General features: G+C 58.3%; 49 protein-coding genes and 1 tRNA gene (1 of these 50 running past the window's edge). 23 read left to right on the top strand and 27 right to left on the bottom strand.

From position 1 onward, the window contains the following. Positions 1-24 precede the first annotated feature (24 nt). The 4 genes from ACVWY8_RS07015 to ACVWY8_RS07030 all read left to right on the top strand — a co-directional run bounded on the left by ACVWY8_RS07015 (position 25) and on the right by ACVWY8_RS07030 (position 3259). On the top strand, positions 25-1353 hold the full coding sequence (locus ACVWY8_RS07015; RefSeq protein WP_457396936.1) for a class I SAM-dependent methyltransferase: 1329 nt from the start codon (positions 25-27) through the stop codon (positions 1351-1353). Between the two features lie 233 nt (positions 1354-1586). Continuing rightward, positions 1587-1724, top strand: coding sequence for a hypothetical protein (locus tag ACVWY8_RS07020; protein ID WP_011432392.1), 138 nt, complete (start codon positions 1587-1589; stop codon positions 1722-1724). Between the two features lie 85 nt (positions 1725-1809). Further along, on the top strand, positions 1810-2883 hold the full coding sequence (gene mutY / locus ACVWY8_RS07025; RefSeq protein ID WP_457393814.1) for an A/G-specific adenine glycosylase: 1074 nt from the start codon (positions 1810-1812) through the stop codon (positions 2881-2883). Between the two features lie 100 nt (positions 2884-2983). Beyond that, positions 2984-3259, top strand: coding sequence for a hypothetical protein (locus tag ACVWY8_RS07030; protein ID WP_011432394.1), 276 nt, complete (start codon positions 2984-2986; stop codon positions 3257-3259). A gap of 497 nt (positions 3260-3756) precedes the next feature. Here the strand turns inward: ACVWY8_RS07030 and ACVWY8_RS07035 are convergent, their stop codons facing one another. After that, entirely contained in the window at positions 3757-3918 is a 162-nt protein-coding gene (locus ACVWY8_RS07035) for a hypothetical protein (protein WP_457393835.1), read from the bottom strand. Between the two features lie 153 nt (positions 3919-4071). On the opposite strand from ACVWY8_RS07035, the gene rnc reads away from it, so the two are divergent. After that, positions 4072-4794 (top strand): ribonuclease III, encoded by a 723-nt coding sequence (rnc, locus tag ACVWY8_RS07040; RefSeq protein WP_011432396.1) that lies wholly within the window; start codon positions 4072-4074, stop codon positions 4792-4794. Beyond that, positions 4791-5018: a hypothetical protein gene (locus ACVWY8_RS07045; RefSeq protein WP_414349981.1), complete on the top strand. Its 228-nt coding sequence runs from the start codon at positions 4791-4793 to the stop codon at positions 5016-5018. Before rnc ends, ACVWY8_RS07045 begins: the two co-directional genes overlap by 4 nt. 73 nt (positions 5019-5091) lie before the next feature. On the opposite strand, the gene ACVWY8_RS07050 is transcribed toward ACVWY8_RS07045, so the two are convergent. The 3 genes from ACVWY8_RS07050 to ACVWY8_RS07060 all read right to left on the bottom strand — a co-directional run bounded on the left by ACVWY8_RS07050 (position 5092) and on the right by ACVWY8_RS07060 (position 8810). Continuing rightward, positions 5092-6345 (bottom strand): AI-2E family transporter, encoded by a 1254-nt coding sequence (locus ACVWY8_RS07050; RefSeq protein ID WP_457393640.1) that lies wholly within the window; start codon positions 6343-6345, stop codon positions 5092-5094. A 159-nt stretch (positions 6346-6504) separates the two neighbouring features. After that, positions 6505-7413, bottom strand: a complete 909-nt coding sequence (locus tag ACVWY8_RS07055) for a hypothetical protein (protein WP_457393638.1) — start codon at positions 7411-7413, stop codon at positions 6505-6507. 323 nt (positions 7414-7736) lie between these two features. After that, on the bottom strand, positions 7737-8810 hold the full coding sequence (locus ACVWY8_RS07060) for an OmpA family protein (RefSeq protein ID WP_457393636.1): 1074 nt from the start codon (positions 8808-8810) through the stop codon (positions 7737-7739). A 349-nt stretch (positions 8811-9159) separates the two neighbouring features. Between ACVWY8_RS07060 and ACVWY8_RS07065 the strand changes: the two genes are divergently transcribed. Beyond that, positions 9160-9690 (top strand): hypothetical protein, encoded by a 531-nt coding sequence (locus tag ACVWY8_RS07065; protein WP_011432401.1) that lies wholly within the window; start codon positions 9160-9162, stop codon positions 9688-9690. 103 nt (positions 9691-9793) lie between these two features. Here ACVWY8_RS07065 and ACVWY8_RS07070 read toward each other — a convergent pair whose 3' ends face one another. The 4 genes from ACVWY8_RS07070 to ACVWY8_RS07085 form a co-directional block, all read right to left on the bottom strand. Further along, entirely contained in the window at positions 9794-9997 is a 204-nt protein-coding gene (locus ACVWY8_RS07070) for a hypothetical protein (protein WP_041436260.1), read from the bottom strand. A 178-nt stretch (positions 9998-10175) separates the two neighbouring features. After that, positions 10176-11579, bottom strand: a complete 1404-nt coding sequence (locus ACVWY8_RS07075) for a 1-acyl-sn-glycerol-3-phosphate acyltransferase (protein WP_414522697.1) — start codon at positions 11577-11579, stop codon at positions 10176-10178. A gap of 134 nt (positions 11580-11713) precedes the next feature. Beyond that, positions 11714-12166, bottom strand: a complete 453-nt coding sequence (locus tag ACVWY8_RS07080; RefSeq protein WP_011432404.1) for an AbrB family transcriptional regulator — start codon at positions 12164-12166, stop codon at positions 11714-11716. Positions 12167-12731: 565 nt separating this feature from the next. Then, positions 12732-15497: a cation-transporting P-type ATPase gene (locus ACVWY8_RS07085; RefSeq protein WP_457393634.1), complete on the bottom strand. Its 2766-nt coding sequence runs from the start codon at positions 15495-15497 to the stop codon at positions 12732-12734. A gap of 394 nt (positions 15498-15891) precedes the next feature. Between ACVWY8_RS07085 and ACVWY8_RS07090 the strand changes: the two genes are divergently transcribed. Beyond that, complete coding sequence (locus ACVWY8_RS07090) at positions 15892-17223, top strand: NAD(P)/FAD-dependent oxidoreductase (protein WP_457393811.1); 1332 nt, start codon at positions 15892-15894, stop codon at positions 17221-17223. 54 nt (positions 17224-17277) lie between these two features. Here the strand turns inward: ACVWY8_RS07090 and ACVWY8_RS07095 are convergent, their stop codons facing one another. Continuing rightward, a complete protein-coding gene (locus ACVWY8_RS07095; protein ID WP_457393632.1) occupies positions 17278-18873 on the bottom strand; it encodes a protein kinase domain-containing protein in 1596 nt (531 codons plus the stop codon). 63 nt (positions 18874-18936) lie between these two features. Then, positions 18937-20178: an HhoA/HhoB/HtrA family serine endopeptidase gene (locus ACVWY8_RS07100; RefSeq protein ID WP_457393630.1), complete on the bottom strand. Its 1242-nt coding sequence runs from the start codon at positions 20176-20178 to the stop codon at positions 18937-18939. A gap of 210 nt (positions 20179-20388) precedes the next feature. Between ACVWY8_RS07100 and ACVWY8_RS07105 the strand changes: the two genes are divergently transcribed. From ACVWY8_RS07105 to glgP, 3 genes are all read left to right on the top strand, one after another. After that, a complete protein-coding gene (locus tag ACVWY8_RS07105) occupies positions 20389-20904 on the top strand; it encodes a nucleoside deaminase (RefSeq protein WP_457393628.1) in 516 nt (171 codons plus the stop codon). 262 nt (positions 20905-21166) lie between these two features. Further along, positions 21167-22351 (top strand): SpoIID/LytB domain-containing protein, encoded by a 1185-nt coding sequence (locus ACVWY8_RS07110; RefSeq protein WP_457393626.1) that lies wholly within the window; start codon positions 21167-21169, stop codon positions 22349-22351. A gap of 461 nt (positions 22352-22812) precedes the next feature. Beyond that, the gene (gene glgP, locus ACVWY8_RS07115) at positions 22813-25014 is read left to right on the top strand and encodes an alpha-glucan family phosphorylase (protein WP_457393624.1); all 2202 of its coding nucleotides are present in this window, start codon (positions 22813-22815) and stop codon (positions 25012-25014) included. 103 nt (positions 25015-25117) lie between these two features. On the opposite strand, the gene ftsH is transcribed toward glgP, so the two are convergent. Next, positions 25118-27034 carry an ATP-dependent zinc metalloprotease FtsH gene (gene ftsH, locus ACVWY8_RS07120; RefSeq protein WP_414332108.1) on the bottom strand — a complete coding sequence of 639 codons (1917 nt, stop codon included), beginning with the start codon at positions 27032-27034 and terminating at the stop codon, positions 25118-25120. 260 nt (positions 27035-27294) lie between these two features. Here ftsH and ACVWY8_RS07125 point away from each other — a divergent pair, with 260 nt between their 5' ends. After that, entirely contained in the window at positions 27295-27768 is a 474-nt protein-coding gene (locus ACVWY8_RS07125; protein WP_414349996.1) for a globin family protein, read from the top strand. Here ACVWY8_RS07125 and ACVWY8_RS07130 read toward each other — a convergent pair. The 4 genes from ACVWY8_RS07130 to ACVWY8_RS07145 form a co-directional block, all read right to left on the bottom strand. Further along, positions 27765-28025, bottom strand: a complete 261-nt coding sequence (locus ACVWY8_RS07130) for a ferredoxin-thioredoxin reductase variable chain (protein ID WP_414349997.1) — start codon at positions 28023-28025, stop codon at positions 27765-27767. The two genes, ACVWY8_RS07125 and ACVWY8_RS07130, sit on opposite strands and share 4 nt — an antisense overlap. Positions 28026-28372: 347 nt before the next feature. Further along, positions 28373-29782 carry a cytochrome c biogenesis protein gene (locus ACVWY8_RS07135; RefSeq protein WP_457393622.1) on the bottom strand — a complete coding sequence of 470 codons (1410 nt, stop codon included), beginning with the start codon at positions 29780-29782 and terminating at the stop codon, positions 28373-28375. Positions 29783-29893: 111 nt separating this feature from the next. Continuing rightward, the gene (locus ACVWY8_RS07140) at positions 29894-30643 is read right to left on the bottom strand and encodes a cytochrome c biogenesis protein CcdA (RefSeq protein ID WP_457393620.1); all 750 of its coding nucleotides are present in this window, start codon (positions 30641-30643) and stop codon (positions 29894-29896) included. Positions 30644-30723: 80 nt separating this feature from the next. Then, the gene (locus ACVWY8_RS07145; RefSeq protein ID WP_457393619.1) at positions 30724-31617 is read right to left on the bottom strand and encodes a prephenate/arogenate dehydrogenase; all 894 of its coding nucleotides are present in this window, start codon (positions 31615-31617) and stop codon (positions 30724-30726) included. A 509-nt stretch (positions 31618-32126) separates the two neighbouring features. On the opposite strand from ACVWY8_RS07145, the gene ACVWY8_RS07150 reads away from it, so the two are divergent. Beyond that, entirely contained in the window at positions 32127-32525 is a 399-nt protein-coding gene (locus tag ACVWY8_RS07150) for a hypothetical protein (RefSeq protein ID WP_414330450.1), read from the top strand. Here ACVWY8_RS07150 and ACVWY8_RS07155 read toward each other — a convergent pair. Then, positions 32522-34381 carry an ABC1 kinase family protein gene (locus ACVWY8_RS07155; protein ID WP_457384053.1) on the bottom strand — a complete coding sequence of 620 codons (1860 nt, stop codon included), beginning with the start codon at positions 34379-34381 and terminating at the stop codon, positions 32522-32524. The genes ACVWY8_RS07150 and ACVWY8_RS07155 overlap by 4 nt on opposite strands. A 333-nt stretch (positions 34382-34714) precedes the next feature. Here ACVWY8_RS07155 and ACVWY8_RS07160 point away from each other — a divergent pair, with 333 nt between their 5' ends. Both ACVWY8_RS07160 and ACVWY8_RS07165 read left to right on the top strand, forming a co-directional pair. Continuing rightward, entirely contained in the window at positions 34715-35554 is an 840-nt protein-coding gene (locus tag ACVWY8_RS07160) for a CPBP family intramembrane glutamic endopeptidase (RefSeq protein ID WP_457396942.1), read from the top strand. Positions 35555-35820: 266 nt separating this feature from the next. Further along, entirely contained in the window at positions 35821-37995 is a 2175-nt protein-coding gene (locus ACVWY8_RS07165) for a caspase family protein (protein ID WP_457393614.1), read from the top strand. Here ACVWY8_RS07165 and ACVWY8_RS07170 read toward each other — a convergent pair. Next, the gene (locus tag ACVWY8_RS07170; protein WP_011432264.1) at positions 37992-38663 is read right to left on the bottom strand and encodes a DUF1614 domain-containing protein; all 672 of its coding nucleotides are present in this window, start codon (positions 38661-38663) and stop codon (positions 37992-37994) included. The two genes, ACVWY8_RS07165 and ACVWY8_RS07170, sit on opposite strands and share 4 nt — an antisense overlap. A gap of 884 nt (positions 38664-39547) precedes the next feature. On the opposite strand from ACVWY8_RS07170, the gene ACVWY8_RS07175 reads away from it, so the two are divergent. Then, positions 39548-40492 carry a putative CRISPR-associated protein gene (locus tag ACVWY8_RS07175; protein ID WP_414344159.1) on the top strand — a complete coding sequence of 315 codons (945 nt, stop codon included), beginning with the start codon at positions 39548-39550 and terminating at the stop codon, positions 40490-40492. A 100-nt stretch (positions 40493-40592) separates the two neighbouring features. Here ACVWY8_RS07175 and ACVWY8_RS07180 read toward each other — a convergent pair whose 3' ends face one another. Continuing rightward, positions 40593-41987, bottom strand: a complete 1395-nt coding sequence (locus ACVWY8_RS07180) for a malic enzyme-like NAD(P)-binding protein (RefSeq protein WP_414350856.1) — start codon at positions 41985-41987, stop codon at positions 40593-40595. 8 nt (positions 41988-41995) lie between these two features. Between ACVWY8_RS07180 and ACVWY8_RS07185 the strand changes: the two genes are divergently transcribed. Next, positions 41996-42607, top strand: a complete 612-nt coding sequence (locus ACVWY8_RS07185) for a chromophore lyase CpcT/CpeT (RefSeq protein ID WP_414400142.1) — start codon at positions 41996-41998, stop codon at positions 42605-42607. Positions 42608-42621: 14 nt separating this feature from the next. Here ACVWY8_RS07185 and ACVWY8_RS07190 read toward each other — a convergent pair whose 3' ends face one another. The 8 genes from ACVWY8_RS07190 to ACVWY8_RS07225 form a co-directional block, all read right to left on the bottom strand. After that, positions 42622-42939: a hypothetical protein gene (locus ACVWY8_RS07190; RefSeq protein ID WP_457396945.1), complete on the bottom strand. Its 318-nt coding sequence runs from the start codon at positions 42937-42939 to the stop codon at positions 42622-42624. A 185-nt stretch (positions 42940-43124) separates the two neighbouring features. Continuing rightward, positions 43125-43736: an ATP-dependent Clp protease proteolytic subunit gene (locus ACVWY8_RS07195; protein ID WP_011432257.1), complete on the bottom strand. Its 612-nt coding sequence runs from the start codon at positions 43734-43736 to the stop codon at positions 43125-43127. Further along, positions 43684-44073 (bottom strand): Uma2 family endonuclease, encoded by a 390-nt coding sequence (locus ACVWY8_RS07200; protein ID WP_457396946.1) that lies wholly within the window; start codon positions 44071-44073, stop codon positions 43684-43686. Before ACVWY8_RS07200 ends, ACVWY8_RS07195 begins: the two co-directional genes overlap by 53 nt. Further along, positions 44070-44339 (bottom strand): hypothetical protein, encoded by a 270-nt coding sequence (locus ACVWY8_RS07205; RefSeq protein WP_457393608.1) that lies wholly within the window; start codon positions 44337-44339, stop codon positions 44070-44072. Before ACVWY8_RS07205 ends, ACVWY8_RS07200 begins: the two co-directional genes overlap by 4 nt. 17 nt (positions 44340-44356) lie before the next feature. Then, positions 44357-44992, bottom strand: a complete 636-nt coding sequence (locus ACVWY8_RS07210) for an ATP-dependent Clp protease proteolytic subunit (RefSeq protein WP_414381174.1) — start codon at positions 44990-44992, stop codon at positions 44357-44359. 127 nt (positions 44993-45119) lie between these two features. Continuing rightward, positions 45120-47594, bottom strand: coding sequence for an ATP-dependent Clp protease ATP-binding subunit (locus ACVWY8_RS07215; RefSeq protein WP_011432255.1), 2475 nt, complete (start codon positions 47592-47594; stop codon positions 45120-45122). Positions 47595-47712: 118 nt separating this feature from the next. Next, positions 47713-47786: transfer RNA gene (locus tag ACVWY8_RS07220), tRNA-Arg, on the bottom strand. Positions 47787-47961: 175 nt separating this feature from the next. Then, positions 47962-49059, bottom strand: coding sequence for a tocopherol cyclase family protein (locus tag ACVWY8_RS07225; protein ID WP_457396948.1), 1098 nt, complete (start codon positions 49057-49059; stop codon positions 47962-47964). A 204-nt stretch (positions 49060-49263) separates the two neighbouring features. Here ACVWY8_RS07225 and ACVWY8_RS07230 point away from each other — a divergent pair, with 204 nt between their 5' ends. The 4 genes from ACVWY8_RS07230 (at position 49264) to ACVWY8_RS07245 (ending at position 54866) form a co-directional block, all read left to right on the top strand. Beyond that, complete coding sequence (locus ACVWY8_RS07230) at positions 49264-50574, top strand: CmpA/NrtA family ABC transporter substrate-binding protein (RefSeq protein WP_457393604.1); 1311 nt, start codon at positions 49264-49266, stop codon at positions 50572-50574. 472 nt (positions 50575-51046) lie between these two features. Further along, the gene (ntrB, locus tag ACVWY8_RS07235) at positions 51047-51874 is read left to right on the top strand and encodes a nitrate ABC transporter permease (protein ID WP_457393602.1); all 828 of its coding nucleotides are present in this window, start codon (positions 51047-51049) and stop codon (positions 51872-51874) included. 59 nt (positions 51875-51933) lie between these two features. Further along, complete coding sequence (locus tag ACVWY8_RS07240; RefSeq protein ID WP_414349581.1) at positions 51934-53931, top strand: ABC transporter ATP-binding/substrate-binding protein; 1998 nt, start codon at positions 51934-51936, stop codon at positions 53929-53931. Positions 53932-54002: 71 nt separating this feature from the next. Continuing rightward, complete coding sequence (locus ACVWY8_RS07245) at positions 54003-54866, top strand: nitrate ABC transporter ATP-binding protein (protein ID WP_457393600.1); 864 nt, start codon at positions 54003-54005, stop codon at positions 54864-54866. 209 nt (positions 54867-55075) lie between these two features. Here the strand turns inward: ACVWY8_RS07245 and crn3 are convergent, their stop codons facing one another. Then, on the bottom strand, positions 55076-56020 hold the full coding sequence (gene crn3 / locus ACVWY8_RS07250) for a CRISPR-associated ring nuclease Crn3/Csx3 (protein ID WP_457393598.1): 945 nt from the start codon (positions 56018-56020) through the stop codon (positions 55076-55078). Positions 56021-56185: 165 nt separating this feature from the next. Here crn3 and ACVWY8_RS07255 point away from each other — a divergent pair, with 165 nt between their 5' ends. Both ACVWY8_RS07255 and cas1 read left to right on the top strand, forming a co-directional pair. After that, entirely contained in the window at positions 56186-57646 is a 1461-nt protein-coding gene (locus ACVWY8_RS07255) for a TIGR03985 family CRISPR-associated protein (RefSeq protein WP_457393596.1), read from the top strand. After that, on the top strand, positions 57643-57671 hold the 5' portion of the coding sequence (gene cas1 / locus ACVWY8_RS07260; RefSeq protein ID WP_457393594.1) for a CRISPR-associated endonuclease Cas1. It continues 982 nt past the right edge of the window; 29 of the gene's 1011 nt are visible here — the first part of the coding sequence; it begins with the start codon at positions 57643-57645; the stop codon falls past the right edge of the window. Before ACVWY8_RS07255 ends, cas1 begins: the two co-directional genes overlap by 4 nt.

Raw genomic sequence — 57671 nt, forward strand, 5'->3', positions numbered from 1 at the left:
TCAAAACCTCAAGAAAACCGTAGGATGGGGGGGAACGCGTGGGAGGAAGTGCTTTTGGTGAGCGAAGCCGAGATTACCCAGGCAGTGCAGGCCCAGTACGAGACTTTCCCCTATCCTCCTATTCCTTACGACCGGCCCTTTGAGGGCTTCTCCAGTCTGGGCAGCTATACCTTGGCGCAGTACGCCCGCACCCGCACCTTGCAAGAGCCCACAGGATCCAGGTTTTTGGTGGCCGGGTGTGGCACCGGCTGGGAGGTGCATGGCATTGCCGCCAGCAACCCCGGCTATGGGTCGGTGGTCGGGATCGACATCAGCCGCCCGGCCCTGGAGATGGCCCAGAAGCGAATTAAGCACCACGGCCTACGCAACTGCTCTGTGCAGTACGGGGATCTGCTGGATCCCTCTACTTGGCCCGAAGGCAGCTTTGACATGATTAGCTCCTACGGGGTAATCCACCACACTGCCGATCCCGTCAAGGCTTTGAGGAACTTGGCCTCGCGCCTAGCTGCCGACGGGGTGATGGCTCTGATGCTCTACAACCGTTCAGGCCGTTGGCATCTGTACCGCATTCGGCGAGCCTTGGAGTTGTTGGGCATCACCCCACCTGCAACCCCAGAAAAGATCGAATTTGTGCGGCAACTGCTGAAGGGAGCCAGCCCCAATTCCCTTTTGGCCAAGCACGCCAAGGCTCACCAAGAATACTATGGACAAGATGAAAACATTGTCGATAATTTCTTCCATGCCAATGATATTCCTTTCGACATCGGCGAGATTCCCGACTTGCTTGCCCAAGCCGGGCTGGAGTTTATCGATGTAGCCCCCTACTTGGACTATTGGAATGCCAGGCCGTTGATTGCCGCCACCCACCCGGAGTTCCATCGCCGCTACGAGGCCCTTGCTCGCATCGACCAACTGCGGGTCATGGAGTATCTGGAGCCTCTGTATCACACGCAAAATCTCTTCTGGTGTTGCCATCAAGGGAAAAAGGTGGACCACTGGGATCCCTTTACAGTCGAATTTTTTAAGAGCTCCCGCTGGCAACTCAACCCCTTGTTCGTCCGCTATGGCAGCGTGCGCTACTGGGATCAAAAAATCCCCTTTTCAGATCTGTTGGGCAAGCTGGATCCGGCCCAGATCCTGACCCAGAAGATGGATATTTTCTGGCCTATCGCCCGCATCCCGGGCAAGATGATAGCCTCTACCCGCTACCAAGTGGTGGAGCTGCTGCTGCCCTTGGCCAATCAAGCCCGTTCTGGCGCTGAGATCCTGGCTGCCCATGAAGAGAGAGCCGACCACCTTCTCAACCTATTTCGACAGTGGGAAGCAGACCGGTTAGTCCTGCGGGTTGCCTAGCTTCTGGTTATTCCAAACAGTCCAAATCACCAGGGTCAAAGTCTGTTCCATGCTAAGGTTGTATCATGCATGACCGAGGACGGTGCTTCTCCCCAGGCATGTTTGCGCCGGCGGTGCGGAGCACCTCTACTGGGACATCTTCGCCACAGCTTTCCCTGTGAATAGAGCTGGCAGATCTGGATCCCGATCAACATCCCTGACAACCCCAACGCCAGAGCTGGTAGGAGGCAAGGATGGCTGACTACAATCGCGGCATTATGAAGTTCAAGGGGGCAGATAGCCCAATTGTCGTTTTGATCTCGGCAGGAATTGTGGCCGGTGTGGTTTCGGCCCTGATCTGGTGGGCTTTGCACTTTGCTTACGCAGCTTGAGTCTCAGCCCATATCAGAAGCCGAGGTCAGTTTTTCCTACATTGCCAGCCTTCCGAGCAAAGGAGGGGAGTGGGACGAGGCTTTCTTGCAACGCTTGCGGCAGTCTCTTCAACGTTGGTACCGTGACCACGGGCGGGATCTGCCCTGGCGCCGCACCCGGGATCCTTACGCCATTTGGGTTTCGGAAGTGATGTTACAGCAAACCCAGGTGGCAACGGTCATTCCCTACTTTCAGCGCTGGATGCAAACCCTGCCCGGGATCCCAGCATTGGCGGCAGCCCCCCAGCAGCAGGTGCTGAAACTGTGGGAGGGCCTGGGCTACTATCGGCGGGCCCTGAACTTGCACAAAGCTGCCCAAATTTTGATGCGGGAACGGAACGGCGAGTTCCCCAGGGATTTGGAGCAGGTGTTGGCTCTGCCGGGGATCGGGCGCACCACGGCTGGCGGCATTCTCAGCGCTGCCTTTGATCAGCCTTTGCCCATTTTGGATGGCAACGTCAAGCGGGTGCTGGCTCGCTTGGTGGCTTTGCAGCAGCCTCCGTCCCAGTGTCTGCCCCTGTTGTGGCAGCTTTCCCAGCAATTGTTGGATCCTGTGCAGCCACGGGCTTTTAACCAAGCCCTGATGGATTTGGGAGCTACCGTCTGTCGTCCCAAAAAGCCTCACTGTGGCCGGTGCCCTTGGCAAGCGGATTGCAGCGCCTACAATCGAGGTCAACACCAACAATTGCCTATGTCTGCACCCCGTGCCTCTCGTCCTCATAAGCAAATCGCGGTTGCCATTGTTCTGCGGGGAAAAGAAATCCTTATCGATCGACGACTGGAAAGCTCAATGCTCAGTGGGCTGTGGGAGTTTCCCGGAGGGAAAATCGAGCCGGGAGAAACGGCTGCCGAGTGTGTAGTGCGGGAGGTGAAGGAAGAAATCGGCATCGATATCGAGGTGGTCGCGCCGCTGGCCACCATCGAACATGCCTACACCCATTTCACCGTTACTCTTATTGCTTTTATCTGCCGCTACCTGGGCGGAGAAGCCCAAGCCCTGCAATGTAGTGAGGTGCGCTGGGTTAGCCCGGCGGAGCTGTCGGAATTTCCCTTCCCAGGGGCCAATCAAAAGTTGTTTCCCCACTTGTATGCTTGGCTGGCAGAGCATGGCAACCCATGATGAACCCACCCAATCCGCCAAATGGCTTAGACCCTTCTGGAACGTTTGCCCCAAGACATTCGATAGGATAGTAGATGTCCTGCTGCCGTGAGCTACGGATATGCTTGTCACTCTGGAAAAAGCTGGGGAGATTCTGGCTAAGGGATCCCATACAGCCATCACAACCACAGATGGCAAGATCGCGCTGGTGCCCAAGGGAAAAGAAACCCTCAAACTGACGGCCAACGAAGCCATTAACCTAATGTTTTACGTCGTCCGCTCCGCTGAACCGGCAGAGACGGTGATGGCCCAACTGGAGGAGGCAGTTGCCAAAGCTCAAGCCCCCGATCCAGCCGAGGAACGGGCCAGAAAATATCGAGAACTTCGTGGCATCTAAAGGGGTGGCATTCGTGGCGGGTGGAGCCTTTCGCCAACTGGAGAGAGACTCCAAAACTTAAAAGCAGGAGGAGCTGAGGGCGACAAACTTCCCATCGGTGGTCCACCCCAGCAACATTGGCTCCTGCGGTTGAATGGCCCGTCCGGTGAGAGCACAGCATTGGGCTTGGTGGGCCGTGGCCGGGAAGCTGGCCCGAATATCCTCAGGACTGAGGGCAGCAGCCCCTTGAGAGCATGCCTCTAACCCCCAAAACCCTGAACTTTGCTGAATTTACTGAGCTTTAGGCGGTTTGGCAAAAGTCATTGAGAGGGATATAGTAGACCAAGTTTCCCCCTGATCCTTAGAGTCCACCGCAACGGTTGCCGGGAAGTGAAGGGGGAAAGCGCTCGGGGGGTATTCCTCAGGGCTTTGCGGGATACCGCCTTCCTGCTCAGAGATAGGCAGGATGCGATCGCTTCTTTCCTGAACCATGTTCAGGAGAGTTCAGCGTGAATGTATCAGTGACGCAGGACATAACTCCAAAGAATTTCCCGTATGAGGGCCTGGTAACCCTGATTTCCGGCCAACGCCTTCAGTCGCTGCTTCAGCTCACGTTCCAGCCGAATGCTGGTCACTTCCATCTGGGTCGTGGAAATGGGGGAATGGGCGCGGATGGGCATGCAGGGATCCTCCCTCGAAAAGCCTATACTACTTTTGTAGCATAGCTAACTTCTCGCCCGAGCGAGGATCCCGGCCTGGGTGAGATGGCTCAGGTCAAAATGGGCCTAAGCTGTGCAGTTCTGACCGCTAAGGCAACGTCAGCACCTGAGTGTATGGTTGAGTTGATCCCGCCCCGTCGCCGTGCCTTGGAGCATTTGCTGGCCCGCCTTGGATTCAGGGATCCGGCTTTGCTGGAACAACTGCGTTGGGATCTGCTGGATCAGGCTCTGATTCACCCTTCTCTGGATGGCCGACGGAACAACGATCGGCTGGAGTTGTTGGGGGATTCTGTCCTGCGAATTTTGGTTACGGAATTCTTGTTTCAGTCCTATCCCCATCTGTCGGTGGGAGAGCTGACCGCGATTCGCTCCGACCTGACCAGCGATGCTTACCTGGCAGAACTGGCGGATCTGCACGGCTTGGATCGCTACCTCGAGGTGGGATCCAGCTCGCAAAACGACTTGGCCGGGCGGGGTCGGCGGCTGGCGGATGCTTTCGAGGCTCTCCTGGGAGCCTTTTATCTCAGTTGGGGTATTTACACGCTGCCCAGGCTGCATCCCTGGCTGGATCCCTACTTACACCGACGAGTGGAGCAATGGTTCCAAGACCCCACTCGGCGCAACCCCAAAGCAGCCTTGCAAGAACTGACCCAACGCCTTTGGGGTAGCCTGCCCGAATACCGCCTGGTGGCCGCCCAGGAGCATCCCCCTCATTTCACCATGGAAGTTTGGGGGCAAGGGCGGTGCTGGGGCCGCGGTGAAGGTCGCTCGAAAAAGGCTGCGGAAATGGCCGCCGCTGCTCAAGCCTACGAACACTTGCAGTCGGAGAAGACATGAGAGGCAACCACCGCTACGAGTTGGCCAGTTGGTTGTTTTTGCTGGGGAGCAGCCTGTTTGCGGCGAGCGAGGTGATGACCTTGGGTAGCGACCCCCCTCCGTGGGATCCAGCAGCTCCAGCCTTTCTCAATCTCAAGGTTGTCCAAACCCTGCTGGGGATAGGAGCCAGCCTCCTGTTCGTCGTAGGTAGTGCTCTGTTCATCCTCGATGCCCGTCACCGCTGAGATGCGCCCCTTATCCAGCAACCACAATAGCCCTTCTCCGAGAGCGGAGAGAGGCGAATAGATGAGAAGCTTGCTAATAGGGACTTCTTCCGGCTACAGGATCGGCAGGCGAGAGACTTTCTTCCTGTGGCAACCCTTCCGGCTCGTTTGACGAGTCATTCGGACCAGAGGAAAAAGATGGCTCTGGGCTGCTCGCGTCGGCAGAATCCATCCCCGGCAAAGCCAAAGAACCAGCAGCCTCGGTGGCCCGAGCATACAGCCTGGCTCGAACCTCTGCCTCCTGCTTGGGCTTCAGATAGAGGTTCTCCAGCAGCACCGCCATACCCGCCACCCACGGGGGGACGATCACCGCCCCAACAATACCCAACAACTGGGTGCCCCCCAGCACCGCCAGCAACTGATACAAGGGCTTCACCCGCACCGAGGATCCCACCAACAGAGGATCCAACACATAAGTTTCCAGGTTTTGAACGGCAACATATAGGATCAGCACCCACAAAAAAGTCCAGCCCCCCTGCACAATCGCCACCACCAAGGCGGGCAGGGATCCCAGTACTGGCCCGATAAAGGGAATCAAGTTGGTAAACCCGGCGATCACCCCCAGCGCCAGAGCGAACTCCGACAGGCCCAGAAAGCGAAGCGAGACGGTGATCATCACACCCAAAATGGCAGAGACCAGCACCCGCCCCTGAATGTAGCCCCCCATGCGCTGGGCCATCGGGTGTACCTGCTCAGCAAGCCGCTCATTCCAGGGATAGGGAAACAACTCCACCAAGCCCCGCACCAAGTCAGAGCCGCTCACCAGCATGTAGCCGGAAATGAAGAGGGTCAGCACCATGGTCAGCAGACCGCCCAGCAAACCGCGGGTGAAGTCGAAAGACTGCACCAGCACCCGTTGTCCCGAGCGAACTGCCCAGCTCATCAACGACTGAGGGTCGAGCAACTGGTTTAGGTAGTCCAGCGCCGCCGGATCCACCCCCGCCAGATCGGCAATCCAGGTATCCACCAACAGTTGCAACTGCTCCAGATAGAAAGGCAGCCTCGTCAGCAACCGCTGGGTCTGAGTCGCCACCGTCGGGCCAATAAGCAGAGCCAAGCCGGCAATCCCGGCAATTAAGCTCAAATACACCAGCACAACCCCCAGCCAGCGGGGGATGCGTAATCGCTCGGCCAGATCCACCAGGGGAGCCAGCGCTGCCGCCACCACCACCGCGATCATCACCGTCAGCACCAAGCTGCGCAGTTGCCACAGCAGCAACAACAGCATCCCTGTGGCCACCACCAGGGCTACAGAGGATACGGAGATGGCCAGTTGTCTTCGGCTCATCACTTGGCTGGGTTCTCTTCAGGGGGGCGTTCAAGCCCCCCTAGGTAACAGATGGCTCTACCATCCTGGCCTGGCTTGGACGAACTTGCCAAATGCTCCTGGGCAAAGACCCCAAACCCAGCGCTTCAGATCCTCAGCAAAAACCCCGCCAGAGCTGAGCTACCGCAACAGTTCCCTCCGCACCGCTTCTACATATTCCAGCAGCCCCGGGGATCCCCCGCCCGAAACCTGCCACAACATCAAAGCGCTACCCAAATCGGAAGCGGCACCAGCCCTATCCTCTCCCTGGTAAGCGCGCGCCATACCGCGGTGGTAGTAACCTTCAGCCCGCTGGGGCTGCACCTCGATAGCCCGGCTGAAATCCTGAACGGCCAAATTGAAGTCGCAGATGCTGGCCCACATCAGGCCGCGATGGACATAGGCCTCGAAAAGATCGGCAGCACTTTGATTTTGCTTGGCCAGCTCAATCGCCAGATGCGACACATCAAACGCCGATTCCAGATGGCCTTGTTCGGCCCAGATGCGAGAGCGGATCAAGTGCAATTGCGGGTTGTGATAGGCAATCCGATCCAGAGGAGACAAGGTTGCCAGAGCCTGCTCAGGTTCTTGCAAACGCTCGTGTTGGATTTTGGCCTTGAGCAAATAGGCTTCAGCCAGATAGGGATCCAAAGCAATGGCAATATCCAGATCCCGCAGAGCGGAGCGCATCAGGTAAGCAATGGCAGAAGCATGCTCCGGCTGCGGTAAAGCAGCAGGATCCTCCTGAGACTGACGCCAGAAGTATTGCGCCCGTTGCAGATAAAGTTGCGCATTTCCCGGCTCCTGCTGGATGAATTGGGTTAGCAGCGCCAGCTCATTGGGAACATCCGCCTGAGCAGAGAATGGAGAAAGGGTAGGATCCTGACGCCGAGGCCGTGCCGACAGGGCAGGGCTTGGGTTGGAACGGCCAACACCCCCGGCGGGCTGGGGAGCTGCCTGCTGTACCAGCAACTGATGAGCCTGCTGCTGGTGAGCTAGAGAGCGCTGCTCAAGCTGCTGTACCCGTTCTTGCAGCTGGGCTTGCCGCATGAGCCAAGATCCAGAACCTGCTTCATCTTCAAACAAGGCCTGGGATGAGGGCAGGGAGTGCTCCCAAGCTTGTAGAGAAACCTCAGTGACAGGACTCTGGCTCTTACGAGATGAGGTCAACCAGCCACCTTCGCCAATCAAAAACGGCAAAGACAGCAAACCCAACAGCGCCGAGCCGGAGAACAAAAGACTGGGCCTAAGCATGGATCCCACCCCTTGAAATAGCTTAGAAGTAAAGAGTTGCCTCTAAACTAGTTCGCCGCAGCCGCAGTGTCCAGAGTTTCGGCGATGCTTGCCCTGAGCCAAAACTCAGAAACTCTCCCCTAGGGGATTCTGCCACCCGCCAGATCCACCAACTCCACGCGGCGATTCTTCGCCCGGCCTTCCTCAGTGGTGTTGCTGGCCACAGGAGCAGAGAACCCCACACCAACCGGATAGAGTCGACGTTGCTCGATACCCAGCTGAACCAACCGGTTGACAACCGCCTCGGCCCGGCGCCGCGAGAGACCTAGGTTGTAGTCGAAGCTACCGGTTGCATCGGTATGACCGACCACGAGGATGCTGAGGTTGGTGCGCTCGCGCATCAGCTTGGCGATCTCGGCAAGGGTGGGCTCGGCAGCCGCTTCGATTTGATCCGAGTCATAGGCAAAGAGAATGCCGTAGAGGGCGATCCGGCCATCGCGGCTGATGGCTTGATTGATCTCGCCGCTTGTGATGCTTTCAACCAGCTCCAGGCGTTGCTGGCGGGGCTTGACATCGACGACATCCACTCGCCCCAGAGTAATCCCGGTCGGGATCTGCCCACTGCCGCGGGTGATCTCCCAGTCATCGGTATTGACCACAAAGTAGGCGCTCACGAATCGCTCATCGCCTTCGGGCGACTTGCCACGTGCAGCCAAATAGGCAGCAGTGTTTTCTCTGGCGTTCTGAAACGGCCACTGGGCCCGTTCTTCCGGCGTGCTGTAGGTGCCCTTCATATCCAGGATCTCGTCAGCAATCTGGTTGTTGTAGCCGAGGGTCTCAATCTCCTCCCCCAACCCGGAGAAGAGGATCTCAAAGCCGGACTCTTTCAGTTCGGTTTCGTAGTTGAGCAGCGCCTCAAGAGGGGCAACCCGCTCCGGCAGTCGGTAATAGGTCGTGATGCGACGCCCTTCGACAGTTTGAGACCGGTACGGCTGCACAGCTCCCATCGCGCCACTGAAGACGATTTTTTCAAGGGCTAACTTAAAGCGGTCGTAGTCGGCCTGCGATTGAAACACAATGCTGGATCCTGCGAAGCGCTTAAGCCCTGGGGGATCCGCTGTCCCTGGCAGATCGGCCCGAGCTGGCCCCGCCTGGACAAGCAGCGCTGTTAGCACAGCGAAGGCAAAACGCTGTAAATCTGCGCGAAAAGACATAGCCACTCCCTAGTTTTTCCAAAATCTTTACGGGGCCAATGCCTAGAAGCTTAGCTCAGAAATGCAAAGGGATTAAGGGCAAACCTTTCTTTTAGTGTGTTAGTTTACGAACCATTGTTAGTACTTAGGATATGAAGCACTTAAAAATTAAGAGAAAATGCTAACCCGTAGTCGAGCTGAATATTCGAGACAATGCTCTGGCGCTCCCAGCTACCAAGGCGAACTCAAAAAGCGTTCATAAGCATTCATACCCTTTGTAACAGATTGCAAGCAAACCTTCACAAACAGATCACTGCACCCCAGAGTTAGATTTTCTACAGGAGCAGAACCGGGAAGTGCCACCCTTACCTTGGTTCAGTTCGACTCCCAGGATCCCTATGAAGTCATTCACCGCTTCAAGCCAATTGCCGAGGTCCCTGAGCTGACCCGCGAGACCTACGTGCCGCGAGCTTCTACTCCCTTGCTGGATGCCATGGGGCGCGGCATCATCGACCTAGAAAAGAGCCTCAGCGAACTCAGCGAGGCAGATCGCCCGGCCAAGGTTGTGATGGTTGTGGTAACCGATGGGCAAGAGAATGCCAGTCGCGAGTTCCGCAAAGAGCAAATTGAGAAGATGATCAAGGAAAAAACCGAGAAGGAGAGCTGGCAGTTTGTCTTCTTAAGCGCCGATCTGGCTGCCATTGGGGATGCCCAAACCGTTGGCTTCGCTCCCAGCGCGTCCTTGCTATATCAGAAGTCTAAATTGGGCAGCGCAGGAGCGTGGACTTCTCTCTCTCGGCGCACCTCCGAGTACCGATTGGCTGTTCGCCAGAGGCTTATGTTCCTTGATGAAGACCGACAGCATCCCGACGATCCGAACAAGGGCAAGGAAGAAAGCTAATCCCTCTGCGGATAGGGCTTTGTGGGCAGGTTGACACGGGAAGCCCCTCGGATCCAGGGAAAGGGGAAGTATTGCAATGACCTCTGGGCCAGGGGGGATCCCTTCAGCGCCGTCGTCTGGAGCAGCGACGCAGTAACCAACTGGCGGCGGCCCGGTCGCCTTCATCCCATGCCAACCGCTCCACGGCCACCATCACCATCGAGGTGATCACAGCTTCACTTAAATGGCGAGAACGCAAATGCTGCACGGCTGAAGTGGCGGCCTCCAGGTCGCGTCTGCGAATGGCGCGGAGCAGCTCATCAGACATAGACCAAGCCAACGAGCCTCACTTCCTTTCTGCCCCCTTTCTACCCCAAGAGCCAGAAACTTCCCCTTTCCTTCACCTGCTTGTCAGATAATGCAAAAGTTCGTCTTACTTTCACGAAATATCTCACAAGATGTCTCAGGAATTGTTACACTTTTTGCCCCTGAGCCGACTAGGCATGTCAGACAGCAGGGAGGACCGCAGGGGAGCACGGGATCCCTTTGATAAGCCGCTCCATTTCTGCTTGTAAATCTTGGGTGAGGGCTTGTACGGCTTGTCGGCGGTTGGCCTGGTAGGCGGGCCAGCGTTCGGAAACCGAGAGGGGATCCCCAATGCTGAAACGCGCCAGGCGGGGGCCCAAGCGGGGGGGAGCAGTTCCGACGGGATTTTCTCCTTTGATCCAAGCCAGCAGACTCCAGAGGCGCAGGGCGGTTTCCGCCAACTCGTCTAGACTTAGACTGGGCTGCTCGGGCATGGGGCGCACCGCAAACACCATCAAGGTTTCCGCCAAGCGCATGTGCCAGAGGTGAAAACTGGCCTCAGCAGCCACTCGATTGGCCAGCCCCCTCTCCAGAGCCGAGAGACCAGCAATATCGGCAATATCTTCGCGGTAGATCCAGGCCCAGCCCGCCTGTTCGATGCGGTGCCGCCGCTCGATTAAGTCTCCCTGGGGCTCCAGACCAAAATGCTGCTCGGCCACGCGCAGGGCCAGATCCGATAAGCTTTGAAGACGCGCCAACAGATCCCCCTCTTTAACTTGGGCTCTATCTGCAGCAGGAAGGGCAGGGGCATAAAAGCGCTCATAGAAGGTCTGCACGACTTGCAGCAGGTGTTCTCCCAAGCGAAGGATACGGGCCAGCAAAAAGGCCTGACTGGCATGGGTTGAGCGCGGGGGTGGCAGCTTGCAATCGGCCTCCATGCGGCTGAGCAATCTATTCAGAGCGGCACTGGGATCCCGCAGGTAAGAATAGCGAAGGCCCACCGGCAGGATCAGCACCTGCTCTGGCCGTCCCGCCTTGTGCAGATCCTCCACCGCCCAAAAGCTCATCTGGGCTACCCCCGGCTCCAACGGGTTGAGAAGACTGCTCATGCCGTTGATCGTCCCTTCTGGAGCTACCGCCAGCGGATATCGGCCCGATACAAACTGCTCACGAGAACTTTTTAGCCCTGCCCGATCCAGACGGCCTCGCAAAATCGGGATCCCGCCCAAGCGCGGCAAGCCCCAACGGGCAACGGATCCCAGCCACAGAGGTAGGCCGCGGTCGTAGACAAACAAAACGTGGGGCCGGCCCCGAAAGCGGATCCCCTGGCGTTGGGCCACCTGCGGCAGGAGATGGGCGAACAAGTACATCAAGCAGGGGGGATCATCGAGGGTCGGGTGTCGAAACGCCACCAACAGGCGAATCTTGCCCGCCTCAAACTGCTGATAAAGCTGAGCCAAACGCTCTCCCCCCTCTACTTCAACGCGAGGGATCCCTTTGGTCCATCGCAACCAAAGGGGCAAGCCTGCTTGAGCGAAATGAACGACCCAAGGCGTCAATCGCGGCGGCAAAAACTTGAGGGGTGGCTGAACCTTCTGTTGCATAGGGATCCTTATCTAGGGTCAGCAAGAGGGTGAACCTAGGCTTTGGATCCCATCTTAAAGAGGGCAAGGCAAGAAGAAAGCCACACAGTGACAGTTCGTCAACTGGATCCCTTCTCCTCAACCCCAGGAGAGGTTCAAGCCCCAGCAGTTTTTTTTCGGCGACCGCGAGTCGCTTTGGGGGAAGCTTCTTTACTTGGGGTTGACTCCTCCACCACCTGGCCGTTTAGCACTTGCTTGAGGTGAATGTGCTTGTAACCCAGCTGAATCTCGAACTCATCCCCAGGCTTGAGATTCATTTTTTCGGTGTAGGCCGACCCAATGATCAACTGCCCATTTTTGTGGACGCTGACTCGAAAGGTTGGTTCACGACCGCGCTTGTCTCGGCTGGAACTTGGGCTGAGACTCAGACCTTTTGCCGCCAGCACCGCGTCATAGAACTCATTCAAGTTGACGCGAGGCTTGTTGGTCTTGGTCATGGTTACATAGCCACATCGCTTTGCCGTTTCTCGGCGTGGAAGATGCCCCAACGCTTCGACCTTCTGGAGCAGAGCCTTCCCGGTTAAAGGTTGTGGTGGTATATCTGACATTTTTTAATGTCCTACATCCTTCTCTTAAGATCATACCCTTGTGATGTACTCCTGCAACCGAAAGTCTGAGACTTTTTTGAAGACAGGTTTTTCTCTTGTTCCTTGAGCCAGCAGCTCCGAAGGAAAAACCTCGTCTCCCTCAAGAGGTGTTCCTACCCTTGCCAAAAGGTGATGGGGGCAAAAAGAACTCAAGCCCTGAAGAGTGCTGGGGCTTTTGTGGATGGAGCTGACAAAAGATCGCCTTGGGGGTAGTACCGCGGTGTAGATCCGACTCACCGCTTTCTACAGCCTCATCCCCACTCGTCGGCTGCCCCAAACTCTGATCACAGCCAGAAAACAGGCTCGACTTTCCAAAAAACCGCCGCTGAGATGGTGATTGCCTTGCGCAAATCGGTCGAAAAGACAGCCAGAGCGGTGTGAAGCTGGATGCCATCAGACCTAGGCCAGCAGGCATTTTTATCTCTTGGCAGAGGCCGGCTACATCTGAGTAATGGCTGAGGGATCCCCTCTTCGGCACTTCTTCAGATGGGAGCGCAGTGAGCGCGAGTTGCCCAAAGCAAGTTATTTATTCAGGATCCACTCGATTGGCCACCGCTGAGACAACGATGAGTGGCAAGCTCACCAGCAAACAAAAGCCCCATTGCTCCCAAGACAGGGGTGCTGTGTCGAAGATAATGTTGAACAGGCTCCACTGGCTGAAGAGGATCTGCAGCAGGATGGCTGCCCCAATGCCGATGGCAATGGCCGCTGTGTCCATGAGGCGCTCATGGCGCTCCAATTGGCTGGCACGTCCACGACCCAGCAGGGTAGGAATGGCTTGGCTGAGGCTGAGCAAATAGAAAATTCGCCCGATCACCAACGCTTGGATGGCCATGGTGCGGGCCAGGTTAAGGTTGCCGGTGGTTTGTTCGATGTATTCAAAAACCCCGAAGATCAAGATCCAGTTGAACACGGACACCAGCAGGATGCGCTGCAGCAGCCTAGGAGAGAGCAAGTTGGCCTCCGGATCCCGCGGCGGGCGGGTCATCTCTCGGCCTGTGCTCGGCTCAAAGGCAAGAGGCACCGTCATGGTGATGGAGTTGATCATGTTTAGCCACAGCACTTGAATGGCCAAGATAGGGAGCTCGCGGTTGAGCAGCACGCTGAGGAGAATCGTCATCGATTCCCCCCCGTTCACCGGCAGGATGAAGGCAATGGCTTTGAGCAGGTTGTTGTAAACCGTGCGCCCCTCCTCAACGGCTGCCTCAATGGAGGCGAAGTTGTCATCGGTCAGGATCATGTCGGCAGCAGCTTTGGCCACTTCGGTGCCGCCTCGCCCCATGGCAATCCCCACATCTGCTTGCTTTAGGGCCGGAGCGTCGTTGACGCCATCGCCGGTCATGGCCACGATCTGCCCCCGCGCTTGCAGAGCTTCCACCAGGCGCAGCTTTTGCTCTGGCACCACCCGTGCGAAGACGGATCCCCGATTGGCAGCTTCCACAAATTCCTCCGGGCTGAACTGCTCCAGATCTCGACCGCTGTAGGCTTGCACAGGTTTTCCACCCCCCAGGCCCATCTGCTCGGCAATGGCCTGAGCCGTGAGCACGTGGTCGCCGGTGATCATCTTCACCTGCATCCCAGCCGTTTGACAGGAACGCACGGCGGCAATGGCCTCCGGCCGCGGCGGGTCAATCATTCCCTGCAAACCGAGGAAGATTAAACCCTCCTGCAGATCTGGGTGATCCACCCGAGTTTGGCTGCTGGGGACGGTTTTTTGGGCAAAGGCCAGAACTCGCAGCCCCTGCCGTGCCAAGGCCTCCACCTGCTGGCGAATCCGCTCCTCTTCCAGAGGCTGGATCTCCCCCTGGGATCCCATCTGGCTATGGCAGCGGGACAAGAGAGCCTCTACGGATCCCTTGACATAGAGGCAATGCTCTTCTGGCCCCAGCCGGTGCAGGGTGGCCATGTACTGAAACTCGGATTCAAAGGGGATGCTGTCCAGGCGAGGGCGGCGGCGCTGCAGTTCTTCCAGATCCAGACCCCCCTTCTGGGCTGCCACAAGCAGAGCCGCCTCGGTGGGATCCCCTACCACCTCCCACTGGCCGTTGTCTTTGGGTTGCAGACGGGTGTCATTGCAGAGGCAGCCGGCCAAGAGACAAGCCTGTAACGCCAGCAGCCGCTCCACTTCCACTGGATCACCCCCCTCCTGGGCCAGGATTTGTCCCTGAGGACTGTAGCCACTGCCCGTAACTTGGTAGAGCTGGGATCCGGCGTAGATGGCCTGCACCGTCATCTGGTTTTCCGTGAGGGTGCCGGTTTTGTCAGAGCAGATCACCGTGGCACTGCCCAGGGTTTCCACTGCCGGTAGCTTGCGAATGATGGCGTGGCGTTTTGCCATGCGGGAAACCCCAATCGCCAAGGTTACAGTGACTACCGCCGGCAAGCCTTCGGGGATAGCACTCACCGCCAGCGCCACTGCCGCCTCAAAGACACTGGCCGCCCCCTGTCCCTGAGCCAATCCCACCAAAAAGGTGAGCCCGGCCAAGCTGAGGATGATCCTGAGCAGCATGAGGCTGAATTCCTCGAACTTGCGTGTTAGGGGAGTTTGCAGGGATCCCCCCTTTTCGACCAACTCCGAGATACGGCCTGTTTGAGTCTGGTTGCCAATGGCCACCACCACCCCTGCTCCTTGGCCGAAGGTAACAAAGCTGCCGGCATAGGCCATGTTCTGGCGGTCGGCTAGGGGTGTGTCTTCCGCCAGGGATCCCAGCCGTTTTTCCACCGGCACCGACTCTCCGGTCAGGGCCGATTCATCCACCTGCAAGTTGCGCACGCTCAGCAAGCGCAGGTCGGCGGGCACCTTATCTCCCGAACTCAGCAGCACCACATCCCCCGGCACCAGCTCCCGCGAGGGCACCCGCAGTTTTTGCCCCTCCCGGATGACAGTAACCTCCGTCACCACCGACTGGGCCAGGGCGGCGATCGCTTCCTCCGCTTTGGACTCTTGGATGTAGCCGATGAGGGCGTTGATCACCACCACCGCCCAGATCACGATGGCATTGCGCCAGGATCCCAAAAACGCCTTGACCGCCCCGGCAACCATCAAGATGTAGAGCAAGGATTGGTTGAACTGCTGCAGAAACTTCACCCAGGCCGGGGTAGCCGCCTTGGCCTTTAGCTCGTTGGGGCCATATTGCTTCTGCCGCTGGATCACCTCAGCTTGAGACAGACCCCGTTCCAGAAGCGCCGCCAGAAGCAGATCCACTGCAACGATTTGGCGGGCAACTTCCTCTTCGGGCAGGGCGTGCCAGGGAGCTGCCGGCAATGAGTCAGGGGAGACGGATTTTGCCATCGCAGGTCTCTAGTTGAATCGCAACAGAACTTGAAAGCCAGCCGTGAATTCAACGGCAAATCCCTCGTACAGTCCACAGCCTAGCCGACGCCGCCTACCCCCCAAAAGTGCCGCTGTTCCCCCCAGCGTCAACAAAGCCTAAGTCCTAGGCTAAGATTTGCCTCAAATGTTCGACAGCTTGAAAAAATGGCCATATTCTTATCGGGTGTTATGGTTAGACTTGTTTCCCAGCTGCAGCTCCTGAAGGCTGGCAATTTGCAGAGTCTTCTACGGATTGCCGGTTCGGGGCTGTTGGCTGTCATTTAACAGGTTCTTCCGCATTAAACTAAACAGCTTCTTGAGCTCAAGTTCAGTTCTGTTTGAGGAAACTGCTGTGTCAACGACTACTAAGCCAATGGAACTCAAAACCCAATCCCCACCCGCCTCCACCCAAACGAACGGGCGCCCTGGCGTGGAGGGATCCACCTCCAGAACTTCGCAACCTGTCATTCACCATCAAATTGTTGTAGTGGGAGGAGGGGCTGCCGGCATCAGCGCAGCGGCCCAGTTGCTGGAGCGCAAGCGCAATCTTGATATCGCGATTGTCGAGCCCTCCGACAAGCACTACTACCAGCCCGGCTGGACATTGGTAGGGGGAGGTATTGCCCCCCTGGCCAAGTTTATCCGGGACGAAAGGACTGTGATCCCCAAGGGAGCCACCTGGATTCAAGCGCGAGTGGCAGAGCTGGATCCAGATCACAACCGCGTCATCACCGAGACCGGCCAGGTTATTCAGTACGACTACCTCATAATGGCCCCCGGGATCCAGATTGACTGGCACTTGATCGAGGGCTTGCCGGAGGCGCTGGGCAAAGGAGGAGTAACCAGCAACTACTCCAAGGACTACGTCTCCTACACTTGGGAGACCATCCGCAACTTCAAGGGGGGAACAGCCATCTTCACGTACCCGGCTACGCCAATCAAGTGCGGCGGCGCCCCCCAAAAAATCATGTACCTGGCCGACGATGTCTTCAAAAGCAAAAGTGGGGTTGGCGTCAACACCAAGGTTCTCTTTTGCACAGCCACTCCCACTCTCTTTGCCGTGCCGGAGTACAGTGCTGCCCTGGAGAAGGTGGTAGAGCGGCGAGGGATCCAGGTGAAATTCAAGCACAACCTCAAAGCCATCCGGCCTGAGACTCAGGAAGCCATCTTTGAAGTCACCACCGACAATGGCAAAGAAGAGGTGAGCCTGCACTACGACATGATCCACGTGGCTCCGCCCATGAGCGCTCCGGACTTTGTCAAGCGCAGCCCCCTGGCCGGGCCGGGAGGATGGGTGGATGTGGATAAGGCAACGCTGCAGCACACCCGCTACCCCAACGTGTTTTCCTTGGGAGATGCCTCTTCTCTGCCAACGTCCAAAACGGCGGCTGCCGCCCGCAAGCAAGCGCCGGTACTGGCGGAAAACCTCTTGGCCGCCATGCAGTCGAAGCCGCTAGTGGCCCGCTACGACGGCTACACCTGCTGCCCCTTGATTACAGGCTACAACTCCCTGATCATGGCCGAGTTTGCCTACAATGCAAAGCTAGCTCCCTCCTTCCCCCTGGACCCAACGCGGGAGCGCTACTCCATGTACCTAGCCAAGGTGCATCTATTACCCTGGCTCTATTGGAACCGCATGCTCAAGGGCAAAAAGTTTGAGGCAGACATCTTCAAGCCCATCAACAAGCTGGTGCACCGCTACTAGGGCTTTCTATCCCCTCACTCCCCAGCCCCTCTCCCTTTGGGAGGGGGGAGTTTTTTACAGGCAAGCTTTGAACTTTTTCAATACCGCCCGATCCAGCATCAGCAGCGCCGCACGTAGGCCACCTGAGTAGCCCCAAAAAAAGCCCACCGGCAGATGACCCTTAGGCGCTGCCAGACGGGTTGTGAGCTCCCCATATCCCAGCCAGCGGCCCTGCACCTGCCAGCCGACTCTTTCCCCCATGCAGTCTTCGCGGGGCAAGGCTGAGAAGGAGCCCGAACGGATCCCTCCTCTTCCCTCCGGGTCACACTCCTGCCAAAGTTGCTTCTGGACGGTAAAGCCAAAGCGCCCATGGCTGGCCCGCACCCACAGTTGGTCAATCAGCCGCAGCATGGGGCAGGGGAAGGCCTGAACATCCTTGGGATCAAAAAAGCCCACTTGCGAGCGCCCAGCAAGCTTCAGCATCAGGGCTGTCGTCCAGCGATCCGCCTCCCCCCACTGCCCCGCTCGCAGCCGATCCCACAGACCTTGCAAGGCAGGGGCTGCTTCCCCCACCCACTCTGGCCAAGAGAGAGTTCCGGGCAGGGATCCCCCCTTCCCTCTCTCCTCTGGACAGACCTCAGGAAAAATCAGGGATCCGGGCCCTGTCTCTCTTTTCACCGTCGGGGGGGTGGGCGGTGCCACCAGTTGCTCCAGCTCTTCTGCCGAGTGGCTGGCCAAAAGCTGTTCCAGCTCGTCTTGGGGTTCTGGAGGCTGGGCCAAGATCTGCTCCAGCTCCCTCAGCTCTTGGGTGCGGATGGCTGGCTCAAAAGCAACCGGCTTCCTCCCTTGTTGAGAGGCTTCTGCCGGTAACAGTGCCAGCCACTCGGCCATGGTTTGCGGGCGCTCTTCTGGGTGGAGAGCCATCCCTTTGAGAATGGCAGCCTCCACAACCTCGGGAATGTTGGGGTTAAGGCTGCGAGGGGTATCCAACTGGCGGCCTGTGGCCCGCACTGGCGCACACATAGGCACCATCCCCGTCAGCGCCGTGTAGAGGGTTGCTGCCAAGGCGTAGACATCGGTGAAGGCGCCGCGGCGGCGCAAGCTGTCGTATTGCTCTAGAGGAGCATAGCCATCGGTGCCGTAGGAGGTGTGGCGTTGGATCAGACCTTGGGTGTAGCCGCGAGCTAGGCCAAAGTCGATCAAAACTGCCTGCCCGGATCCCTCCCGCACCATGATGTTGGATGGCTTCACATCCCGATGCAGGATCCCCTGTTCGTGCAAGGCCATCAGGGCAGATCCCACCTCCCGCGTCAGGCGCAGGGCTTCCGGCAGGGGCAACGGCCCTTTTTGCCGCAGAAGCTGGTGCAGAGTCTGGCCGCGGATGTACTCCATCACAATACACCAGCGCTCCTGCTCCCAGATCACTTCTTCCACCTTCACCACATGGGGGTGGCGGCAGCGGGCCAGTTGCAGCGCCTCATTCATGAAGTTCTGCTGGAAGTGGGGATAGTCGGGATCCTCACGAAGGCTGTCGTTCAAAACTTTGATAACCACCTGGTCGGCACGGACGTTATCCCAGGCCCGGTAGGTAATGCCGAAGCCCCCCTCTCCTAAGATGGCCTCAATGCGGTAGCGCCCCCCCTGTAGTCTTTCGCCGACTGCCCAAGCCATACCTGACCCCCGCCTCTAGGGCCATTGTGTCACGGGGATCAAATTGACGGCACATAAAACTGCTTAGAAGTCTACGGGCAGCACTCCCGTCTTCACCTGGAAGGTGCGCGCCTGTCCATCGCGGATGACCCGCAGCGTCAGCGTATTGCCCACCCCGGCGGCTTCCACCAACTGCTGCACCTGCTCGGCATCGCGGATGGCCTGCCCATTGATTTCAGTGATCACATCCCCCTCCCGCAAGCCAATCTCCTCAGCCGGGGATCCCGAAATCACCTGCCCGATCAAGACCCCTTCTTCCACCGTCAGCGTGGTGGGACGAGCGGGGTCGCGGTTGAGGCGCGCCACAATGTCAGGGTTGAGGGTGATCATGCGAATGCCCAAGAAGGCGTGTTCTACCCGACCGTCACGGATCAGTTGCTCGGCAATGTCCATGGCGCGGTTGATGGGGATGGAAAAGCCGACGCTCTGAGCTCGCTGGAAGATGGCCGTATTCACCCCAATCACGCGGCCTTCCGCATCCAGCAACGGGCCGCCCGAGTTGCCGGGGTTAATGGCCGCATCCGTTTGCAGGAAAGTCACCCGCTTGTTGGCAGCTCCAATTTGCCCGGAGGAGCGCCCAACAGCACTGATGATCCCGGCAGTCACGGTATTGTCTAGGCCCAGCGGGTTGCCAATGGCAATAGCCCAATCCCCCGGTCGCACCAAGTCAGAGTTACCCAAAGTAACCGTGGGCAGATTCTCCCCCTCAATTTTGATCACTGCGATATCGGTAACCGGATCTGAGCCCTTCACCTCCCCTTCAAAGGTGCGCCCATCCAGCAGGTGAACCCTGACTCGCTCGCTGCCTTCCACCACATGGGCGTTGGTGAGGATCAGGCCACTGGCGTCGATGATAAACCCCGATCCGGTGCCTTCTTGCCGAAACTCCTGCGGCAACTGCGGTAGTTGATCCCCAAAGAAGCGGCGAAACAGGGGCTGGTTGAACAGTTCTGGGTTGACCCCCCTCGACACGGTGCGGGTGGCATCGATGCGCACCACCGCTGGGCCGACCTTTTGGGCAACTGCAGCAATAAAATTGGAAGGCCGGACGGCATCGGCGGGAGGGGCAGAATTCGCAGCCTCAGGGCGGGGCTCAGACCAGGGCAAAAGGGATCCTACTCCCTCACCGGCCCGTCGCGTCCAAGTGACCAGAGGAGTTTGCTGTAACCACTCCTGCCCCGATCGAGACGATAGCCAGACCCCACCCGCGACGCCTCCACCAAACAGAGCCATCGCCAAAAGTGTATGCCGTAGAATCCGCGCCATGATCCCTCCCAAAGCTAAGCCGTATCGCCAAGACTCAAAAGGCGTGAACCCGCTCCCCCGACTTACGCCATCAAGACCCAGTTCACTCCTGGTCTATTCTATCTATTCCTACTCTTTACTTTTGGATGTTCGGGGTATGTGTGCTTACCCTAGCAAATCTTGCGGACAGAGGCAGTGCTCGAAACGCCCAAAATGATCGGGGATCCGAGTATGCTCCATTCCTCCGAGCCGCAAGGGTGGGATCTGTGGCAGCGCCACCGCGCCTGGATGCAGTTGGCCTTGCGAGAAGCTGAGCAAGCGGGAGAAGCCGGAGAGGTTCCGGTGGCCGCTCTGGTAGTCGGGCCAGGGGAAGAGCTGTTGGCCCTGAGCAGTAACCGGCGGGAACGGGATCGGGATCCCACGGCCCATGCGGAGATTCTGGCCCTACGGCAGGCAGGGCAGCGCTTGGGCGATTGGCAGCTGCAGGGCTGTCGGCTGTATGTGACCCTGGAGCCCTGCCCTATGTGTGCGGGGGCAATCAGCCAATCGCGGCTGGCCCAGGTAATCTACGGCGCCGATGATCCCAAGGCCGGGGCTTTGCGCAGTGTACTCAATTTGCCTGCCTCCGCTGCCAGCTTCCATTGCCCGGAGGTCATCGGCGGAGTCTGCGAGGCCGAGTGTCGCCGCCTATTGCAGCAGTGGTTTTGCCACCGGCGCGGGATCCCCTCTGAGCCGGCTGAATCCTGACCGAGGGACTGGGGGCGGAAAATTCTGGGTTGAAGTCGTGCATCTGCAGGATGTTTTTGATACTGTCATAACGGGTTCGGCTGGCCCTTGCCCGGGATCCCGCACCAGCCTCAAAAAAGGCTTTCCGAGTGCGGGATCTCTTGAGCCCAACGGTGGCCGCTTGGGTTGTTGAGGGTGCGTCGGCCCTATGCCTGGATTCTCAAAACCCGACTTGTCCGGGATCCCTCGCCGGCTGTGATACTCTTTCCCAGAGGATTGGTGTGTGACTATTGCCCTCTCCTTTTCTCCTCTCCCATCAGCTTGGCTTAGGAGTATTGCCCTTCTGGTTTGGGCTTGGCTGTGCTTGACCTTTCCGGTGCAGGCACGGGTACTGCTGCGGGTAGGTATTGCCGTCAACAAGCCCCAGGTCACCGTCGGCAGCTCTACCGGAGCCCGCCTGTTGAATGCCCAGGGACAGCCGCTGGCAGAGGTTCAGGCCATGCAACCGCTGCAGGCCAGCCGTTCGGGTTCAGCAGTCAGTTTGGCCGGCCAACAGGGAGAACGTCTTTACCTGCAGCCCACTGTCCCCGATGGGTTGGTGTTTATCGACCAGAATTGGTACCGTGGCTTGGTGGAGTTGATCCCCGGCGAGCGCGGGGTGATTGCCATCAACCAAGTTGGCTTGGAGGACTACGTTTCCAGCGTAGTGGGCAGCGAGATGGGACACCGTTTTCCCATGGAGGCTCTCAAAGCCCAAGCCGTGGCCTCCCGCACCTATGCCCTCTACCACCGCAGTCGCCGTTCCCAGCAGCCTTTTGACTTAGGAAACGGGATTGATTGGCAGGTTTACAAGGGAGTGGCTGCCGAATCCAGCCGTACCCAAGCGGCTGCCCGTGAGACCGCCGGGCAGGTTCTCATCTACCAGGGGCAGTTGATCAATGCGGTTTTCCACTCCTCTGCGGGGGGACATACAGATGATGCAGGCAACGTCTGGTTAGAATCGCGGCCCTACTTGCAGGGGGTGCCCGATTTCGATCACCACTCACCCGTGTTTAGCTGGACGGCCACCGTTCCTGCCCAGCAGATTCAGCAATTGGCTGCCGGGATCGGGGCTATTCGTTCTGTTGAGGTGCTGCGCAGCTCCCCGTGGGGACGGGCGATCACGGTGCGCCTGACGGGATCCCAAGGGATCAAAGATCTCAATGCCGGCGATTTTCGTCGGGCTCTTGGGTTGCGCAGCACAAAGATTGCCATTAGCCCGCGCGGGGAGGCCACCACTACGGCCAGCCTGGCTCCTGTGGCAGGGACATTCCCGGCTTTCTTTGAGATTCAGGGGCGCGGCTACGGACATGGCGTCGGCATGAGCCAGTGGGGAGCGGCTGGGATGGCCAGCCAGAACTACTCCTACCAACAGATCCTCAGCCACTACTACCGCAACACCACCTTGGCAGTGGTGGAAGGACGTTAGGGCTCAACTTCAGGGAGAAGCCAACAAAATCATCGATTGGTAGCAAAAGTATCTGCAGTTTTTAAGAGCTTATGGAAAGCAGCATTCTGAGCATTCTATACAGATCTGGAGGGGTTTCCCAAGGGTTCGTTGGGGTTCTGTAGATTTTGTTAACTTTGAGTTAACTCTAATGTTGCACCATCTCTTACGATAGACGGGCAGCTTCTAGACGGGCAGCTTCTGCCGGAATCGAAAGCTGGGCTGCCTGCGACCCCTGTTTTTGAAGGCTCCGCGCTGCTGTGGCAAGATCGGGAGAAGCCCTGGAAAATTTGGGTTACGTCCCCTGAAGATTTTGTAGAGATCTTGAATTCCCCCCTCAGAATCCTCAGGATCGGCTCAATAATAATTGAGATACGTTTACCAGGATCGACCTCTACCTCTTCTTTTTCGAGCCCATAACTTTAACCCCAGGTATCTGTCCTATGTCCATTGCCACCTTAGCTCCTGCTTTTCCCGAACGTTGTCCGGTGCTGCCGGAAGCGCTCACGCCCCTGTGCGAGATCGCCCGCAACTATTGGTGGACCTGGAACCCGGATCACCTCACCATTTTCCGGGAAATGGATCCCGCCCTGTGGGAAAAAACCTCCCACAACCCGGTGCGCATGCTGGAGGAGGTTTCCTACTTGCGGTTGGCAGCCTTGGCCACCGATGTGAACTACCTCAACACGTTGAACCGGATGGTGCAGTCCTATCGGCAGTACATGACGGCTGAGGATACCTGGGCCAAGCGCACCATGAAAACCTACGACTGGCAGCGTCCTATTGCCTATTTCTGTGCCGAATACGGCTTGCACGAGTCTTTGCCCACCTACTCTGGCGGGCTGGGTATGTTGGCCGCCGATCACCTCAAGTCGGCTTCAGATTTGGGGGTGCCCCTGGTGGCCGTCGGATTGCTCTACCGTCAGGGCTATTTCCAGCAGCGCCTGGACAACAATGGCTGGCAGGGGGAGCTTTACGAAGACTCTGAGTTTGAGTCTCTGCCGTTGACTCTGGTGCGCCAGCCGGATGGCAGCCCTCTGTTGGTGGAAGTGGCGATGCGGCAGCGGTTGGTGAAGGCGCGGGCCTGGCGGGCGGACGTGGGCCGGGTACCTCTTTTTCTGCTGGACACCGACCTGCCGGAGAACGACCCCATCGACCGCTGGATTACCGCCCACCTCTACGGGGGCAGCACCGATACCCGCATCGCCCAAGAGTGCATTCTAGGCATCGGTGGGGTGCGTCTGCTGCGCCAGTTGGGTTTGGATCCCATGGTCTATCACATGAATGAAGGGCACGCTGCTTTCCTAACGCTGGAGTTGCTGCGGGAGGAGGTGGCGCGGGGCACCCCCTTCGAGACGGCGGAGGCCAAGGTGCGGGAAAAATGCGTGTTTACCACCCATACACCGGTGCCGGCTGGCCACGATGCCTTTAGCCCCAATGAAATGGATGCCTTTTTTGCCTCTTTCTGGCCACAACTGGGCCTGACGCGGGAACAATTTTTGGCTTTGGGAGCTCGGCGCACCGGGGATCCCTGGGAGCGCTTTAACATGACGGTGCTGGCTTTGCGGTACGCGCGGGCAGCCAATGGCGTAAGCAAGCTCCACGGACGGGTTTCTCGCGAAATGTGGCATGTGCTCTACCCTGAGCGATCGGTGGATGAGGTGCCCATCAGCTCCATTACCAATGGGGTTCACGCCCGTACCTGGGTTTCCCCCCTCTTCTGGAATCTCTACGACCAGTACTTGGGCCCCGATTGGCCGGAGCGGGTGTCAGACCCGGAACTGTGGGCCAAGGTGGAAGAGATCCCAGATGAAGAACTGTGGCGGCGCAAAGAAGCTCTGCGGGAGCGGCTGGTGTCTTTTACCCGTCACCGGGTGTTGCGGGCCCGGCGCAATCGCGGCGAAAGCAACGAACGCATCCAAGCGGTCAACCAGTTGTTGGATCCCAAGGTCTTGACGATTGGGTTTGCCCGCCGCTTCAGCACCTACAAGCGAGGAGATTTGATCCTGCGAAATCTGGAGCGAATTACCCGCATCTTCACCAACAAAGAGTACCCTGTACAGATTATCTTCGCCGGCAAGGCCCATCCCCGGGATGAAGGGGGCAAGCGCCTGATCCAGCGGGTGGTGGAATGGTCCAACCGGCCTGAGGTGGCCAACCGGGTCGCCTTCATCGAAAACTACGATGCCTATGTCGGTCGCAATTTGGTGCAGGGGGTCGATGTGTGGCTGAACAACCCGCGACGCCCTCTGGAAGCCTCTGGCACCTCAGGGCAAAAGGTGGGCTTCAGTGGGGGATTGAATTTGTCGGTGCTGGATGGCTGGTGGCCGGAGGGTTACAACGGTCGCAATGGCTGGGCTATTGGCCAAGAAATCGAAGGTCTGGATCCCGCTGCCCAAGACGACTTGGACGCCAACTCCCTCTACGACTTGTTGGAGTATGAAGTAATCCCCATGTTCTACGACCGGGATGAGAAAGGGATCCCACGTCGTTGGATTGCCCGCATGAAGGAGGCGATCCGCACGCTCAACCCCGTTTTTAACACCGACCGCATGGTAGCGGAGTACGTGCTGAAAATCTACGAGCCTCAGCCCCTGGAAGCAGAGGCGAGCCGGACTTTGTTGGGTTCGGCTGTTGCCGGCTAGGGTGGACTCCCCCTCTCCCAGCGCAAATCATACAAAACATTGGGATCCCTCTCTCCTCAAGAGGAAAAGCAGGGATCCCGGGTTTGCGCTTGGGGAAAAGAGACTAGGCGCTGGCGTTGACGGCCATAGGCAGAGTCAGCGGCTCTGGCTCCTCTTCGGGGGGCAGCATCACCACCTCAGAGTTGTCGATGATGGCCTGCAGCTCTTCCCCATCGATGGTTTCGGCCTCCACCAAACGACGGGCGATCCGATCCAAGAGGGCACGGTTTTCCCGAATCAAGTAGGTGGCCCGTTGGTAGGCCTCGTTCACCAGCCGCCGCACCTCTTCGTCAATGAGGGCCGCTGTTTCCTCCGAGAAATCCCGTTCTGCGGCGATTTCCCGGCCCAGGAAAATGTTGGTGTACTGGCGACCTAGGGCTACATTTCCCAGGCGATCGCTCATACCGAAGCGGGTCACCATGTTGCGGGCGATGCGGGCCACCTGCTGCAGGTCGCTGGCTGCCCCTGTGGTGATCTCCGACTCTCCGTAGACCACTTCTTCGGCCACGCGCCCACCCAAGGCAACGGTCATCATGTTCTTCAGATGGGCACGGGTGGTTAGTCCCATGTCGTCATCGCTGGGCATGAACCAGGTGAGGCCACCTGCTTGTCCCCGGGGGATGATCGTCACTTTTTGGATGGGATCGTAGTTGGGCAAGAGGGATCCCACCAGGGCATGGCCCGCCTCGTGGTAGGCCACCAACTCCTTGCGCCGCTCGCTCATCAGCCGATCCTTCTTCTCTGGGCCGGCCAACACCCGATCCACCGCGTCGTTGATCTCGTCCATGGAGATCTCGGTGAGGTTGCGGCGGGCAGCCAGAATAGCCGCTTCGTTCAGGAGGTTGGCCAAGTCGGCGCCGGTAAACCCAGGGGTACGGCGGGCCAATTTCTCCAGATCCACATCGGCAGACAGGGTTTTGCCGCGGGCATGCACCTTGAGGATCTCCAGGCGGCCTTGGAAGTCGGGGCGATCCACCGTAACTTGGCGGTCGAAGCGACCGGGCCGCAGCAGCGCCGCATCCAGCACATCCGGTCGGTTGGTGGCCGCAATGACGATGATGCCGGAGTTGCCCTCAAAACCGTCCATCTCGGTGAGCAACTGGTTCAGGGTCTGCTCCCGTTCGTCGTTGCCACCTCCCAAGCCAGCTCCCCGCTGGCGACCGACCGCATCAATTTCGTCGATGAAGACGATACAGGGAGCATTTTGCTTGGCCTGCTCGAACAGATCCCGCACGCGAGAAGCGCCGACCCCGACAAACATCTCCACAAACTCGGAGCCGGAAATGGAGAAAAAGGGCACACCTGCTTCTCCGGCTACGGCGCGGGCCAACAGGGTCTTACCGGTGCCGGGCGGGCCCACCAGCAGCACCCCGCGGGGAATCTTGGCTCCCAAAGCGGTGAAGCGCTCTGAGTTTTTCAGGAAATCCACCACTTCTGCCAGCTCCAGCTTGGCCTGATCGATGCCGGCCACATCGTTGAAGGTAATCTGGGTTTTCGGCTCCATCTGCACCCGTGCCCTGGATTTGCCGAAGTTGAGAGCTTGGCTGCCTGGGCCATTTTGAGCCCGCCGCAGCAGGAAAAAGAGCCCCAGCAAGAGCAAAACCGGCAGGAAGAAGGTGCTGAGAATGCGCCCAAGTAGCCCCTCCTCTTGAACAGGGCGTACCGCCAGCTCCACCCCGTTGGCAACCAGGGTGTTCTCAAACTCAGGGGTAAGGGGGGGCAGATTCACCTGCACTTGGGTGGCGCGGTTGTTGATTTCTGCCTCGGCAATGGCAACCTGGCGACCATCCGGGGCCGTCTCCACCAAAACTTTGCTGACCTCGCCCCGTTCAACACGGCTGATCAGGTCGGAGTAGCTGATCTCCAAACGCTCAGGCGGGCGGGTACCCAAGAAGGTGGTGGCTAAAGAGATCAAGACGATGGCCAGTAGCGCATATAACCCCGCGCTTCTCCATTTCTTGTTTTTACCTTTCTGACTCACGGAAGTGTTTCCTCCCAAAGGGTGTTTTTGAATCGAACTCGCAGATGGTGACCTATGGGTAACAATCTGGGGTCGGGTGGGTTCTTGCAGCAACAGACTGTTAATTAATATTAACCTGACTGAGAGGGTTGCCGGGGATCCCTGCAATTCCCCTCTTCTGGCCGGGAGTTTGGGGATAGGATTGAGAGACCAAGGCTGGACCGTCAGTCAGAACAGGTGGTGTTTTTTCCATTCTCATTCCAGCTTGCCCAGGGATCCCTATGCTGACTCAACTGCGCGAACTGAGCATCACTGCCGACGGACGGTATCTCAGGGATGAGGAGCTGCAGTTCATGGAGACCTACCTAGCCTCCTTTGACCTTCGCCTGAGCGCCTATCGCAAGATCCAGGCGGCGGAAGCCCAGATCATCCGGGATGTGGAGATGAAAATGCGCGCGCTGGATCCCTACTTGCTCATGCGAGGGGTGGAAGACTTCAGCAACAAGTGGAAGGCTGACACCGTGCGGGTTTTGCGCCTCTCGGCTTTGGCCATGCTCCTGGACGATGAGCAACGCTACAAAGATCGATTTCTCTACTGGTTCCAGACCTTAATGCGGGCCTTCCGCACCCAACGCAGTTGCGAGGCCACCTATCGCTTCCTACAAGAAGTGATAGCCAATTACCTCACCCCCGAAGAAACCAAGTTGATCAGGCCGATTCTGGAAACCAACCGCACGCTGTTGGGCCTCAACTAGGCAGCCGTCTCAGCAGACTCTCCAGAACCAGCCGACTCCACCACCTCTAGCTCATCAGCTTGGAGATGGGCACGGAACTTGTTGTCAAACTGCACCTGAAAGGGAAAGTTGGCGCTGATCGGGCGGCCATTCCAATCTCGAAGCACGGCCTTCAGCTCCCCTTCCATGCCTTTGAGGTCGAAAGGTTGATTGCGATGTTCCGGGTGGTGATAGACAATCACGCTGGTACGCACCCGCACCCGATCTCCAACTTTCATGTCTTGCCCTCCTGAAAAGGCAGCATACTGCAGGAACCGACTGGAAACACTCTAACTCAATCTCTAAGCAAGCTTTCCGGATGTGGAGAAGTGTGTGGAAACTGAAACAGTAGTTTGCATTTTTCTCAAGTTCCCTCTCACTTTGGATGACCCGAGAACATCCCCTCAAACTCAAGCCATGAGCCCGACCCAAGGGATCCCCCTGACTGGCCACTGGATCCCTGCATTGTATACATCCTTCCAGAGAACTTTAGGGTGTGGCAAGGAAAATCAAATGAGGGCTTTCAACCTCATGGGATCCCTATTGGGCAGGAGATAGAGCTCAGTTTCGGAGGAAAAGGCAGCACCTATCCAATCTCAGCTTCCACCGGGATCTGGGAAAGAGAGAAGGCGACCTTTTGTTGCTCCACCAAGCGGTCGAATTCTCGCTCGAAAGTAACCAAGGCCCGGTTGGTTTTGCCCCCCAAGTAGAGCCCCGTCTCCGTTTGCAAAGCCCAGATTTGGCTGTAGCTGAAGTAGCTCATCACCACCCCCACCATCAACAGGCCAAATCCGAGATACACCGCAGGGATCCCTGGATCCGATTTAATTTGCAGTCCGGTAGCGCCGATCACCTCATCCAGATACAGAGTGAGGGGGTTGGGGAAGCGTTGGGGAGCGACCTCGTCGAGGGCCAAGCTCATGCCTTGGCGCAGGGATCCCATCCATTGCCCTTCAGTGTCGTAGAGGAGGGCTGTCCCCTGCAGATCCGGCAGCAGCAGCGTGAGGCCCTGGCTCATGTCCGGCTGGGTGGGCACAAAAGCGCCCCAGAGTTTGTTGCCTGCCTCGGTACGCACCGGCACCACCGGGATTTGAAAAGTGGGGCTGTTGTTGATGCGGATGCGGATGCTGTCGATGCTCCAATCGGCTTGGTAGAGGGTCACACCCCGGTAGGAGAGAGGATGGTTGACAGAAATGGTCTGACGTTTGACCTCCTGACCCTGATCCAAGATCGAGAGGTCGGAATAAAACTGCTTGACACGGCCATCGGGAGCGTAGTCAATCCAGAAGCGATTGGCCCGAATTTGCCAGGTGGGCAAGTGAGCGCGAGCCAGATCCCCTGCTCCGGTCAAGTGTTGAATGGAAGCCACGCTGCCGCTGGGAATGAGTTCTTGGGCCTTGAAGCCGCTAATGCTGCCCCAAATGGCCCCCAGCAAGATCAGCAGCATGCTGACATGCACCAAGATGGGGCCGATCCTGCCGATCAACCCTTTGCGGGCGTAGAGGTGATGGCCCTCCTGAAACACCAGGTAGCCCTGTCGGCGCAACTGCTGCGGCAGCCCTTGTAAGGATTGTTGGGGCAGATACGTCCAAAAGGGCAGGCGCTGAAAAGACTGCGGACGGGTGAGATAGCTCCAACGGCGGGCCCCCTTCAACATCGGCCATTGGCGCGTCAGGGAACAGGCGGCAAGGCTGCTGCCGAACAGGATCAAAATGGCCAGAAACCAAGGGGTGCGGTAGACGTGATCCAATCCCAAGTTCAGGATCACCCGCCACGTGAGAAAGCCAAACAGGGCCGGATGCTCCGGATAGTGGGCTTGATAAAAAGCCGCTGTTTCCTCTTGCTCGATCACCGTGCCGGTGGCGCTCAAGACCGCAATTGCCAACAAAAGGCCAATGGCCAGGCGCAGATCCGCCAGCAGCGGCAGCAGCTCATGACGAAAGTACCGCCGCAGCGAGGAAACCCAGCGGGCAAGCGGGAGAGAGTATATGACCATGAGAAGTTTGTCGGCTCAAGATTCAGACCGCTGCTCTTGCCAGGCAAGGTGCAGTCCCCAACAGGGTGCTGTAGGTGTAGCCCCATCTTAGCCTGCAGCAGCAGGGATCCCTTAGGCCCAAGCCAACAAGATTGTTACGCTGCCGAACCCCACCAACACCACCCCACTGGCATAAGTGAGCCAGCCCGACCAGCGCCGCAGGGCCAACAGTTGCTTCACCAACCCGGTAAACACCCCCGCCAGGAGCAGAGGAAAGGCCAATCCCAGCCCGTAAGCCAGCAACAGCCCACCCCCTACCCATGGCTGCCCTGTGGTGGAAACCCAGGCCAGCAAAGCCACCAAAACCGGCGTACTGCAGGGAGAGGCCACCAGGCCAAAAGTTAACCCCAGCAACACTGCCCGACCCAGCCTGGGCCATTCTCCGGGAATCTCGAGGCGGTTAAACCCATCGGGAAAACGCAGGGGGAGCACCTCCAACAAGTTCAGCCCCATCAAGATGGCAATTCCCCCCGCCACAGTGGGCCCAAAGGATCCGGTTTGTCCGTAAACGCGACCCAGCAAAGCTGCCGACAAACCCAGCAGGGTCAGGGTAAAAGCCACCCCAGCCGCAAAACCCAAAGATTGAGCCCAAACTTGCCGCCGCCCTTCCCCAGCCGTTTCCTCAGAAGCGGGGGTGTAGCCGCCGATGTAGCCGATGGTCACCGGCAGCACAGACAACGTGCAGGGGGAAAGACTGGTGAGCAAGCCGGCCAAGCCCACCACCAGCAGACTGACGGGAGAAAGGTGCTGCAGTTGAAACTGCACCAGCTCAGTTGCCCATTGTTCCAGTTGGTAAAGCCAAAGCTGAGCCGTGCTCAACATAAGCTCGATCTGTCCACATAAGCCCAAGGTAGCATGAACTCCCCCGCCCCCCTGGGATCCCCAGTCTTGGGGGAGTACGTCTACTGTCCATTCCCACCGCCCAGGTTGTGGAGAATTTCGCGAGGATGGTTGACCGGGAACTGCTGCCATTCTTGTTGAGTTCGTTGCAGCACCCGGAGCAATTCGTCCCACTTTTCGCCATCGATCAACCGCTCTATCTGTCGTAACTGGGCTTGGTAGCTGTGCAGGGCAGTCAGCAGCGCCTGCCGGTTGTGGCGGGCCATTTCCAAACCCAATTGCGGGATCCCTCCGCCAACACGGCTGGTATCGCGGAATCCGCTGCTGGCCAAAGTGCGGGCCAATTCCAGAATCGCGGGATCCCCTTCTTGGCTAACCGCTGCGATCAAACTGGCGCTGACCATAACTGGCAAATGGCTGATCCAGGCCACCGCTCGGTCATGGCGTGCGGGATCCGTGAGGACAGCTTCTGCGCCAACAGCAGCAATCAGTTCTTTCACCGCATCGAGAGCCTGAGGTTGGGTCTCGGCGATGGGAGTGAGCACGTAGGGCCGCCCCCGAAACAAGTCAGCTTCTGCCGCTTGGATCCCTTGCAGGCTTTTGCCGGCCATGGGGTGCCCCCCCACAAACCAGGGCCACAATTCGGTTGCCGGAGCAACGATGGGCTGCTTAACCGAGCCGACATCGCTCACCACGGTTTCTGCCGACAAATAAGGCAACAGGGCGGCTAGCGTGGTCAACACCTGCTCCAGAGGGGTACAGATCAGCACCATTTGCGGATCAAAGCAAGCCAACTGGGCCAACTCGGTTCCACAGCCTTGGACAGCACCCCGTTCCAGAGCCTGTTTGCAGGTGGCCGGGTTGCGGCTTATCCCCCAGACGGGATATCCCTTTTCAGTCAGTTTGAGGGCCAGGGATCCGCCAATCAACCCCAACCCGACAATGGCAATGCGCATAGTATCTCAGTAAGCCAGTGAAACTCCTTTTTGGACACCACCAACAACCGCTTCCAGGTGTAGTAGGAGGCTGCTCCCGTAGCTCAGCGATACTCGCCACCGGCGGGCAAGCCTAGTTCCTTCCGAAGCTCCCGCCGCAGCAGCTAAATTCTCGGCCAGGGACTGTCCACTTGTCCATTTTTAAGTCAATATAGGGGTAACATCCGGGCTTGCTTGCCCTGCGGATTCGTGGTAGCCAAACTGGCCTCCGACAGGAAAAACAAGGGCAGGCCTTGGATGTATTGGTAGGAGCTCGGCCCGCTGTGGACTGCTGTTGCGCCGAAGGGATCCCAGCCTTTCGTGCCGGCTCAGCGCAGTTCTTCTTCGCTTACTCAAGAGCAGGTGTCCCTCTTCTCAGCGATTCTCCAGAACTGTACCCATCGAGCCACTTTCACAGCGGGCTCGGCTTTTGGCCTGCGAGTTCCCGCTTTAACCCCCGTTGGGGAGCACTCTGTCGTTTAGGAGATTCTATGCCTAGTGAACCCAAAACCCGCAAGAGCCGTGAAAGCACTAACCCGCGCCCGCGCGACCGTCGTCGTGAATCGGCCAAAGGGAGCAAAGGGGCAGTCTCAGCCACCCATCTCTCCTTGCCGAAGTTAATTCAAGAGAATGCGGTGCTCCAATCTCGCAGCCAGTTGTTGTTGATGTACAGTGACTTCCAAACCGAAATGCCCAACGATGGCAAAACCGGTGTGGGCACCTGGCTACAGTCTCGACTCAAGGAGCACGGCATGCCCAGCCTGCTGCGTTTTGGCCCCCGCTCCCGCCCCCAGGTTTTCCGCCGCGATGAATTTTCCGAGTGGATTACGCTGGCTCTGGCCTCTGTTAACCCCAACAGCGATACTGCCCCCCAAGAGCACCTGAGCTAGGCCGGAAGGGGAAGTTGAGCGGTAGAAGCAGAGGTTGCTGGCCCAGGGATCCCGCCACGCCCGTTGAGGGAAGAGGGTGAACTGGGCTTTTCTGTATCCGGCAACAGCAGGTCGCGGATGAGGCGAGCTGCCGAGCGTTGCAACCAGCGGGAGGCCAATTGACGGCCCAGTTGTTGAGCTTCCGGTTTGGCAGCCACCTTGGCAACGATCGGCAGAAGCTGCAGCGGCTGAAAGCTCGGGTTGCTGCTGAGGAGTTCCCACAGACGCTGCAAATGAGCCAAGCCATCTGAGCCACCCTGGGATCCCGAGCTGGAAAAGAGCACATCCACTAGGCGCTCCCGCAGGAAAGCGCCCCGCTCAGAAAAGATAAAATCAACGGCCTTTTCCAGGGATCCCTGTAGATCAAAATCCTCGCTGTTGACGGCGTTGCGCAGCAGGTTCTCCAGGCGGTTCCAGCGAAATTGCCCCTGGTTAAACAGCAGCTCCCGCAGAGATACGCGCAGCTCCGGGGCCGGGTCGGTGAGCAGGCGCTGAGCCACGTAGGGATAGGCCACGCTCAACACCTTAAAGTTGGGATCCAGGCCGATGGCGATCCCTTCCAGGGTGAGCAAAGAGCGGATGATCAAGGCGTAGTAGGCGGGAACTCGAAAGGGAAAGTCGTACATCACCCCCGAGAGCCGATCGGTGATGCTCTTGAAATTCAGTTCGGAGACCGATTTGCCCATCGCTTCGGCGAAGACAGCCTCCAGAGCAGGGATGATGGGAGTCAGGTCGGTATCTGGATCCAGGAACTCCAAGTCCACGTAGTCTTGGGCCAGCCCGGCAAAGTCTCGGTTTACCAAATGCACAATCGCCTTGATCAGGCCGTAGCGCTGATGGGGCGCGATGGTGCTCATCATGCCGAAATCGATATAGGCCAGCCGCCCGTCGTACATGGCCAAGAGGTTGCCCGGGTGGGGATCGGCGTGGAAAAAGCCATTTTCCAAAAGCTGCTTGAGGGAGCAATTGACACCGATCTCGATCAAGTGCCGTCCATCCAGCCCTGCAGCAGCGATTTTGTCAACCTGAGTCAGCTTGATGCCATCAATCCACTCCATCGTCAGCACCTTGGTGCGGGTGTACTCCCAGTAAATTTTGGGAGCGTAGATGGAGGGGTGACGGTACAGCGCCAGGAACCGCTCGGCATTGCGGCCCTCCTGCGTGTAGTCCATTTCTTCGTAGAGGCGCCCGGCAAACTCATCGACGATGCCCACCAGGTCGCTGCGGATGCGGCGGAAAGTGCGTTTGGCCCAGGCGGCCAGGCTGCGGACAATATACATGTCGAGAGAGATGCGCCCAATCAAGTCGGGCCGCTGCACCTTGACGGCGACTTTCTCCCCGCTGTGCAAGTAGGCCTGGTACACTTGCCCCAAGCTGGCGGCGGCAATCGGCTCGGGGCTGATTTCTCGAAAGATTTTGTCTACGGGTTTGCCGATTTCCGACTCGATGAGGGCAAAAGCGATGGCATTGTCAAAGGGGGGCAGCTCATCCTGCAGTTTGGCCAGTTCCTCCAGAAACAGGGGCGAAACCAGATCGGGACGGGTGGAGAGGGCTTGGCCGATTTTGATGGCTGTCGGCCCCAATTCCGTGAGGATCTCCCGTAGCCGGGCCGCATGTTTGGGGCGATTCTTCAGTTCTACTCCCCGCCAGCGATCCCAAAACACCCAGGCCAACAAGCCCAAAAAAGGGGTGATCAACTGAAACAGGCGCCGCACCACCAGATCCCAGCGCCCTCGATATTGCTTGGCCAACTGCTCTGGGTCGTAACGCAGGCTCAACTCCGGTGCCACTCCCAGATTTGCTGGCGGGATGGTCATAACCGGAGAGTCCGCCGCTGCGGAACCCAAGTTATGCTGCCTCGCTGCTGTTGTCACTACCGGTGTTGACGGTGTTGCGCCCATAGATGCCCCAACGGATTCCGTAACACATCTTAACTTGCTGGCTCAGCCTGGCGACTCTTGGAGGCGGCCACCGGCCTGCTCGATTGGGCTTGAAAAGGCCGGCCAAACCTTCAGAAAAGGATCTTCATCCTCTCCCGGAGAAGGTGACAGCAGCCCACCTACGGGGATCCCCACCAAAACTAGAATGGGAAAACTGCGCTCTCTGCCTCTGTGTCTGGATCTCCCCCTCTACGGCCTGCCGAGCCGAGTGTGACCGGATTTGCAGCCCTTAAGGCGCGCCACCTGCTGTTGGCCTTCTTGGTGATCAACCTGGGGGTAGGTTTGGGAGCCGTGGCTTTGGCCCAGATGTTGCATCTCCCACCGGATGATCCACTGCTGGCCTACCTGGTCTATTGCTCCACTTTTGTCCTCACCTGTATCTGGAGCTGGCGACGGGGGCAGCAAGCCCATCTGCAGATGAGACGGCTGTGGGGCAACTGGCGGGCTGCTATTCCTTGGGGATCCCTGCTGCGGGTGGTGCCGGCTTTGGTAGTGCTCTCCATCGGCACAACTTTACTGATGATCTACCTGATATCTTGGCTTGCACCAGAGCTGGCGGAGTCGATGCTGCACTCACTGGGGGAAGAGGATAGGGAAACGGCCTGGCCGCAGATGTATCAGGGGTTGCGCTGGCTCTCGATTGGGGTGGTGGCCCCCATAACGGAGGAGTGGCTGTTTCGCGGCATCTTGCTACACCGCTGGGGCCTCAAGTGGGGCCTCTCCAGAGGTCTGCTGGCTTCTTCTGGGGTATTTGGCCTGCTGCACCCCAACCCCGTCGGGTTGACGGTGTTCGGCCTGGTGATGGGCCTGTTCTACCTGCAGACCCGCTCCCTGACCTTGCCTGTCTTGGCTCATGCCTTGAACAATCTCTTGGCTTTAGCGCTGGGATCCCTAGGAGGGGGAAGGATGGAACCAGCTGATCCAGTCGGGGCTTTCCACCTCTACTTTGGCCTGTTCTGTCTGGGGATAGCTGGGTTCATTTTGGTTCCCTTCGTCCGCTTCCATTGGCCGGAGCGTGGGGCTTGCTTGCCCTATTTCCTGAACCGCTGAGTATTGACTTCCTCACACTTTCCCTCCTGTCTGACGGACTTGTCTGACAGAAGAGCGCTGCCGTGGGATCCCCATGGGAAGTAGCGGAGGTTTGATTGATAAGGAATGCAAAGAAAACGCCAAAAACTGTCACTCGATCTCGGGAAAAAGCTGTGTGGATGGGGATATCCTGAAATAGGCAGCAACAGATTCCAGTGCAAAGTTTAGCTGTGGCTCGCTGGCCGATGGGGTAGTCGTTGGGCCGGGGGTCAGCCCAGAGGGTCAACATGGAAAGGCGGTCTTTTCTGCAAAAACTGATCCTGGTTGCTGCCGGTCTTGGCCTATCCCCTGGCTGGTTGAGGGGCCGGGCTGAGCGATATGGGCAAGCTTTGGCGGCTGGCTCCCGCAAGCTGGCTGTTCTCATCGGTATTAACCGCTACCTTGGCGAGGGATCCGCGCTACAAGGGTGTTTGACAGATGTGGAGTTGCAGCGGGAGCTACTCCTCTATCGCTTTGGTTTTGACCCGGCAGACATTCTCACCCTTACCGATGGGGCAGCCACGCCGGCTGGGATCCAATCGGCCTTTGCAGAGCACTTGGGGGGTCAAGGTCACACGGCTGAAACGGTAGTGGTGCAGTTTAGCGGCTATGGCCAGTGGCGGCTGGGATCCGCGCCCAACTGTTGGCAGCCGGTGCTGCTGTTGTCTGGCTCTGAGGGAGTGGCAGCAATGGAGCTAGACAGCTTTTTCCGGCTTTTGGAAGGCTTGGGCACTGCCCAGATCACCACCCTTCTGGACTGTGGCTTTACCTATGTCTCGCCGTCGGTGCGAGGCAACTTGCAACTGCGTTCCCGTCCCCCAGCCGCGATCTCGGACTCCAAGGACTCCGTCCCGCTGGCGCGATCGGAGCCGCAGCGGGTTTGGCCGTCTCCGCCCAAGGGCTTGCTGATTTCGGCCACCACCCCGCAAGACTTGGCAGCAGAAGCCGCTTGGCCAGGATTCTATGCTGGGGTACTCACCTATCTGCTGACGCAGTACCTGTGGGAAACCACGCCTGCCACTCGTCTGCTGGTGGCCTTTAACCAAGTGGTTAGCCGGCGAGAGCTGGGCCTATTCGCCTGCCAACGCCCCACCTTGGAAGGCAAAGACACTGCTCGACACATCCACCCCTATTTTCTCATGCCCACACCGGCAGGGGTCAGCGGGGTAGTTCAAGAAGTGAAGGGAAATCGGGCTCAGGTGTGGTTAGGCGGGATCCCATCGGCGGCCCTGTGTGGTTTGCAGCCGGGTACTCTTTTGGTTCCCATTCCCGCCGATCCTTCCGCCTCTTCGCCGACGCCGCTGCTCATGCGTTCTCGCAGTGGGCTGTTGGCTCAGGTTCAGATGGCCAGTCCGGAAGGGCAGCTTCCCCCTGTGGGCACACCTTTGCGGGAGCAGCTGCGCGGCCTCTCCAGCACGCTCAAGCTTTTGGTTGGCCTAGAGGAGAACCTGGGCCGCATTGAAAAGGTGGATCTGACCAATGCCATTGCCGGCTATAGCTGGATGGAAACGGCCAACCCCCGCGAGCGACAGGTGGACTGTTTGTTGGGCCGCATCACCCCGGAAATGGCCACTGCTTTTAGGACTCCGTCCCGCTGGCGCGAACGGTCGGATACCCTGCTCAAACCCCTGGAAGTGAACAGCTACAGCCTGTTCTGGCCGGGGCGAGAATTGCTCCTGAATTCCTGTGGCCCAGCAGGAGAGGCTGCAGCAATGGCCGTCCAGCGGTTAGCTCCCCGTCTTGCCCATCTGCTGGCTGCCAAACGTTTGCGCACCACTCTCAATGCTGTTTCCTCTTCCTTGGCGGTGGTGGCGGAGTTGGCTGTCAAAGGTAGAGCTGCCAATCGCGCCAGCGGGACGGAGTCCTTAGCTCCCTCGTTGGCGGCACGCCTTGTCCAGTCTGTAGCCTCTGCTCCTGCTGAGGTGGGTATGCAGCGGTTTACGCGAGGGGATCCCTTGCATCTCACCCTTTGCAACAACAGCGAGCAGGATCTCTACGGCTACCTGTTGCTGATCGACCCGACCGGACAACTGCACCTGCTGGCCCCCCTGCCTCAGGACAACTTCACCACACCTCTTCGCTTGGAAGCCAAGAGCAGTTTAACTTTGCCACCCTTGCCGGAGGTCGATGGCGAGCTGCGCTCTGCTGTGAGCTCTGACTTGCTCACCTGTCAGGCCCAAGGGCTGACGGAGCTGTTGTTTGTGGCCAGCACCCGCCCCCTGTCCGCCAGCTTGGAAGCCCTCAAGGCTATGGCCCGCAAACTGGGGGTAGCCCGTTCGCCGATGTTGCTCAATGGGCCGCTGGAATGGACGCAAACGCTCCTCGAGGAGTTGACTCAGCGTGCCTCCGAAGGGGATCCCGACTTGCGTTGGCTGGATCCCGCCCAATCCATCACCCTTTCCCTTACCTATTTGCTGGTTTAGCTCAGCAGCAGGGCAAACAAGCCACAGAGGGCAATACCATCGAAAACCCCGGCCCCGCCAATGCTGAGAATGCCAGAGCAGTTGCGCCGCAGGACTTCTGGCAGATGCAGGAGATCTGCCCCGATCACCGTGCCCAAAACTCCACCAGCAAAGGCCACTGCCGGTGCCTGGTCCCCTGCCCAAAACAGAGCGGCTAAGGCTGCCGTAGCCGGGGCAATTAGAGGATTCATCTGAATGCCGATCCCGGGCACCACGTGGGAAGCATAGTAGCTGACCAAGGTTACCAGCGCCGTTACCGCCAGGATCAGCACGCTATCGGCCCGCCCAAATTGGTATAGGGCCAAGAGCACCGGGATCAGCCCCCCGCCCACGTTTAAGGCAATCACCGTCTCCTGGGAAAGCTTGGTCAAAGGGATCCCCCAGAACTGCCGCATCCACAAGCTAGCTAGGTCTTCTACCAGCGTCACCTCGCATTTCACCCGATAGAGGGGAATATTGACCGAGCTGCCCACCAGGATGGCCAGCAGCAGTAACAGCGCTCCCTCCCGCGAGAACCCCAGCTTTCCCACCGCCAGCGCCACCACATCCACTGCCAGCCCCAGCCAGAGGAAAGGCAGCAGCAACACCAGCATGAAAAACAACAGCAGCGAGACCGGCAGGTAGAACATGGCAGGGATCCCAACTTTTCTTCAGCCTATCAGGACTCGGTTCAACTTTTCTCAGCTGCGTGCCCCCTGAGAAAGTAAGGACTCCGTCCCGCTGGCGCGATAGGTTTGCAACTAAACTTTATTCGTTTCAGGATCTCAAAGGCCAAAAATGAGGTTGCGAATATCCCGATCGCGTTAGCGGGACGGAGTCCTTGAAATATTGCGGCCAGCCCTCCAGTCGCCAGGAGTTTTAGCCATAACGATTTGATAGCGCGGATCTCCATAAAACCGAATTTTGATGTGATTAGATTCTTCAACAGTCTCGAAGCAAAGGTCGCGCAGATACTGTTCAGTATGAATGTTCCACTTGCGGTAGTCTCTGAAGATGTAGCCCTACAGGACAGGCCGGCAGAGGTGCTGCAGATCCTGGGCTAGGCATGGCCCGCTACTACGGGAATGGGGGGATGCCTGCTGGCGAGACTCCGCCACACCAGGGATCCCAGCCCAACAGCCACTCTGGTCGCAGGGACGCCGTTCCCCAAGGCGCGGCAAACGAGCCCCAGCAGGACAGACCACAGCAAAACAACCAATACCCACAAGACTAGACCCAACAGCGGGCCCGCCAAGCCTGCTTCCAGATTGGTCAAAAACTGAAGGCCACCATCACCAACATCAAGGGCAACGAAGTTACTTTCCAGATTTCGGGCCCCGACATCAAGCTCACCCCAAGGGAACCCTCCCTCTCGGTGGAGCAAGAGGTAGAGGTGAAGGTTCTGGGCCTTAGAGAAGATAAAGGACTCCGTCCCGCTGGCGCGATCAGAGAAGATAGCAGAATCGGCAAAGTCCAGCTGCTCTGGGCGCAAAGCAAGACAGAGCTCTCGAAAAATTTGAGTTAACCGCCTATCATGCAGACCATCATCATGACTGTGGGCACCTCCTTGCTCACCAACCTTGACAAAGACCTGCAGCCGCAGCGCCCCTGGGTGGGACAAAAAACCATCGGGGATCCGGAGCAAGCGCTGGCCTGGATGAAAAGAACCGATCTGGAGCTGATCAGCGCCGATCGCGCCAGCGGGACGGAGTCCTTAACCAACACCTACTACCGCCTGGATCCCACCCCCGGCGATGCTTTGGTTCTGCTGCACTCCGCAACCCCCCATGGGCTGGAGTGTGCCCGGATTTTGAAGCTCTTCTTTGAAAGAGAACTGGGCCAACAACAGGTTTCTCTGGTGCCCCTTCCCGGCATCGACTACGAGCTAGAGGGATCCTCTCTGGAGCGGATGGCCGAGCTGTTGAAACAGTTGGCAGAGAGCGCCAAGGGGATCGTCACCTTTGCCGCCACCGGTGGGTTCAAAGCCCAAGCCATGATCATGGCTGTGGTGGGCAGCCAATTGGGGATCCCAGTTTGCTACATCCATGAGCAATACAAGTCTTTGGTCTACCTGCCCTACCTACAGCCGGAAGTTCAGCCCCGGATCCCTCGGGCAGGTCTTCCCGATCGCGCCAGCGGGACGGAGTCCTTTTCAGGCCGACCTCGCTCCGAAGTCATCCAGCTGCAGGTCGACAGCAGCCACCACCGTCCTCGCAGCTGGGTCAAGGTGGAAAAACTCCTGCGAGACATTCCCTGGGTGGATCTGGTCCGCTACGACCCGCACGCTTACTCTGCCCCCAAAAACAGCGTCAAAGCTGCAAACCGCAAAACAGAGGACGGCCGCCACATCTTGTGGATCCATCTCCACCAGAGCCAGGACACCCACCTTGCTGTCAGGGTAGAGACCACCGGTTACACCCCTGAGCACCTGGAGCAGGCCGCCGCTGAGTTGCGGGAGCGCTTGGGTCGTCTGGTGTGAGTTCCCCCCAGGGAAGGAACAGGCCAAGATCCACCCCCGGCCTTTCGCGAGGTGAGCGCGGGGCATTTTGTGGCTTGTCACCTGGTGCCCTAGGTAGCCCTCAAGGGATCCCGGCCACGCCGGTTTGGCGGGCAGCCTGGATTACCGCAGCGGCCACCTGAGGAACCACCCGCCCGTCGAAGACCGAGGGGATGATCCACTGGGGATCCAACTCTTCGGCAGGGATCAAGGCAGCAATGGCTTGAGCGGCAGCCAGGCACATCTCGGTGTTGATCTGCTTGGCGCGGCAGTCGAGGGCGCCGCGAAACACGCCCGGAAAGGCCAGCACGTTGTTGATTTGGTTGGGGTAGTCGCTGCGGCCCGTGGCCATCACTGCCACCCGATTGCCCACCAGCTCCGGCTGGATCTCGGGCACCGGGTTGGCCAGGGCAAAGACGATGGGATCCGGTGCCATTTTTTCTACCATCTCCACTGTCAGGGCATTGGCCACGCTCACCCCAATAAACACATCCGCTCCCACCAAGGCTTCCGCCAGGGATCCCTTCTCCTCGACGGCAATGGCCGCCTTCTCGGGGGTGAGATCGGAACGGGAGCGGCTGAGGATCCCTTGGCGGTCGCAGACCAGGATGTGGGCTGCCCCGGCCCGCCGCAGCAGTTGCGTCACGGCAATGCCGGCTGCCCCGGCCCCGTTGAGGACAATGCGCACCTCGTCTAGGCTCTTTTTCACCACTTTCAGGGCATTCAGCAGCGCCGCCAGCACCACAATGGCGGTGCCGTGCTGATCGTCGTGAAACACCGGCAGGTTGAGGCGGGCCTTGAGCTGAGACTCAATGGCAAAGCAGCGAGGGGCGCTGATGTCTTCCAGGTTAAAGCCGCCAAATCCCGGCGCCAGGCGCACCACCGTCTCCACAATTTCCCCCACCTCCTGAGTGGCCAGGCACAGAGGAAAGGCATCGATATCGGCAAAGCGCTTGAACAGCGCCGCCTTCCCCTCCATCACCGGCAAAGCTGCCTCCGGGCCGACATTCCCCAAGCCCAGCACCGCACTGCCATCGGTTACAATGCCTACACTGTTGCCCTTGATGGTGTACTCATAGACCGCGGCGGGGTTGGCAGCAATTTCTAGGGAAACCCGCCCCACCCCCGGCGTGTAGGCCATGGCCAGATCGGCGGCGCTCTCCAGGGGGCTTTTGGCCACCACCTGCAGCTTTCCCCCGCGGTGCAGCTCAAAGGTGCGGTCCACCGCCCGCTCCACCTTCACATTGGCCAAGGAGGCAACGGCGGCGTAAATTTGCTGAGCATGCTCGCTGCTGACGGCATCTACACAGATTTCTCGCACCGTTTCTGCTGCCGATTGGTGGATGAGATCGATCTGGCTGAGGCTGCCTCCCACTTCCGCAATGGCCTGGGTGACGCGGGCTAGGGCTCCCGGCTGGTTGAGCAGGCGAATGCGCAGGGCAATGCTATAGCTAGAGCTGGGGGTAAGTTTTGTCATAGCTCCCTATGGTAGACGAAAAATCCGCTTCCGACTTGCACACCCTGGCCAACTGGCTGGAGGGCTACTACAGCAACCGCACCCAGGCGATGGCAGAGCCGGTGTGGTTTGTGCCGGTCAGCCTTTGGTACGTGCGCCTTCCCCACCTGTTCTCGGAGGGGATCGGCTTTTTTACCGAGCAATTTAACCAGCACACGCCGGGCCAGTTTTATCGCAGCCGGGTGCTCCAGGTATTGGGGGATCCCTTGCGGATCGAGAACTACAAATTGCGGGATCAAGCAGCTTGGGCAGGTGCCTCTCAGGATCCGCAGCGCTTGGCGCAGCTCTCCTTGGCCGACCTGGAGCATTTGCCCGGTTGTCGCATTTTGGTGGAAAAGCGCCCAGACTGCTACCACGGCGAAATGCTGCCAGGTGGAGAATGTCGTCTGAACCCCGGGGATAGCACCTATATCCACATCGAGTTCGACCTCACCCCCAGCGAATTCATCACCTGGGATCGGGGCTTTGACGCCGCCACTGGCCAACAAACCTGGGGATCCCGCGCCGGACCCTACCGTTACCAAAAAGGGATCCCACCGGCCTCTTCCCCTCGCCCTTGGGGAGAGAGGGACAGGGGGTGAGGGCCAGAAAACAGTCAGGGGAACAAAAAAGGCAACAGATCTCGAAATCCTTTGCGCAGCCTGAGCAAAAAGATCAGCCGTTCCACCTCGGGGGAGACGGATCCGGTTTCGGGCCGAGCTGCCAAGGCTTCCTGGAGTTCCAGAGCCTCGGCGGCGGCGAGGGGCTGATTATCGACCGGGGAGCGAGCCCGCAAGTCGGGCTGGGCCCGCAGCACCTCCTCAGGGATCTCAGAAGCGGGGGGCAGAGCCAAAGCCTGATCTGGGGGATACAGCAGGAACACCAGCAGACTGGCCCATCCACCGCTCCTTCTGGCCCAATGCTGTCGGTTCACCTGGTCGGATCTCCCGGCTAACTCCACCCTAATCCTAGCCACCCCAAAGACCTCAGCCCGTCTCTCGGCACCGCAGAACCGGCACGGTGAGATCATGAAAGGATCCCAGGTGTATTCCTCGCGGGTTCAATTCTTCAACATCCGACTCAGGAGCTTGCCAAGGCTATTTTTTGGATCCAGCCATCCTAGCTGGCCATGGCTTCCGAGCGCTCTTGGATCACCCGATCCACGATGCCGTAAGCCTGAGCTTCCGTGGCCGAGAGGTAAAAGTCTCGCTCCACATCCCGCTCGATTTTCTCCAGCGGTTGGCCGGTGGTTTGCGCCAAGATCTCGTTCATGCGTCGTTTGACTCGCAGAGTTTCGCGGGCGCGAATTTCAATGTCGCTGGCTTGGCCTTGGATCGTGCCCAGCGAAGGCTGGTGCAGCATGATGCGGGAGTGGGGCAGGGCAAACCGCTTGCCCTTGGTGCCAGCAGCCAACAAAAAGGCTCCCATTGAAGCTGCTTGGCCCACGCAAACCGTAACGATATCTGGCTTGATGTGGTTCATGGTGTCGTAGATGGCCATGCCCGCCGTCACAGAGCCACCGGGAGAATTGATGTACATCACAATGTCCTTTTGCGGATCCTGCGAGTTGAGGTAGAGCATCACCCCCACGATGGTATTGGCCAAGCTATCGTCAATGGGCTCGCCGATAAACAAAATCCGCTCTTGGTACAGGCGATCGTCAAGGCTAATCCACTGGCTATAGGGCTCGCCGGGCAAACGGTAGGGAACCCGAGGCACTCCAATCGGCATAAGTTTCTCCTGGCAAAGTATGAAACACAGAACGACGCGCTTGTAAGATATCTTCCGCGCTCAAATCCAGCTGGGGCAAAACCGAGGAAACAATGCGTCCAGATCCAGTTTTGACCTCGCCTTCGTATTCTCCGCCAACCCAGCGCACCGCGGAAACGGACTGCTTGGCGGGATCCACAATCCAGTATTCCGGGATCCCACGGGCAGCATAATCTTTGCGCTTGTCTTGATCATCGCGTTTTTCATGGTCCACTCCGGGGCAAACCACCTCCTCCACCAGCAGCGGCGGGGGCATGGGCAGCCGAATGGTTCCGCAACCGTTTCCCAGCAAGCTCACATAGCGGGATGCAAAGCCATCACCTCTGGATTGCGCAACCGAGCCTTGGCTGCGGACACTTCGACCTCAACTTGGCCCAAGCTCAGGCGTTGGATGGGCAAAAACTTGGGCAATTCCGCAACCAGAAACAGCTCAATGAGGGTGTTCATACGCTCCTCGGCTTCCCGAATGGACCCGTCTTCAGGTTCAACCCGTCCTTCATAAAGCCCGTCCGTGAGGCGTAGGTACTCCCCCACCGTCAAAGGCTGTACGGGAACTTGAACCATCGACGGATCCCTCTGCTTTAGTTTTTGGCTGCTGCCAACCTCGGCAAGACTTTGGAACTGGTCAACACCTGATCGATAAGGCCGTAGGCTTTGGCCTCTTCTGGTGTCATGAAAAATAGCCGCTCCGTGTCCTTCTTGATGCGCTCCATAGGCTGGCCCGTGCTGCGGGACAGTTGCTCCAGCATCATGTTGCGCAAAGTCAGAATCTCGCGGGTGCGAATTTCGATGTCGCTGGCCTGTCCACGGGTGCCCCCATAGGGCTGGTGGAGCACGATCGTGGCATTGGGCAGACTGGCCCGAAATCCTTTGGCTCCTGCTGCCAATAACATGGCCGCCATCCCAATGGCATTGCCGATGCAGATAGTATGCACAGGCGGCTTGATGTAGTTCATGGTGTCCAGAATGGCAAAGGCCGCTGTGTCGTAGTTATAGGTGCCCGTCGAGTTGATGTACATCTTGATCGGCTTTTCCCGATCCTCGTACTGCAGATACAGCAGTTGCTCGATGATCAGCTTGGTGACGTTGGCATTCGACTCCTCTGCAAGGGGCAAGCCCAGGTAGACAATGCGCTCCTGCAGCAGCAGCGAAGCCAAATCTGGGGGTGGGGTACGAACCGGAGCGCCGCCATAGTAGTAGTAGGTCGATTGCACCATGCCAGAGATCTCCTACGCCTGGGTCTGTTCAACTGAAAAACACCAGAAAAACAACACTTGAGGACCACAAGGGATCCGCAGCATCCCAACGGATCCCTTGCACTCTGAGGACCTCTCAAAGCCAGCTTTACTCCGCCCCTTGAGGCAAGAGAACCCGCTCCGGCTCCGTGACCAGCACCTTGGGCTTGCGCTCCTCATCCACATCGATGAGCACCTCCGATCCCTCCCGGACATGCCCAGTCAGGATCTCTTCCGCCAGGATGTCTTCCAGCAGGCGTTGGATGGCGCGGCGCAGCGGGCGTGCCCCGTAGCTGGGGTTATACCCCTCCTCCACCACCAAGTCTTTGAAGCGGTCGCTGACTGTAAGGCGGATTTTCTTCTCCGTCATGCGGTCAAACACTTCCTTGAGCAGGATGTCGGCAATCTGCTTCACCTCATCCTTGGTCAGTTGCCGGAAGACGATGATCTCGTCCACGCGGTTGAGGAACTCCGGACGGAAGTACTGCTTCAGCTCCTCGTTCACCAGGTTGCGGATGCGGTTGTAGTTGGCATCCTCGTCGTTGGTGTTGAACTCGAAGCCGAGGCTGCCGCCGCCCTTCTCGATGACCTTCGAGCCGATGTTAGAGGTCATCACGATCAGGGTGTTCTTGAAGTCCACCGTGCGGCCCTTGGCATCGGTCAGGCGGCCATCCTCCAGGATTTGCAGCAATAGGTTAAACACATCCGGGTGCGCCTTCTCGATCTCGTCGAAGAGCACCACCGTGTAGGGGCGACGGCGTACCGCCTCGGTGAGCTGACCTCCCTCGTTGTAGCCCACATACCCCGGCGGGGATCCGATCAGCTTGCTGACCGTGTGCCGCTCCATGTATTCCGACATGTCGAGGCGGATCATGGCCGACTCGGAGCCGAAGAAGTAAGCTGCCAAAGCCTTGGTCAGCTCGGTTTTGCCCACCCCTGTTGGGCCGGAGAAGATGAAGCTGGCGATGGGGCGGTTGGGATTTTTCAGCCCCACCCGAGCGCGGCGGATGGCCCGGGAGATGGCCCGCACCGCTTCGTCTTGGCCGATGATGCGCTGGTGCAGGGTTTCTTCCATGTTCAGCAGCTTCACTGACTCGCTTTCCGTCAGCTTGGCCACTGGCACCCCCGTCCAGGCGCTGACCACTTGGGCCACGTCCTCTTCGGTTACCTCGGGCATTTCGCTGCGGCTGCTCTCCTCGGCTTTTTTGGCAGCGGCAATGGCGCGGATCTGCTGCTTGATCTCCATCTCCCGATCCCGCAGCTCACCAGCCTTGTCGAAGTTCTGGGCCCGCACCGCAGCGTCTTTCTCCTTGAGCACTCGCCGCAACTCTTGATCCAGCTCCCGGGCCGCCGGGGGCAGTTGAGAGTTGATCAGGCGCACCCGCGAAGCAGCCTCGTCGATCAAATCGATGGCCTTATCCGGCAGGAAGCGGTCGGAGATGTACTGGTCGGCCAGCTTGGCGGCTGCATCCAAGGCCGCATCGGAGATCTTCAGCTTGTGGTGCTGCTCGTAGCGCTCCCGCAAGCCAAACAGGATCTCGATCGTCTCGGAGACTGTCGGCTCGCCTACCATAATGGGCTGGAAGCGACGCTCCAGAGCAGCATCCCGCTCGATGTGCTTGCGGTACTCATCCAGAGTGGTGGCGCCGATGCACTGCAGCTCGCCGCGGGCCAAAGCAGGCTTGAGGATGTTGGCGGCATCAATCGCCCCTTCCGCAGCCCCGGCCCCGATCAGGGTATGCACCTCGTCGATGACCAGGATGATGTTGCCGGCATTGCGGATCTCATCCATGATTTTCTTGAGGCGCTCTTCAAACTCGCCGCGGTACTTGGTGCCGGCCACCAGCAAACCAATATCCAGGCTGATCACCCGCTTGTCGGCCAAAATATCCGGCACATCCCCCTGCACGATGCGCTGGGCCAAACCTTCGGCAATGGCAGTTTTGCCTACCCCCGGCTCGCCAATGAGGACGGGGTTGTTCTTGGTGCGGCGGCCCAAGATCTGGATCACCCGCTCGATCTCCCGCGTCCGACCGACCACCGGATCCAGCTTGCCCTCCTGGGCCAGTTGAGTTAGGTTGGAGCCGAATTCGTCCAGGGTGGGCGTTTTGGTGCGGCTGGAGGATCCCCCCCCCGCCGTCACTTCGGCGGTCTCGCCCAACATGCGGATCACCTGGGTGCGCACCTTGGAGAGATCCACCCCCAGGTTTTCCAAAACGCGGGCTGCCACCCCTTCCCCTTCTCGGATTAGGCCCAGGAGCAGGTGCTCAGTGCCGATGTAGTTGTGGCCGAGCTGGCGGGCCTCTTCTAGGGAGAGTTCCAGCACTCGCTTGGCGCGGGGAGTGAAAGGGATCTCGACGGCCACAAAACCGGATCCCCGACCGATGATTTTCTCGACCTCAATACGGGCGTCCTTCAAGTTCACTCCCATGGACTTGAGAACTTTGGCGGCGACCCCAGTGCCCTCGCCGATTAACCCCAACAAAATTTGCTCGGTGCCAACGAAATTGTGACCTAACCGTCTGGCTTCTTCTTGGGCCAGCATGATCACCTTGATGGCTTTTTCTGTAAAGCGTTCAAACATGATCCTCGGGCTCCCTACGCCTGCATCAAGGCGGACTTGATAGGGGTAATCCTAGCACAAGTTCTGGCGAAACCAAGGGACGGTAAATACCCCAGACGGAAGCTGTCTGGGGCCAAAACGCGCCTGGAGAGATTTGAACTCCCGACACCGTGGTCCGTAGCCACGTGCTCTAGTCCACTGAGCTACAGGCGCAAGAGGGGCGGGCCAACCACGGTTGAATGTCTGTCCATACTATCTGTCCATAGTTACTCAGATACTATCCAGTACTATCCAGAGACAGAGATGGACATCTATCAATGTGGCTTAGGCATTCTAGCACAAGAGCGTTTTTTGGAAAGTCCAACGGGGGTGTAGATATCCGCCAGCGTTAACATTGCCCTTGCCAAGGTTGCCGGACTTCTCCCCCCACTTCGAGGCCGGCTTGGGGGCTGGTGGCCTTGATCACCGGCGTCCAGACTTGGCCGTTGCGCTGCCAAAGCTGTAGGTGCAGATGTCCTGCCAGGGTATCCCGACAGTTGCGCTGCATCCCTTCTGGGCCAGGAGTGAATACAGTTTGGCCAGGCCGTCCCGTGTGCCCTTCCAGCCGAATACACCAGAGGGCGCTCTCTCCCCGGATTTGCCAAGATCCCCAGGGATCCACTTGCCAGGTCAGCCGAGCGGATCCGGGTCGCCATTCCAAAAAGGGCTGGGATCCCCATCCATGCAGGCTGATCAGGGCCACTTCTTCGGGGCGGGTGAGCACCTGCCGCTCAGCTCCGGCACAGGTGAGGCTGAGACCGGGATGTTGGGGAAAGGCGTTGCACTGGATCCAAAACCAGCGGCGAGGAAAGTTTTGGCCCCAATTTTTTTCGGCATAGGCAGGAGCCTGCTGAAATTCATAGCGCCTGCCTCTCCACTCCACCCAGCCGGTGGCCAAGCCGTGGCTCATGAGAATCTGCCAGCCCGGCTCGAAGATGGGCAGATAAGACCAGGCTCCCATGGTGGCTCGGGGTGGGATCCCATAGGCAAAACGAGGTTGAATGCGGTAGAGCCAGCGAATAGGCTCAGAGACCAAGGGATCCGGCAAAATCCCCTGATTGAGGTGGGCGGTGTATTGGTAGCCACTGGCGGTGCGCTGGAAGAAGGTGAAGGGATCCTGAAGGCCGCGACAGCCGGGGCCTGGGATCCCTGAGTGCCCCAAGGCCAGATGGGTTGAGCTGGCCCAAAAGCGGCGGGGATTGGGGAAGGTGCGCCAATGCAACTCCTCCTCCGGCCCCAACACCTGCGCCATGCCCCCGCGCTTGGGATCGATGGCGTACATGAAGGCAAAGCTAATGGGCGGATCCCCGGGCAAGGTGACGCGGCTGTACCAGCCCTCAAAAAACCGCTCTGTGCAGCCATCCCAGTGATAGCCGGCATGGGGCAGGGATCCCCAATCTGTTGAGTTGTTTTGCCCAGAGCAAGCCGTCGTCGAAGGAAGCGCCATCGAGACCTCAGCCATCGCAATAACGATAGATGGAAGTTTATGATTACCAAAACAACAATTGTATTGTTTCTATGTTCATTTGCTCTTAGGATATCAACCAAGCTGAGATTTAAGGATTTCTTGAGATTTCACGAAGGAAATCCATGGGTCAGGCGACTTGAACCGGAAAGCTTCCTTCTTGCCTTCACATATCCTTTCGATGAGGTGAGCATGACGTCACGTCGTAACTTTTTGCTGTCTGCGGGTGCGGCCACCGTGGGTGGACTCGTGAGTGGCAGCTTAGCACGGGCCAGCACAGGCTACTGGGTTGCCCAGGCCAGCGGCCCAGAAACCCCCAATCTCAGGTTAGGCTTTATACCGATTGTGGAGTCTGCCCCCCTGATCATCGCCAAGGAAAAGGGCTTTTTCGACAAGCATGGCATGACCGGTGTAGAGGTGTTGAAACAGGCCAGTTGGCCGGCAGCCCGTGACAATGTGGTCATCGGCTCAGCGGGTGGGGGCATTGACGGCGGCATGTGGCAGATGCCGATGCCTCACATGATCCACATTGGCGCCATCACCAACAATCAGCCGGTGCGCATGGCAGTTCTGTGTCAGTTGATCACCCAAGGCAACGGAATTGCCATTGCTGGAATGCATGTTGGCAAGGGTTTGGGGCTGGATATCTCGGGAGCCGCGGATTACATCAAAAATTTCAGCGCCAGCAACAGACGCAAATTCAAGGCCGCTCATACCTTCCCCAACGTCAATCAAGATTTTTGGATCCGTTACTGGTTTGCTGCTGGGGGGGTAGATCCGGATCAAGACATCGACCTGTTGGCGGTGCCCTCTGCCGAGACGGTGCAGGGGATGCGCAATGGCACCATGGACGCTTTCAGCACTGGGGATCCCTGGCCCTACCGGATTGTGGCCGATGGGATCGGGTTTATGGCGGCCCTTACCCAACAGATTTGGCCCTTTCATCCCGAAGAATACTTGGCCATTCGCGCCGATTGGGTAGAGCAAAACCCCAGGGCCACACAAGCCACTTTGATGGCGGTGATGGAAGCGCAGCAATGGTGCGACGATCCGGCCAACCGAGAAGAACTGACACGCATTCTCTCAGGGCGTGCCTACCTGAATGTGCCGGTTGAAGTTCTCACCCCTCCCTTTCAAGGCAACTACGAATTGGGAGACGGCAAGCCAGCTGTTCAAGATTTCAATGCCGGGCCCTTGTACTGGGAAGATGGCCGGGGCAGCGTCTCTTACCCCTACAAGAGCCATGACCTTTGGTTCCTGACGGAATCCTTGCGTTGGGGCTTCCACGCTCGCTTCCTGACCGATCTGGATACCGCCCGTCGTCTGGTGGATGAAGTGAACCGTGAAGATCTCTGGCGTGAGGCCGCCCAGGCACTGGGGGTGAAGAACATCCCCAACAACACCTCGCGGGGAACAGAGCGTTTCTTTGACGGTGTGGTGTTTGACCCACAGGATCCGCAGGCTTACCTGAACAGCCTGAAAATCAAAAGGGTCTAATATCAACCCCGGCCAACACAGACGCATCTCTTGCACAACAGGGATCCTGCCTACCTGTGGGATCCCACGAGGTCGAAAAAAGCGGTGCCGAGCTTTCTGCCCAAACGATGGAAAGTTGATGGATGCTATGAGCCTCGCACTTTTTGAATAACTTTGAATGCTATGTTGAGGATCGGCTATGTTGGCTCTACTTCACGTTCCGCGCGAACTCTTCAGGGATCCTCCTTTTGAGAGGCCGGCCCAGCCCCGCTGGGACAAGCTCATTCTCTCGATAGCCGTGGGGGCGCTGAGCTTTCTAATTGTCGTGAGAGTTTTGTTGAGTTTGCAATCCCTGTGTTTGCCCCTCCAAGGAAAAGGCAAGGCCGATCCAAGCTCATGCTCTGTCTCCAACACGGTGTAGAACCCCTCGATCGGGGCGTTCCAAAAGCGCAACACCAGAGAACCTTGTAAACCCCTATCCTCTCCAGGAGCTATGACGACAACACTTTCTTCTCCGGCAAAATCTGCAACGGCGAAGTTCGATTTGGCGAAGTACCGAGATCAGATTCTCCCCCCTGTGGTGGGCATTGTTGGATTTCTGCTCATCTGGCAGATCTTGGCCAGTGCCAACCTAATTCGGCTGCCGGGGCCCTGGGATGTGTGGATGGATGAGCGCAGCCGGTATCTGATCCTGCATCCTTTGTACCGCAACAGCGACCTCGACCAAGGGCTGCTGCGCCAAACCTTGGCCAGCCTACAAAGGGTGGCCATCGGCTATTGCAGTGCCGCTTTGGTGGGCATCACGTTGGGCATTTTGGTGGGAAGCAGTGTGTGGATCAACCGAGCTTTGGATCCCATCTTTCAATTCTTGCGCATGGTAGCTCCCTTAGCTTGGGTGCCCATATCTTTGGCTGCTTTGCAACGCAATGAGCCGGCTGCCCTGTTCGTTATTTTTATTACCTCAATTTGGCCCATTCTCATCAACACGGCTGTGGGGGTGAGACAGATCCCGGAAGACTACATCAACGTCTCCAAAGTGCTCAAGCTCTCCAAAGTAGACTTCTTTTTTAAGGTTTTGCTGCCTTCGGTTCTGCCCTACATGTTCACAGGTCTGCGCATTGGTATTGGCCTATCTTGGCTGGCGATTATTGCCGCAGAAATTGTGATGTCAGGTGTGCCGGGAATTGGCTTTTTCATCTGGGATGCCTACCAGCAGAACTACGTTACAGAGATCATTGTTGCCGTCATCTACATTGGAGCAGTGGGATTGCTTTTGGATCGCCTGATGTCTGTTTTGCAAAACAAGATAGCCAATCAATGATGTGTTGTCAGTGCGTGGTCGGCTTAAGGCTAGATGAGTGATAGGTTGGGAGGCTTTCTGTGTCTGTATTGGTCAGTGTGGAGCAGGTGGAAAAATCTTTTGCTCTGCCCGGAGGGCAGGAATACCTTGCTCTGAAAGGGATCGATCTGCAAATCCATCGAGGGGAGTTTGTCTCCTTAATCGGCCACTCCGGCTGTGGCAAATCCACCCTATTGAACATGGTGGCGGGGCTGTCTTTGCCTACGGGGGGGATCGTGGCTTTGGATGGGCATACTATCACCGCTCCCGGCCCCGATCGCATGGTGGTGTTTCAGCATTACTCGCTTTTGCCTTGGCTAACGGTTCGGCAAAACATTGCGCTGGCGGTGAATGCCGTTCTTAAAAACCATTCTCCGGCGGAGCGTCAGCAGATCGTAGAAGAGCACATCGATCTGGTGGGTTTGCGCCATGCCGCAGATAAGCCCCCAGCCCAATTGTCCGGGGGGATGAAGCAGCGGGTGGCCATTGCCCGTGCCCTGGCTTTGCGGCCCAAAGTGTTGCTGCTGGATGAGCCGTTTGGCGCTTTGGACGCGCTCACGCGGGGGAACTTACAAGAGCAGTTGATGCGCATCTGCGAAGAACATCAGATGACCACCCTCATGGTCACCCACGATGTGGACGAAGCGGTTCTTCTGTCAGATCGTGTGGTCATGCTCACCAATGGGCCGGGATCCCGAATTGGGAACATTTTAACCATTGACATTCCTCGGCCCCGCCGTCGGCTGGAGGTGGTCAACCATCCCAGCTACTATAGCTACCGCAGCGAGATCATCTACTTTTTGAACCAACAAAAACGCATCAAGCAATGGCGTGCTCGCCGCAGCACTGTGGTGGCCAGGCATGGCTTGGAAAAGATCAACTTGGAGATCGGCTTTGTGCCCCTCACTGCCTGTGCTCCCTTGGCTGTGGCCAAAGAAAAAGGGTTCTTTGCCAAACACGGCTTGGAAGAAGTGAACTTGGTGCGGGAAACCAGTTGGCGAGGGATCCAAGACGGCATTCAGGGAGGTTATCTGGATGCGGCCCAAATGCCCGCCGGTATGCCGGTGTGGATGTCCTTGGGTGGAGGGGATAACCCGCCTCAGCCGGTGGTTACGGCCCTCACCTTGACCCGCAACGGCAATGCTATCACCTTGCACAAGCGGTTCTATGAGCAAGGGATCCACACCCTCAGCCAGTTGAAGGCTTACATCCTGGATAGTCCCAGCCGTCGGCTTACCTTTGGGGTGGTGCATCCCAGCTCTATGCACAATTTGCTGTTGCGCTATTGGCTGGCAGCCGGCGGGATCCACCCGGATCACGATGTGGTACTGAAAACGCTGCCCCCGGCTCAGATGGTGGCCAACCTGACAGCCGGCAACATCGATGGGTACTGTGTGGGAGAGCCCTGGAATTTGCGGGCAGCCTTAGAGGGCAGTGGCTTTACGGTGGCTACAGATCTGGAGATTTGGCTGGGCCATCCCGGCAAAGTGTTGGGGGTGCGAGAAGATTGGGCCAGAGCCTACCCCAACACCCACATTGCCTTGGTCAAAGCGCTGTTGGAAGCCTGTCGCTACTGCGAAGATCCGGCCCATCACGACGAGATTCGCGAGCTGCTCAGCCGCCGCGCCTACCTGAGCACCGACCCCTCCTACATTCATCTGGGGGATCCCCAGCGTCTGATCTGTGACTTGGACAGGCCGATGCGGGAATATGCCCACCACCGCTTCTTTCTGGGCGCCGGCAACCGTCCCAGCCGCACCGAGCATCTGTGGATGATGACCCAAATGGCCCGCTGGGGGGAGCTGCCCTTCCCTCGCAACTGGGTGGAGATTGTAGAGCGGGTGTGTCAGGTGGGGGTGTTCAGCACGGCAGCCCGCGAGCTGGGACTGGATGTCTCCTACCAAAGGCAGCCCATTCAGTTGTTCGATGGGATCCCCTTTAATGGTGAGGATCCCCTGGCCTACCTCAACAGTTTGGCGATTAAGCACGATATTTATGTAGCCGAGGTTGCCTTAGATCGTCGTCCTGTGTTGCTCTAGATACCCACTTGGGCGCCCTTGCAAAAGCACATTCCCCGTTGTGAGAAAATCATGAGTTGGAGCACCCTACGATGACTGCCCTCTTGACAACCTCTACCCCAGCGAACGTAGCCGCAGAACCCTACCTAAGCCTTGAGAATGTCAGCAAGACCTACTCAACTCCCAAGGGGGATTATCCCGTCTTGCGAGATATCAACCTCAGTGTGAACGAGGGAGAGTTTGTCTGCTTGGTTGGGCATTCCGGCTGTGGCAAAACCACCCTGCTGAATATGGTTTCCGGATTTGCCCAGCCCACCAGTGGCTCGGTGAAGCTGAAAGGGCAGCCGATTACAGCTCCTGGCCCGGAGCGCATGGTAGTGTTTCAAGGGTATGCCCTGTTGCCTTGGCTCACGGTTTATGAAAATGTTTATTTGGCCGTTCGGTCGGTATTTCCCCAAAAGAGCCAGTCGGAAAAGCATCGAATTGTGGAAGAACATTTGGATTTGGTGGGGCTGGGGGAAGCCGCTCAGAAATATCCCTCGCAAATTTCGGGAGGGATGAAACAGCGGGTAGCCATTGCTCGTGCGTTGGCCATCCGTCCAGAAGTGCTGATTTTGGATGAACCCTTCGGGGCCTTGGATGCCATTACCAAAGAGGAGCTTCAAGAGGAGCTGTTGCGCATTTGGGATGAACATCGCTGCACGGTTTTGATGATTACCCACGACATTGATGAGGCGCTGTTTTTGGCCGACCGCCTGGTGCTGATCGCGTCAGCGGGACGGAGTCCTTTGACCAATGGCCCTGCAGCCACCATCGGGCAGATCGTGACCATCCCCTTCCCGCGCCCTCGGGATCGCGAGCGGATTCTTGAAGATCCGCAGTACTACCGCCTGCGCAACTCGGTTCTCAGCTATCTCTACGGCCATGAAGCCAACCCAGAGGCGGCTTGCCGATGAGCCGATAAATCAAACCTAGAGCAGTTGGCGGAGCGAGAGGGTGACCGGGCAGCCGGAACCCCTTGGCCGTCAGGGGCAGCGCTTGGGCAGGCGATCCGCAAACCTCTCTTGGAACTCGCCCACAACGCCGTGCAGCCGCTCGTCCAAAACGGCCAGCGTCCGGGATGCGATATATGCTGACCCGCCCCTCCAATTCTGAACCTGCAGCTCTAGTGAATGAGGCGGCGCACCGCCCGCAGCAGCTCCGCGGGGGGAGGAGAGTTGGGATCCCAGCGAATTTCCAACTCAGGTGAGTCTTTGAGCACTTGAGGAGGGCCGGGCGAGGTGTGCAGGATGGCCACACAGCGCAAATTGCCCCGGTCTCGACAAAACTTGTGCCAGAGAGGGATAGCCTCGGGATCCCGGCTGACCACCAGGTAGTGGGAGCAGGCTTCCAGGATCGGCTGCTTTTGCGGATCCACCTTGCCGCCCACATCCACAATCACCAAACTCTTTTGCCGGCGCAAAGCCAGAATGGCCTGGGCATGGAAGCTGAAAAATTCGGGGGTAAAAGAGCCCCGGTACTGGTGCTTGAGGATCTTCGCCTCTTCTGGTGGCAAGTCTAAAGTCCAATTGCCTTCCCCATCCCAATGGGCCCGTTGCAGATAAATATCGGGATGCTCCGGCAGCAGAGCTTCGAAGAGGGCGCGGGCAAGACGGCTTTTGCCACTGTCGGGGGGGCCCACCACCATCACCGCCGCTGCCAATTCTGTTCGCGTCAGCGGGCCGTAGGCCTTGCCCGGCCTTCCCTGCACCCAGGGGATGACCTGGCCCACCCGCACTTCGGGGGTATGGCTGGAGACCACCACCGCGCCCAAGCGTGGGTCATAACAGGCCACCCAACGGGTGAAGTGGCACTCATGCACCAGCCAGCCATACAGCCAAATGGGGGCCCGCCCCGTCAGAACCACCCCCAGCTGGGCATTGATCCCGGCAGGCAGCTGAAGCTGAGCCAAATCCTCTGGAAAAACCAAGCGATCCGGTCGGGTCAGCTCAATTTCGATGACCTGAAAAGACAGTTCCGAAGAATGGGATCTTCGAGGGTCCAAGGACTCCGTCCCGCTGGCGCGAGCGGCCAGACAGCCGGAAAGCAAATGCAGTGCCACAGCAGCCATGGGCAGATTTGACGAGACAGGTTGACTTCAGTATGGAAGAGATTGGAAGTGGGAGGTTCCAACTCATGTCAGAGTGGTCAGGCTCTCACTTGCGCCTTGCTCCAAGAAAACCCCTGGCCTGGAGTGCCATCAACTGGTTGACCTAAGAACCGAGGGAACTGTCGGATGAGCGGATTTGAGCTGCCTTTGACGGTGGAAGTGTTGCGTTGGTTAGCGGGCGGTCAGTTGGCCGAGCGCCTGGAGCGGGCCGTGCGCCTGTGGGTACTGCTCCACTGCCTCTATGGCGAAAACCGCTGGCCAGACCTGCCGGAAACCTTTGGCTACACCCACATCCGGGATCGCTTGCTCTCACCACGGCACCCCAAGCAGGATCTGGCACAAGGGATCCCTTCACCCTGTCCTGATGTTGACTGCATTTGCTGGAAACCCTTGAGGTTTTGGCTGAAGGATCCCAACCTATTGGCCGCCTTAAAAGCAGAAGTTCCGGATCTGGAAGCGCTGCTATCTGCCCGACCCTTTCACAAGACCCACCGCACCCTGCGCAAAGAGCTGGACTACCTGGCCGCCCAGGGTTGGCTGCAGCAAATTCAGGCCAACCCCAAGCGAAGAGACAACTTCCGCTGCTGCGCCCCAGGGGCTCATCCCCAGTTGCCGGCACCTTCATCCACTTGGACTCTATCGGGCAAGCAGCTTGAGCAGATTTATCACATCCTCAGCGATGTAGCCTTTGTGCATCCAGATGTCCAGGTTTTGCTGGATGAAATCTGGGCCAACCAAAGGACTCCGTCCCGCTGGCGCGAAAGGACTCCGTCCCGCTGGCGCGATCAGCACTCCCAGCGGCGGCTTTTTGTCTGGTTTGAGTACATCCTCTCGGACGAACAGCAAGAACGGGTGGATGAATATCAAAGCCAGCTAGAAGCCCTTTGGGCCAACCCAGAAGCGGGGGTGATCGGTTTTGACTACGCCACCCGCCAACATGGGATCCGACACGTTCTCACTTACCCAGTCTGTTTGTTCTATGCCCGCCGCGCCAAGTATCTGGCAGCCTTTGGCCAGCTCCCCACCCCCGAGGGATCCCTGGGCTGGCACAATTTTCGGCTGGATCGGATCCAGTCTAAGCGCTTGGCGGTGATCCCCTGGGGCGATCCTTCTATCCCGGCAGAGCTGGCAATCCGCAAACGGCAAAAGAAGCTGCCCAGCCCAGAGGAAGTCCAAGCAGCATGGGAAGAAGCCTGGGGATCCGATTTTTACCTGCCCAAGGCATTGTTGATCCTTCGATTTTCCCCGGAGTTTGCCCGTCGCTATGTGGAAAGCACAGTGCGACATCCCACCTTCCAGCCCATTGCCTACAAGCGGATCCCGGCTTTGGTGCAGCAGGCAGTGGCGGATGTGCGGGAACGCCAACAGATTTTGAACATTCTCCGGCAAAGACCAGCCAGCGACCGGTACTTCCGCGCCTGGGTACGGGTGGGAGATACCAATTTCACCATGCGCCTGCGGGATTGGCGGCCCAACGGCGAAGTGATTGCCCCTCTGGCCTATCGGGAACAGATGGCCCAGGAAGCGGAGGCAGAGCTGCGGTTTTACCGGCCCGAACTGGCTCTTGCCAAACCCGCCTGCCCATGACCACCCTCTACCTAACCGAGCCGGG

The organism is Thermostichus sp. OS-CIW-32 (genome assembly GCF_054060415.1).

Bases quoted from the DNA above. Each gene is read 5' to 3' on its own strand.
- rnc (WP_011432396.1), top strand. From the start codon at position 4,072: ATGGTTGAGTTGATCCCGCCCCGTCGCCGTGCCTTGGAGCATTTGCTG.
- ACVWY8_RS07035 (WP_457393835.1), bottom strand. From the start codon at position 3,918: ATGCCCATCCGCGCCCATTCCCCCATTTCCACGACCCAGATGGAAGTG.
- crn3 (WP_457393598.1), bottom strand. From the start codon at position 56,020: ATGGCTGCTGTGGCACTGCATTTGCTTTCCGGCTGTCTGGCCGCTCGC.
- ACVWY8_RS07075 (WP_414522697.1), bottom strand. From the start codon at position 11,579: ATGCAACAGAAGGTTCAGCCACCCCTCAAGTTTTTGCCGCCGCGATTG.
- ACVWY8_RS07100 (WP_457393630.1), bottom strand. From the start codon at position 20,178: ATGGCGCGGATTCTACGGCATACACTTTTGGCGATGGCTCTGTTTGGT.
- ACVWY8_RS07045 (WP_414349981.1), top strand. From the start codon at position 4,791: ATGAGAGGCAACCACCGCTACGAGTTGGCCAGTTGGTTGTTTTTGCTG.
- ACVWY8_RS07145 (WP_457393619.1), bottom strand. From the start codon at position 31,617: ATGCGCATTGCCATTGTCGGGTTGGGGTTGATTGGCGGATCCCTGGCC.
- ACVWY8_RS07140 (WP_457393620.1), bottom strand. From the start codon at position 30,643: ATGTTGAGCACGGCTCAGCTTTGGCTTTACCAACTGGAACAATGGGCA.
- ACVWY8_RS07050 (WP_457393640.1), bottom strand. From the start codon at position 6,345: ATGAGCCGAAGACAACTGGCCATCTCCGTATCCTCTGTAGCCCTGGTG.
- ACVWY8_RS07180 (WP_414350856.1), bottom strand. From the start codon at position 41,987: ATGACAAAACTTACCCCCAGCTCTAGCTATAGCATTGCCCTGCGCATT.
- ACVWY8_RS07020 (WP_011432392.1), top strand. From the start codon at position 1,587: ATGGCTGACTACAATCGCGGCATTATGAAGTTCAAGGGGGCAGATAGC.
- glgP (WP_457393624.1), top strand. From the start codon at position 22,813: ATGTCCATTGCCACCTTAGCTCCTGCTTTTCCCGAACGTTGTCCGGTG.
- ACVWY8_RS07130 (WP_414349997.1), bottom strand. From the start codon at position 28,025: ATGAAAGTTGGAGATCGGGTGCGGGTGCGTACCAGCGTGATTGTCTAT.
- ACVWY8_RS07255 (WP_457393596.1), top strand. From the start codon at position 56,186: ATGAGCGGATTTGAGCTGCCTTTGACGGTGGAAGTGTTGCGTTGGTTA.
- ACVWY8_RS07080 (WP_011432404.1), bottom strand. From the start codon at position 12,166: ATGTCAGATATACCACCACAACCTTTAACCGGGAAGGCTCTGCTCCAG.
- ACVWY8_RS07070 (WP_041436260.1), bottom strand. From the start codon at position 9,997: ATGTCTGATGAGCTGCTCCGCGCCATTCGCAGACGCGACCTGGAGGCC.
- ACVWY8_RS07210 (WP_414381174.1), bottom strand. From the start codon at position 44,992: ATGGTGCAATCGACCTACTACTACTATGGCGGCGCTCCGGTTCGTACC.
- ACVWY8_RS07105 (WP_457393628.1), top strand. From the start codon at position 20,389: ATGCTCCATTCCTCCGAGCCGCAAGGGTGGGATCTGTGGCAGCGCCAC.
- ACVWY8_RS07015 (WP_457396936.1), top strand. From the start codon at position 25: ATGGGGGGGAACGCGTGGGAGGAAGTGCTTTTGGTGAGCGAAGCCGAG.
- ACVWY8_RS07215 (WP_011432255.1), bottom strand. From the start codon at position 47,594: ATGTTTGAACGCTTTACAGAAAAAGCCATCAAGGTGATCATGCTGGCC.
- ACVWY8_RS07055 (WP_457393638.1), bottom strand. From the start codon at position 7,413: ATGCGGCAAGCCCAGCTGCAAGAACGGGTACAGCAGCTTGAGCAGCGC.
- ACVWY8_RS07150 (WP_414330450.1), top strand. From the start codon at position 32,127: ATGCCTAGTGAACCCAAAACCCGCAAGAGCCGTGAAAGCACTAACCCG.
- ACVWY8_RS07225 (WP_457396948.1), bottom strand. From the start codon at position 49,059: ATGGCGCTTCCTTCGACGACGGCTTGCTCTGGGCAAAACAACTCAACA.
- ACVWY8_RS07205 (WP_457393608.1), bottom strand. From the start codon at position 44,339: ATGGTTCAAGTTCCCGTACAGCCTTTGACGGTGGGGGAGTACCTACGC.
- ACVWY8_RS07090 (WP_457393811.1), top strand. From the start codon at position 15,892: ATGGAACTCAAAACCCAATCCCCACCCGCCTCCACCCAAACGAACGGG.
- ACVWY8_RS07165 (WP_457393614.1), top strand. From the start codon at position 35,821: ATGGAAAGGCGGTCTTTTCTGCAAAAACTGATCCTGGTTGCTGCCGGT.
- ACVWY8_RS07030 (WP_011432394.1), top strand. From the start codon at position 2,984: ATGCTTGTCACTCTGGAAAAAGCTGGGGAGATTCTGGCTAAGGGATCC.
- ACVWY8_RS07135 (WP_457393622.1), bottom strand. From the start codon at position 29,782: ATGGTCATATACTCTCTCCCGCTTGCCCGCTGGGTTTCCTCGCTGCGG.
- ntrB (WP_457393602.1), top strand. From the start codon at position 51,047: ATGACGACAACACTTTCTTCTCCGGCAAAATCTGCAACGGCGAAGTTC.
- ACVWY8_RS07245 (WP_457393600.1), top strand. From the start codon at position 54,003: ATGACTGCCCTCTTGACAACCTCTACCCCAGCGAACGTAGCCGCAGAA.
- ACVWY8_RS07175 (WP_414344159.1), top strand. From the start codon at position 39,548: ATGCAGACCATCATCATGACTGTGGGCACCTCCTTGCTCACCAACCTT.
- ACVWY8_RS07185 (WP_414400142.1), top strand. From the start codon at position 41,996: ATGGTAGACGAAAAATCCGCTTCCGACTTGCACACCCTGGCCAACTGG.
- ACVWY8_RS07085 (WP_457393634.1), bottom strand. From the start codon at position 15,497: ATGGCAAAATCCGTCTCCCCTGACTCATTGCCGGCAGCTCCCTGGCAC.
- ACVWY8_RS07060 (WP_457393636.1), bottom strand. From the start codon at position 8,810: ATGTCTTTTCGCGCAGATTTACAGCGTTTTGCCTTCGCTGTGCTAACA.
- ACVWY8_RS07155 (WP_457384053.1), bottom strand. From the start codon at position 34,381: ATGACCATCCCGCCAGCAAATCTGGGAGTGGCACCGGAGTTGAGCCTG.
- ACVWY8_RS07170 (WP_011432264.1), bottom strand. From the start codon at position 38,663: ATGTTCTACCTGCCGGTCTCGCTGCTGTTGTTTTTCATGCTGGTGTTG.
- ACVWY8_RS07095 (WP_457393632.1), bottom strand. From the start codon at position 18,873: ATGGCTTGGGCAGTCGGCGAAAGACTACAGGGGGGGCGCTACCGCATT.
- ACVWY8_RS07125 (WP_414349996.1), top strand. From the start codon at position 27,295: ATGCTGACTCAACTGCGCGAACTGAGCATCACTGCCGACGGACGGTAT.
- ACVWY8_RS07195 (WP_011432257.1), bottom strand. From the start codon at position 43,736: ATGCCGATTGGAGTGCCTCGGGTTCCCTACCGTTTGCCCGGCGAGCCC.